Here is a 42,667-nt window from a genome sequence, read left to right as displayed (position 1 = left end):
CTGGCGGGCGAACCGGTCGCTGCGTTGGAGACCGAAGACGGACAATGGACACTCTCATTCCATGCCCACCCGCTCGGCATCATCGACACACGGCATATGAAGCTTGTCCGCCGCAGCGCCGCGCCAACCAATCCGCTTGGCGCTGCGGCGCACGCATAGGGGGAGAGAAGTGTCACCTATGTATCCGGTTCAAAGTGTTACCCATCTATCGGCTGGACACCGGCAGGCAGGTGAGGGGCAGCGCTAACCCTTGAAGAGTGATGGGGCAAGCCGCGTTCTGGTCCTTTTGCTGTGTTCGGCCGGCGGCCAGTCGGCTATGATGCCGACAATCCCGAATCGAGGCGAAGCCGATGCGCCAGTATCTCGACCTTTTGCAGCATGTGCTGGACAATGGCGCCGATCGTGGCGACCGCACGGGCACCGGCACGCGTGGGGTGTTCGGCTACCAGATGCGCTTCGACCTGTCGCAGGGCTTTCCCATCACCACGACCAAGAAGCTGCATCTGAAGTCGATCATCCATGAACTCCTGTGGTTCCTGGCCGGCGACACCAACATCAAATACCTTAGAGATCATGGCGTTTCGATCTGGGACGAGTGGGCCGACGAGAATGGCGACCTCGGCCCTGTCTATGGCAAGCAGTGGCGCTCCTGGCCGGATGGCCATGGCGGGTCGATCGACCAGATTGCCAATGTTCTGAAGGAGATACGCAGGAATCCGAATTCACGCCGGCTGATCGTTTCGGCGTGGAACCCGGCCGAAGTGGAGGCGATGGCGCTGCCACCGTGCCACTGCCTGTTCCAGTTCTACGTCTCGGAGGGCAAGCTGTCCTGCCAGCTCTACCAGCGCTCGGCCGACATTTTTCTCGGCGTACCCTTCAACATCGCTTCCTACGCGCTGCTGACCTTGATGGTGGCGCAGGTGACCGGGCTGAAGCCCGGCGAGTTCGTCCATACGCTGGGCGATGCGCATCTCTATTCCAACCATTTCGAGCAGGCGCGCGAGCAATTGCGGCGCACACCCAAGGCGCTGCCGACGCTGTGGATCAATCCGGAGGTGAAGGACCTGTTCGCCTTCCGCTTCGAGGATTTCCGGCTGGAAAACTATTTTGCCGACGCGTCGATCAAGGCGCCGATCGCGGTCTGATCCGTCCACCGTCAATCAATTCCGACCCTCAATCGATGTCGACCATGACGTCGGTTGCCTTGATCATGGCATAGGCTGCTTGCCTTTTTCGAGCTTGAGATCGGCAACGGCCTCGTTGGTGATCGAAGCGTGACGACGGAGCCGGCGACATCACCGCGGACAGGCGAGGTGCTTTGACGATCTCGACGATCGTTCCCTTGAGGATGTTGCGGGCGCTGATCTTCATCGAAGTTCCTTTCCGGGTTTCGGTGCACGTCCAAACCAGAACAATCGATGCCGAACATACGCTTTCGCAGGAGGCGGCCTTCCCTTGTTATATTCATCCAGATATATCGGTCGGCAGGAGTCGAGCCAGCAGATTTCAAGCCCAGGGAGAGTTTTCATGTTGGGGCACAAAGGTTTTGGTTTGAGGGCGATCGCGATTGGCGGCTTTGCCGTAGCTCTGATGGCCGTGATGCCGGCGGCTCACGCGGGAGACAAGGTGATCGTGTTTGCCGCAGCCAGCCTCAAGGACGGGCTCGACGCCGTCACCAAGGCCTGCGAAGCCGATGTCGGTGAAGCGGCGACCGTCTCCTACGCCGCGAGCTCGGCGCTGGCCAAGCAGATCGAAAGCGGGGCGCCCGCCGATGTGTTCATCTCGGCCGACCTCGACTGGATGAAATATCTCTCCGACAAGAAACTGACCAAGCCGGACACCGAGGTGAAACTGCTCGGCAACCAGATCGTGCTGGTGGCGCCGAAGGATTCCAAGGTCGAAACCAGGATCGAGAAAGGCTTCGACCTCGCCAAGCTGATCAGCGACGGCAAGCTCGCCATGGGCGACGTCAAGGCGGTGCCGGCCGGCAAGTATGGCAAGGCGGCACTTGAATCGCTCGGCGTCTGGTCGTCGGTCGAAGGCAAGGTGGCGCAGGCCGAGAATGTGCGCGCCGCGCTGAAGCTGGTTTCAACGGGCGAGGCCGCGCTCGGCATCGTCTATGCCACCGACGCGCATGCCGACAAGGGAGTCAAGGTGGTCGGCACCTTCCCGGAGGATTCGCACCCGCCGATCATCTATCCGGTTGCCCAGACCACCGATTCGAAGGACAAGGATACCCCGGCTTTCCTGAAGTGCCTGCAGTCCGCCAAGGCGGTGGAGCTGTTTAGGGATCAGGGTTTCACCGTGCTCACGCCGAGCAATTAAGGTAGCGGCTGACGCATGAACTGGCTGCTGGACCTCACTCCCGACGAATGGAATGCGGTCCGGCTGTCGATCAAGGTGGCGACGGTGGCGATGCTGTTCAGCCTGCCGCCGGGCATCTTGATGGCGCTTTTGCTGGCCCGCGGAAAATTCTGGGGCAAGACGCTGCTCAACGGTGTGGTTCACCTGCCGTTGATCCTGCCGCCGGTGGTGACAGGTTATCTCTTGCTGCTTACCTTCGGCCGGCGCGGGCCGGCGGGAGCGTTCCTGGCCGAGCATTTCGGCATCGTCTTCTCGTTTCGCTGGACCGGCGCCGCACTGGCCTGCGGTATCATGGGCTTTCCCCTGATGGTGCGGGCGATCCGGCTGTCGATCGAGGCGGTCGACCGCAAAATGGAGGCAGCGGCGGGAACGCTCGGCGCCAACCCGGTTTGGGTCTTCGCCACCATCACGCTGCCGCTGATCCTGCCCGGGCTGATCGCCGGCTCGATCCTGTCCTTCGCCAAGGCGATGGGCGAGTTCGGCGCCACCATCACCTTCGTCTCCAACATTCCCAACGAGACGCAGACGCTGCCTTCGGCGATCTACACCTTCACGCAGGTGCCTGGCGGCGATGACGGGGCGCTCAGGCTGACGCTGATCTCCATCGTCATCTCGATGGCCGCATTGGTAGCCTCGGAAGTGCTGGCGCGGCGCGTCGGCCGGCGGATGGACATCGAATGAGTGTGCTGGTGGACATCAGCCATCGGCTCGGCGATTTCGCCATCGACGCGCATTTCGAAAGCGCCGGGCGGCTGACGGCGCTGTTCGGGCCCTCGGGCTCCGGCAAGACGACGCTGATCAACGTGATCGCCGGCCTGATCCGGCCGACCAAGGGCCGTATCGCGGTCGACGGCCGTGTGCTGGTCGACACCAATGCCGGCATTTTCGTGCCGAAGCACAAGCGCCGGATCGGCATGGTGTTCCAGGACGCGCGGCTGTTTCCGCATATGAGCGTTGCCGGCAATCTGCGCTACGGCCGCTGGTTCACGCCACCGGCGGAGCGCTATGCGGATATGGAGGCGGTCGTCGAACTGCTCGGCATCGGTCCACTGCTCGACCGGCGACCGGCAAAGCTGTCGGGCGGCGAGAAGCAGCGCGTGGCGATCGGCCGGGCGCTGCTTGCCAGCCCGAAACTGCTGTTGATGGACGAGCCGCTGGCCTCGCTCGACGATGCGCGCAAAGCCGAGATCCTGCCCTATATCGAGCGGCTGCGCGACGAGACCAAGCTGCCCATCGTCTATGTCAGCCATTCCGTCGCCGAGGTGGCGCGGCTGGCCAGCGACGTGGTGGTGATGGCGCAAGGCAAGGTCGCTGCCTCAGGCCCGACCGGCGCGATCATGCAACGGCTCGAATTGCTGCCGGCCGAGGAACGCGGCGAGGGCGGCGCGGTTCTCGACACCAAGGTGCTGCGCCATGATGAGATCTTCGGGATGACCGTGCTCGGCTCGGCGGCGGGCGAAATCCGGGTGCCGCTTCTGGCGGTCTCGGTCGGCGCGCCTGTGCGCATCCGCATCCGCGCCCGCGACGTGATGATCGCCACCGAACTGCCGAAAGGTCTCAGTGCGCTCAACATCCTGCCGGGCACCATCGTCGCAATCGGTCCGGGCGAGGGTCCGACGGTCGAAATCGGCATCGACTGCAATGGCGCAACCGTGCTTGCCCGCATTACCGAACAATCCAGGCAGGTGCTGAAACTTCATCTCGGCGGCAAGGTGTTCGCGGTGATCAAGACGGTCAGTTTCGACCGTGCCAACACCGGCGCCGGGCTGCCGGCCGAAGCGGATGGCTGATAGCCGCTATATCGTTTTGGAATAGCGCTATGGGTCGAGAGGGGCTAGTGTGACTGTGGAGGACAAGAGATGCCGTCGCTGAGCCTGCGGATAAATCTCGATCCGGACGGGCGCATAGGTCCGGGCAAGATCGAATTGCTGGAGCAGATCGCCACTTTCGGCTCGATCTCGGCTGCGGCACGCGGCATGGAGATGTCCTACAAGCACGCCTGGGATCTGGTGGAAGATATGAACCGTGTGTTCGGCAAGCCACTGGTCGCGGCGCAGACCGGCGGCAAAAAGGGCGGCGGCGCACAGCTGACCTCAGTTGGCCTTGCAGTTGTCAGCCGTTTTCGCGCTATCGAGCGCGCTGCGGCGGCAGCGGCGGCCACGCACATGGACGCCTTGCAGGCGGAGATTGATGCTGGGTGAGGGTTGAAGCTTGCGATCCGTCACACCCCTCTCTGTCCTGCCGGACATCTCCCCCGCAAGGGGGGAGATCAGCTAGCCCGTAGACGGGCGCTAATCTGTTAGGCGATTGGCGAAATCCTCCGTGACGGCCAATCTCCCCACTAGAGGGGGAGATGTCCGGCAGGACAGAGGGGGGCGCGAAGGAACTCGACCTTTGAGCGCGCTATTCCTCGGGCTCTCCTGCTTTACGCAGCAGATAGGTGTCCATGATCCAGCCCTTTCTTTTCCGGGCTTCTTCTCTCGTCCTCTCAATCTCCTCGCCGACATCACCCAGGCGACCGGAAACGATGATCTCGTCCGGTGTGCCGAGATAGGCGCCCCAATGGATGATCAGATCCTTGTCTGCCAGCGTGTTGAAGGCGCATTTGCCGTCGAGCATGACCACGGCGCTGCCGGCATTGTGCGGCATGCCTTGTTCGGCGAGGCGGCGGCCGGTGGTGATCAGCACGGGGTCGCCGATGCGGTTCAGCGCCATCTTGTGGCCGGCGGCTAGCGCCTGGACGGCGGTGATGCCGGGAATGACCTCCAGTTCGAATGCGACATTGCCCCTCAGTCGTACGCGCGCGAGGATGCGCAGCGCGCTGTCATAGAGCGAGGGGTCGCCCCAGATCAGGAAGGCGCCGCAGCCGTCCTCGGCAAGGTCGTCGCGGACCAGGCTCTCATAAATCTGGGCGATGGCCTCGTGCCAGTCATCGACGGTCGAGCGATAGGAAGGCGCCGGCTCGGCGCGCACCGGCACGTCGAACTCGACGCGGCGCGATTTCGGATTGCTGACGAAACGGTCGCAGATATGGCGGCGCAATTCGGCAAGGTCGTTCTTCTTCGCCCCTTTGTCGGGAATAAACAGGACGTCCGCCCGGTTCAGGCCATCAATCGCCTGCACGGTCATATGATCGGGATTGCCGGCGCCGATGCCGATGACGAGAAGCTTGCGCATGACGCGAACTCCTGCCCGATCGAAACCTGTTAGTCCAGACCGCCGATTGGCGTGTCCAGACACTGTGGCGTCCTGTTGGGAGGCGGAAGGCTTTGAAACGCCACACTGAAACGGCTAGGGTCGCGGCATTCTTGGCGAGGGGCTTCGATGTTGCAATATGTTCTGACCGTAGCGCTGGCGCTTTCAGCAGCGCCCGCGCTGGCCAATGATACGACCGCCGAACTCGGCACAGGTGGCCTGATCCTGTCGCGTAGCGACGCGGTGTCGATGCAAAGCGAGGACCTCTATATCTCGCCGGAAAAGGTCACGGTCGACTACGTCTTCCACAACAACACCGACAAGGATGTAAATGCCATCGTCGCTTTTCCGCTGCCGGACATCGAAGGCAATCCGGAGGAAATGCCGGCCATCCCGGAAAACCAGAGCGACAATTTCCTTGGCTTCGAGGTGACGATCGACGGAGCGCCGGCAAAGCCGCAGCTCGAGCAGAAAGTGTTCGCTGTCGGCATCGATATCGGCGCCGATCTGAAGGCGCAGAACGTGCCGTTCAATCCGTTCGGCGATGCGGCCAAGGCGGCCCTGGCGAAGCTGCCGAAAACGGTCGCCGAGGATTGGGAAAACCGCGGCATCATCATCGAGGATACGGGCAGCGAAGGTACCGAGGCGAACAAGGTCTATACGCCGTGGTGGCAGTTGCGCTCGACCTATTGGTGGCGCGCGATATTTCCGGCCAACAAGGATGTCCACGTCTCGCACCGCTACAAACCGAGCGTCGGCGGCACGTCCTCGGTGAGTTTCTTCTATGACGGCAAGTTCACCGAAGGCAGCCAGTACACGACCTACAAGACCCGCTACTGCATGGACGACAGCTTCGAGAATGCAGTGCGCCAGGCCGCGAAGGCTGACGGTTATCCGCATTTTTACGAAAACCGCATTGCCTATATCCTGACCACCGGCGGCAACTGGGCCAATGGCAGCATCGGCAAGTTCAAGCTGACCGTCGACAAGGGCAATCCGAAAGCGCTGATCTCGTTTTGCGGCGACAATGTCAAGAAGGTCGGGCCGACGACCTTCGAGACGACGGCGCAGGATTTCTATCCCGAGCACAACATCGACATATTGCTTTTGGAGCCGTCGGATGACGGCGCGGGGGAAGCCAACTGATGGACGTCGCGATCTATGTCGCTATCGCGCAGAACGGCGTCATCGGGCGCGACGGCGGCTTGCCGTGGCTAAGCGATTGCAAGAGGCACCAAAATTTGCGACGAGCCGGCTGTTAAGTTGCTAGATGCGATCTAGTTGTTTTGCATTGCACAGCCTTGGGGATTTGATTGTCGGGCAAGCCTAGAACGAGAATGCCTTCCGCCACTTCTCTTGTGGCTCGGAGCTATCCGGACAAAATTATCGGGGTAGAGAACACCCTCCCGTGGCACCTAGGGACAGACCTAAAGCATTTCAAAAGCCGCACTCAAGGTCATGCCGTCATAATGGGACGAAAAACCTTCGAGTCCATTGGTCGGCCTTTGCCAAATAGGCGAAATATCATTCTATCTCGGCATCTAATCGAAGATACTGAAAACGTTAAATGGGCACCAAACCCAGAAACTGCACTGCTTATTGCCGATCAGTATTCTATAATAAATCTAAAGAAAGAGTTCTTTGTGATAGGCGGAGAAGAGATATACAATATTTTTCATAAATATATAAACATAGTTTTTTTGACTGACGTATTTAGCGGACCGATAAACGGCGATGCTAAATTCGAAAGGGAATTTGACGGTAGGGAGTGGTGGTTTCGATTTGAAAAGGAATTTCCGAAATCAGAATCGGACGACTACGCCTTTAGAATTTCTTGCATCGTTCGGCGGAAACCTTTCCACAGGTTCGCCTCGAAGAACGAATTTTCAGCTGACGACAGAGCCGTATGGGATGCGTGGGCGAGATATGAGGCGATGATGGACCGTTCAAATCCCGAGACTGTTTTGGAGCCGTCTCAGTTGGATCTTCTGTCAGAGCTTTAGCTGTTACCTGTCGGAGGGGAATGGCGCCAGAATGCCGAGGCGTGGCATGAACCCGGGTCGGCGGGGTCGTCTACAATCCGCCTGACATCGCTCATGCCATGCGCGCGGATGCCAACCCGCTTTTCGCCATTTGGTGCCTTCCCCTCGACGATACGCCGCGTTCATAGGGCGACTTATTGGAATTTGCTGCTTGCAACGGTCCAAATCGGACGGCGCAGTGTCGGATCGCGTTGAAAGCGCATCGCGGCATCCCTATAGAAGAACAACTGGATTTTGCGCCGCAACGCCGGCGCCGAGGGAATTCCAAGCGAAAGGACATTCATGCCCTGGAACGACAAGAGCGGCGGTGGCGGCGGCCCATGGGGTGGCGGCGGCGGCAACAATCAGGGACCCTGGGGGCAGGGACCGAAGGGGCCTAGCGGCCCGCCGGGGTCACCTCCCGATCTCGAAGACATCATCCGCCGCGGCCAGGACCGGCTGCGGCGCGCGCTGCCCGGTGGCGGCGGCGCCAGCCCGGCCGTGTTTGCGCTGATCGCAGCGGCCCTGATCGTGCTGTGGGCGTTCAAGGCGGTCTACACCGTGCAGCCGGACGAGGTTGCGGTCGAGCTGCGCTTCGGCAAGCCGAAGGCGGAGCTGTCGCAGCCGGGTCTGCATTTCCATTGGTGGCCCGTCGAAACCGTCGAGACGGCCAACATCGCCGAACAACTCGTCGATATCGGTGGTGGCGGCGCGACGAGCGGCAACTCGTCGGGGCTGATGCTTACCGGCGACCAGAACATCGTCAACGTCCAGTTTTCGGTGGCCTATCAGGTCTCCGATCCCCGGGCCTATCTGTTCGACGTCTCCGACCCAGAAGGCATGCTGCAGCAGGTCGCAGAGAGCGCCATGCGCGAAGCGGTCGGCCGGCGACCGGCCCAGGACATCTTCCGCGACGACCGTCAGGGCATTGCGGCGTCGGTGCGTGAAATCATCCAGACGACGCTGGACGGCTACAAGGCCGGCCTGAACGTCAACGCGGTTTCGATCGAGGACGCGGCCCCGCCGCGTGAAGTTGCCGATGCCTTCGACGAAGTGCAGCGCGCCGAGCAGGACGAAGACAAGTTCGTCGAGCAGGCCAACCAGTATTCCAACCAGAAGCTCGGCCAGGCGCGTGGCGCCGCGGCGCAGATCCGCGAGGACGCGGCAGCCTACAAGAACCGTGTCGTCCAGGAAGCCGAAGGTGAGGCGCAGCGCTTCATCTCGGTCTATGACGAATACGCCAAGGCGCCCGACGTGACGCGCCGGCGGCTTTATCTGGAAACGATGGAGAAGGTGCTGAAGGATTCCAACAAGGTCATCGTCGAACAGGGCAATGGGCAAGGGGTCGTTCCCTATCTGCCGCTGCCGGCACTGCAGCCGAAGGCGCCGCCGCCTGCGACCACGGGAGGAGCCCAGTGATGGCCAATCGTCTTCCCATCATCGCGGTCATCGCGGCCGTGCTTCTGTTCCTGCTCTACTCCTCGGTCTTCGTGGTCAACGCGCGCCAGCAGGCGCTCGTGCTGCGGTTCGGCGAGATCGTCGACGTGAAGAATGAACCCGGCATCTATTTCAAGGCGCCTTTCGCCTTCTTCGACGCCGACAGTGTGCAATTGATCGAAAACAGGGTGCTGCGCTTCGATCTCGATAACATTCGCGTCCAGGTTTCGGGCGGCAAGTTCTATGAGGTCGACGCTTTCATCGCGTACCGCATCTCGGATCCGCGCGTGTTCCGCTCAGCCGTGTCCGGTCAGATCACACTGGCCGAAGCACGACTGAGGACGCGTCTCGATGCGGCGCTGCGCCGTGTCTACGGTCTGCGCGACTTCGAGGCGGCGCTTTCGGAAGAGCGGGCCGTGATGATGCGCGAAGTGCGCGATCAGCTTCGGCCCGACGCCACCTCGCTCGGCCTGCAGATCGAGGATGTGCGCATCCGCCGAACCGATCTGACGGCCGAGGTTTCGCAGCAGACCTTCGACCGCATGAAGGCCGAACGTTTGGCCGAGGCCGAACGGCTGAGAGCGCGCGGCAAAGAGGCCGCGCAGCGCATCACCGCCCGCGCCGACCGCGAAGTGGTGGAAATCGTCGCCGAAGCGCGCAAGGAATCGGAAATCCTGCGTGGTGAAGGTGAAGCCCAGCGCAGCGCGACCTTTGCCGACGCCTACAAACGCGATCCGGCGTTCTTCGACTTCTACCGGTCGATGAATGCCTATGGCACGGCGCTGGACAACTCCGGGACGACGATGGTGCTTTCGCCGAACTCGGAGTTCTTCCGCTTCTTCCGCAATCCGGACGGTACGGACGCGAAGCCGGCGACACCTGCGGCTCCGGCGACGGCACCTGCCGCGCCGGCTGCACAACCTGCACCCGCCCAGTAGGGCGGTGCAGGATTTCCTTGCGGCCATAGGCCTGGTCCTCGTTGTCGAGGGCCTGGTCTATGGCGGCTTTCCCGGCCTTGCCAAACGTCTTGCCGGCGAAGTGCTGTCGACGCCGGAAATTGCGCTGCGCATCGTCGGGCTGGTGGCGATCGCCATCGGCGTCGGCATCGTCTGGTTGGTGCGTGGCTGAGGACCGCTGATCTGCAATTCCAGGAAAGTGTGAGCGGTTTCCGTCCGGAATTGCGTAAAAGCAAAGAGATTGAACGGTTCGCCGTTTCCGCGAGACGGCCAACCGTTCTAGAAGGTGTAACGGAGGATTTCTCCTCCTGATGTGGCCATAGCCGCAAACGTGCCGTATTTCTTGCCAACATGACGCGACGCGGCGTTTTGCCGAAGCGCTTTTTCTTTTCAGCAATCCGGGAGGCTTTCGATGACATCCAACACCCTTCTGCGCGCGGCGCGGCGGACGTTCATCGCAGGTGCTGCGGCACTTATGGTCGGCGCGCTTGCCGTTCCGGCTTTCGTGACGCCGACGGTGGCCGCGGACGGACCGGCTTCGGTTGCCGACCTCGCCGAAGGCCTGCTCGGTGCGGTGGTCAACATCTCGACCTCGCAGACCGTGAAGGGCACGGAAGGTCCGGGCGCGGTGCCGATGCCGCAGCTGCCGGAGGGTTCGCCGTTCCAGGATTTCTTCGACGACTTCTTCAAGAACCGTGGCGGCGACAAGGATGGCGGCGCGCAAAAGGTGCAGTCGCTGGGCTCCGGCTTCGTAGTCGACGCCGAGCAAGGCATTGTCGTCACCAACAACCACGTCATCGCCGATGCAGACGATATCGAGGTGAATTTCTCCGACGGCGTGACGCTGAAGGCGACGCTGGTCGGCACCGACACCAAGACCGACGTGGCGGTGCTCAAGGTCGACCCGAAGGGCCACAAGCTGACGGCGGTGAAATTCGGCGATTCCAACAAGATGCGCGTCGGCGACTGGGTGATGGCGATCGGCAATCCGTTCGGCCTTGGCGGCACGGTGACGGTCGGCATCGTCTCGGCCCGCAACCGCGACATCAATTCCGGCCCCTATGACGACTTCATCCAGACCGACGCCGCCATCAACCGCGGCAATTCCGGCGGGCCGCTGTTCAACAGCCTGGGCGAGGTCATCGGTATCAACACGGCGATCATCTCGCCGTCGGGCGGCTCGATCGGCATCGGTTTCTCAATCCCCTCGCAGCTTGCCTCGGGCGTCGTCGACCAGCTGCGCCAGTTCGGCGAGACCCGTCGCGGCTGGCTCGGCGTGCGCATCCAGCCGGTGACCGACGACATCGCCGAGAGCCTCGGCATGGCGACCGCCAAGGGCGCGCTGGTGGCCGGCGTCATCAAGGGCGGACCGGTCGACAACGGCACAATTCTCGCCGGCGACGTCATCATCAAGTTCGATGGCAAGGACATCCATGAAATGCGCGACCTGCCGCGCGTCGTGGCGGAAAGCCCGGTCGGCAAGGCGGTCGACGTGATCATCGTGCGCAAGGGCGTCGAGCAGACGGTGAAGGTGACGCTCGGCCGGCTTGAGGACGGCGAGAAGGTCGCTGCCGGTGAGGACGGCACTACCGATGAGGACAAGGGCGGCGACAAGGCGCCCGCGGTCTCCACGGCCTCGGTGCTCGGCATGACCGTCGGCGAGCTCAATGACGACACACGGAAAAAATTCGGCATCGCGGCCGACGTCTCCGGCGTCGTCATCACCGACGTCACCAAGGATTCGGCCGCCGCCGAGCGCGGCATCCAGGCCGGCGAGGTGATCACCGAAATCGCCCAGGAATCGGTCGCGACCCCGAAGGACGTGATGGACCGGATCGGCGCGCTGAAGGAGCAGGGCCGCAAGAATGCGCTCTTGATGCTGGCGTCCAAGACAGGCGAGTTGCGCTTCGTGACGATCCGGATGGATTGAGTCCGGTCAGGCCTGCAACGATCTGATTTCGAAATGAAAAGGGCGGCTAGTTAGCCGCCCTTTTTCTTGCCTGCCAGTCCTTGCGCGACAGGGTGTAGAGGACATGCCGCTTGAGGTGCGGGTGGCTGTCAGGGATGGATGGGTGGTCGAAATCGCGAGCCGGGTCAGGGCTCATGCCAAGACGCTCCATGACGGCCGTCGAGCGGCGGTTGGCCGCGACGGCGAAGGAGACGATCTCGTCCCGGTCAAGCGTCTCGAAGCCAAAGGCGAGCCAGGCTTCGGAGGCCTCCGTGACATAGCCCTTTCGCCAGAATTCCGGCGCCAACCGCCAGCCGATCTCGATCGTATCGGAGGGCAGGGACGGCACGTGATCGGTCTTTAAGAGGCCGACGAAGCCGATGCATTCCCCAGTCGCGGCGATCTCGGCGGCGGCAAAACCAAAGCCGTCCTCGGCGATCCAGCCCCGAAACTCGTCCATCTTGGCATCCGTCTCGGCGCGGTCGCGGCGGAACGGAAAAAATTCCATCACCCGCTCGTCGGAGTTGATGCGATGGAATAGTTCGCGGTCGCGCTCTTCCCAGTTGCGCAGGATGAGGCGCTCGGTGCGCATCGGTTTCATTGGGCGAACTCTTCCTGGCGGTAGCCCTGGAGATAAAGCAGTGCGGTGAGATCGCCATGGTCGATGCGGACCTTGGCTTCGGCAGCAACGGCCGGCTTCGCGTGGAGCGCGACACCGGTGCCGGCCAGGCGGATCATGTCGAGGTCGTTGGCGCCGTCGCCGACCGCAATCGCATCGAATGGCGTCAGGCCGAGGCGGGCCGAGATATCGTTCAGCGCATCGGCCTTGGCGGCGCGGCCGAGGATCGGCTCGGCGACCAGGCCGGCAAAGCGCCCGTTCTCCTCGATCAGGCGGTTGGCACGGTTTTCCTCGAAGCCGAGCATGGCGGCGACACGGCTGGTGAAGACGTCGAAGCCGCCGGAGACAAGCGCCGTCCAGGCGCCATTGGCGCGCATCGTCTGCACCAGAGCGCGGCCGCCCGACGCCAGCGTCAGGCGGTTCGCGATGATGCGGTCGACGACGGCGGCATCGAGGCCTTTCAGCAACGCTACGCGTTCCCGTAAGGCGGGCTCGAAGGCGATCTCGCCGTTCATCGAGCGTGCGGTGATGGCGGCGACGCGGTCCTTGACGCCGATCTCGTCGGCGAGTTCGTCGATGCATTCCTGGTCGATCATGGTTGAATCCATATCGGCAAGCAGGATTGTCTTGCGGCGGCTTTCGGCCTGCTGAACGATCACGTCGACCGGCTCGGAGCCAAGTGCCAAGCGCAAGGCGGCACTTGCCTCAGCGGCTTCCGCACCCTCGGGTAGCACCAGATCGCAGGCGACGCCTTCGCCCAGCCAGCGAACAGCGCTTGCGCCGACCGACCGTGAGGCCATATTCGCAAGCGAGGCCGACATCGCGCGGCGGACGGGGTGAGACACAAGCGTGGCAATGAGCGGCATCGAGGCTTCCAAGCAGCTAGGCGAGGGCGGGCAGGCGGGCGAGGGCCGCGTGAAGGACGCGATCCTGATAGCCGGGCCGACCGCCAGCGGCAAGTCGGCGCTGGCGCTCGATCTCGCCGAGCGCAAGGGCGGTGTCATCGTCAACACCGATTCCATGCAGGGCTATTCGGTGCTCGATGTGCTGACTGCGCGACCGAATGCCGCCGAACTCGGCCGCGCGCCGCACTATCTCTATGGCCACGTGCATCCCTCCACCGCCTATTCCACCGGCGCCTGGCTGCGCGACGTGATGAAGCTGATCGATGACGGCACGCTCGCCCGACAGCCCGATGACGCCGGCTTTGAACGTCCGGTGATTTTCGTCGGCGGCACCGGGCTCTATTTTCGCGCACTTGCCGAGGGCATTTCGGAAATGCCCGACATTCCGCAGCAGGTACGCGACCGCTGGCGCTACGAGTTAAAGGAGCAAGGCGCAGCCAAGCTGCACCGCATCCTGATGCATGAGGATTCGGCGGTCGCCATGCAGCTGAAGCCGACCGACGGCCAGCGCATCGTGCGGGCGCTGGAGGTGCTCGACGCATCTGGCCGCTCCATCCTCGAATGGCAGGCAGCGCGCGGCCGGCCGCTGATCGACCGCGACAGCGCTCGGTTCTTCGTTATCGAGCCGGACCGCGCCGCCCTTGTCGAGCGGATCGAAACAAGGTTCGACCGCATGCTCGATCTCGGCGCGCTCGATGAGGTCAAACGGCTTGCGGCGCTTGGCCTCGATCCCGACCTGCCGGCGATGAAGGCGATCGGCGTTCGCGAACTTTCGGCTGCCATGGCGGGTGACATCAGCTTTCCTCAGGCCATCGAGCGCTGCAAGGCAGCGACGCGGCAATATGCCAAACGGCAAACGACGTGGTTTCGCCATCAGCTGGGACCGGAATGGCTGAGATTGCAGCCCGGCGACGGCCTGCAAGCCGTGATTTGATTTTCGTGCTGCTAATACAATTAAAGAAACAGAAGTAGGAATGAACATTCCCGCTCCGGTTGTCTGGATTAACCGTCCGTAAGGCGCCGGCATGCCATAGATCCGGGGGGTACTTTTCCAACGGGGAGCAGATGCGTTTCCACAAGGCGGAATCCGCATTTTTCGTCTTTATTTTCGTGATCCTGGCCGCAGGCCTGGTGACGCTTTATGCCTATGGTCAATTGCAGTCCATCGCGGTCGGTCACGATACGACTTCCCGGGTCGAGAGGATCGCCTATCTCAACACGCTGCTGTTTGTCACCGGGGTGCTGCTGGCGACAGCGCTGTTCTTCGGCGTGTTCTTCATCTACCCGCTGATTCGTAGGCAGGCCACGGAAGAGGGCAAGCTGCGCGCCATGACGGTTTCGCTCAGCGCCCGCTCGGAAACGCTGCAACATGCGGCATTGACCGACGGCCTTACCGGCATGCAGAACCGGCGCTATTTCGATGATGCGCTGAAGGAATATCTCGAGGAATTCCGCCGCATCGAAAAGCCCGTCGGGCTCATGATCCTCGACCTCGATCATTTCAAGCAGGTCAACGACACGCATGGCCACGATGTCGGCGACGAGGTGCTTAGGGCAGTCGCCAATTGCCTCAAAGGCATGACGCGCTATCACGACGTGGTGGCGCGGCTTGGGGGCGAGGAGTTCGCCGTCGTTACGCCCAACATGGATGCGGAGCTGTTGGGCAAGTTCGCCGAACGCATCCGCAAGGCGATTGCCAACATGTCGGTGCTGTCGGGCAATGTCCGCCTCAAGATCACCACCAGCGTCGGTCTTGCCGTCTGGGATCGGAAGGAAACGGCCGAGGAATTCTACCGCCGCGCCGACCGCCAGCTCTACGAGGCGAAGAGGCAAGGCCGCAACCGCGTCTGCGCCTAAAATCCCGAAGAAGAATTCATGAGGCCGGTTGCCTGACGTGGCTTTCTCGACTTCCGGTGCTCACGGACTAAATGTCCGCTCCGCTCCGGCTTCTCGAAAGCCACGCCATTCAATCCGGCCTGATGAATTCCCTTTCGGGATTTTGCCCAAGTGGGCCAACGAAGCCGAGCCCTGGCGCTCCGGCGGCTTCTCAATTGGCCGGCAAAAAAGTCGCTACGCTGAAGGTCAATCGTTCTGCGGGCGCATGCCGAAGGTTGTGGGCTTGAGGCCGTAGCGCAGGTCGAAATCGTCGTCGGGCTGGACGCGCTGGGCGGTGGCCGGCTTGCGGTAATCGGGATCGCCGGCCTGGCGGCCGGAGTCCACGACCTCGGCGAAGGCCATCTGCTGCTGCGGTTTCGGCACGTTGCGCAGCCGCTCGACGATGGCGGCGAGATCGACGTCGTTGCCGTCCTGCGAGAACTCGTCCTGCTCTCGCTTGGCGGTGCCGGGGATCAGGTTCTCCGCCAGTTTCTCGAACTTCAGCCGCATGGTCGTCGCCACGCCTTCACCGAAGGCGATGGCTTCGCGCTGGCCCATGGAGGACAGGAAGGCCAGCGTCGAGGCGGAGGAATCGGCGATCGCCGAGCGGATGATCGCCTGGTCCTGCTCGTTGGCCAGCCGCATGGCGAAGAAGGTCGAGCATTGCGACAGGATGGTCGGATCGAGTTCACCCGGGCGCTGGGTGACGACGCCGAGATAGCAGCCATATTTGCGGCCTTCCTTGGCGATGCGCGATAGTGCATGCCTTGTCGGGGCGAAGCCTAGGCGCGGATCGGCCGGCATATAGCGGTGCGCTTCCTCGCACAGCAGCAAAAGCTTCAGCCGGCCCTCGCTCCACAGCGCAAGGTCGAAGGCGAGCCGAGCCAGCACCGAACAGACGGAATTGACCACTTCGGACGGCATGCCGGCCATCTCGAAGCAGGTCACCGGGCGGCCATGATGCGGCACACGGAAAATATTGCCGATCGTCTCGTGGATCGTGTCCTCGATCAGCCGCGAATTGAACATGAAGCGATAGCGCGGGTCGGACGCGGCGGACTCGATGCGCGTCTTCAGCGATTTCAGCGTCGGGCGGTCGTTCTTGCTTTCCAGGAGGCCCATGCGCTCGTCGATCTGCTTGATGAGATCGACCATTCGGTAGGGCACCGGCGTGTCGGCGGTCAGCGCATCGCTGCCGCGGCGCACGTAAGAGCCTGAATTGGGATTGCGATAGAGGTTCTTGGCGGCGGGGATCAGGTCGCGCAGGACATCGACTTCTTCCGGCACGACCTCTCGGCCGCGAAACAGCACTTCGGCGAATTCTTCGAGCCTGAACATCCAGAACGGCAGGTCAAGCGTCTTGGAATCGACCCGGACGCAGAACTCAGGCAGCGACGCCGCGAATTCATTGTGCGGATCGAGGATGAGGATTCGCAGATCGGGCCGGGCCGCGATCGATTTGCGCAGCAGCAGCGAGACGGCGGTGGATTTGCCGACGCCGGTTGTGCCGACAACGGCAAAATGGCGCGCCAGCGTGTCGTCGATAGCGATGTTGGCGTCGATCGACTCATCCTGCGACAGCGTACCGATGGTGATCGAATGACGCCCGGCGAGATCGTAGACCGCCTGCAGGTCACGGGTACGGATGCGGTGCGCTATGGCGCCGATATGCGGATATGTGGTGATGCCGCGGTCGAACACCGGTTTGTCCCCTGGTTCGGCGCCGTCGCGCACTTCGCCGATCAGCTCGACGCTGACCTCGATGGGGTTTTGTCCCTCATTGCTCCAGGCGCGATCCGATTTGCCGATTTCGTAGACCAGACCAACGGTGCGCGATGTCCCGAGATTGATGGAGATCATCTTGCCGACCGTCCACAGGCCGGTGACCGCGCCTTCGATGTCGTCGGCATAGGCGCTGATGGTGGCGCGCGCACCGTCGCACTGCACGACGTTGCCGAGAATGCGCTTGTCGTTCTGCTCTGCGCGGCGGCGCTCCTGCGAGGTCGGTTCGCCGACGGAGGCTTCGCGCTCGACAAACATACGATCCGATCCCCATTCCCGTGGAGCGTCGATCCTACACAGACGGGGTTAAGGTGGCGTGATGCGGAATGGTGTAGCAGGGGTTAACCGGTCAGCGAAAATTCAACCCGCCGGCCTCTTTTCCGAATCCAAACATTCGATATATTGGACGAATGACTGATATAGCGAATGACATGTCGGCTACGATCGGCAGACGGATCCACGCCGAAAGAGCCTTGCGGGACTGGTCGTTGGCCGACCTGGCGAACCGCTCCGGCGTCTCCAAAGCCATGCTCAGCACTATCGAGCGCGGCATGACCAGTCCCACGGCGGCGCTGCTGGTGCGCATCGCCGCTGCTTTCGGCATGACGCTGTCGACGCTGATTGCACGCGCCGAGCAGCAAGGTGGCGGCCTGTTGCGCGAGAGTGAGCAGCCGGTTTGGCGCGACCCCGGTACGGGCTATGTCCGTCGGCATCTGTCGCCGGTTTCCGACACGCCGCTCGAATTGATCCGGGTGCAACTGCCGGCGGGCGCCAGTGTGAGCTTCCCGGCGGCGTCCTATGCCTTCATCAAGCAGCAGATGTGGCTGATCTCCGGGCGGCTCGAATTCACCGAGGGTGATATGGTGCATAGTCTCGAGCCTGGCGACTGCCTGGCGCTCGGCGCGCCGTCGGACTGCACGTTCCATGCCGTCGGGCAGCTGCCCGCCGACTATCTGGTCGCGCTGGTCAGGGGCTGAAATCGTGGCAAGACGTCCCAAGCGCTCCGACAATGGCGGACCGCCGCTCGATGATTACAAGGGCCCACCATGGGGCAAGGGCGATCCCTACATCTTCCTGGCCTGGCAGGCAGCGCATGCCAAGGCGTGGAAGGCGCCAAGCCGTGACGTGATGCTGATGCGCATGGAAAAGGCCGAGCGGCTTGGCCTGACCTATGAGGAATACACGCTCGAAATCCTCGAACGCGGGCTGCATCTGCAGCCGAAAGACACAGATCGCATCGCCGCGATCAAGGCGAGACGAAAGCGGCGCCGCGTCGCGCGTCTGGATTAGCAAGGGAAGGTGCCGGCATGCGTTCCATCGAAATCAGGTCGCTGACTGCGGAAACGCGCGGCATGCTGGCCGACCTCCTGATCGAGACGGTGGCTGCCGGCGGCTCCGTCAGCTTCATGCACCCCCTATCCAGGCAAGCGGCGGAAACCTTCTGGAGCAACTCGTTGATGGCAGCAGAGAGGGGTGAAAGAGCGGTGCTGGGTGCTTGGAAGGGCGAGGTTCTGGTCGGCACCGTGACCGTGCTGCTCGACTTTCCTGATAATCAGCCGCACCGGGCCGAGATCGCCAAGCTGATGACCCGCGTCGAACACCGCGGCAAGGGCATAGCGAGCTGGCTGATGCGGGGGGCCGAAACGCTCGCCGTCGAGAAAGGCCGCACGCTTCTGGTGCTGGACACCGCAACCGAGGAGGGCGCTTCCGGCCTTTACGAAAAACTCGGCTTCACGCTCACTGGCGAAATACCGGACTTTGCCTTGAAACCCCATGGCGGGCTGACCGGCACGCTCATCTACTGGAAGCGCATCGGCGGCGCTGCCTAACCCATGTGATGAACCTGTTGCAGCGCGTAGACCGGCGTCGCGATGCCTTCCATGCGCGCCTTCAGCTGCAGCGCCAGGAACTGGGAGTAATGGCGCGACTGGTGCAAATTGCCGCCATGGAACCACAGCGCCTCCTGTTGGGTCGGCTTCCACATGTTGCGCAGCTCGCCTTCCCAGGGGCCTGGGTCCTTGGTGGTGTTGGAGCCGAGGCCCCAGCATTTGCCGACCTTGTCTGCGACCTCCCGTGAGATCAAATCGGCCGCCCAGCCGTTCATCGAACCATAGCCGGTGGCGTAGACGATGAGATCGGCCGGCAGTTCCGATCCATCGCTGAGCAGGACCGAATGCTCCTTGATCTCCTTCACGTCGACACCGCTTTTCAGCTTGATCGACCCGTCGATGATCAGGTCGGATGCGCCGACATCGATGTAATAGCCCGAGCCGCGCCGCAGATATTTCATGAACAGGCCGGAGCCGTCGTCGCCCCAGTCGAGCATGAAGCCCGCCTTCTCCAGGCCCTTGTAAAATTCGCCGTCGCGCTTCTTCATCTCGGCATAGGCCGGGATCTGGAATTCGTGCAGGATCTTGTAGGGCAGCGAGGCAAAGACGAGGTCGGCTTTGGCGGTGGTCATGCCGCTCGCGACCGCCTTTTCCGAATAGAGCGAGCCCAGGCCGATCTCCATCAGCGTGTCCGACTTGACGATGTGCGTGGTCGAGCGCTGCACCATGGTGACGTCGGCGCCGGCCTCCCAAAGGGCTGCTGCAATGTCGTGGGCGGAGTTGTTCGAGCCGATGACGACAGCTTGTCTGCCGACATAGGCATCGGGTCCCGGATGCTTCGAGGAGTGATGCTGGTCGCCCTTGAATGTGTCCATGCCCTTGAAGTTCGGCATGTTGGCCTTGCCGGATTGCCCCGTGGCCAGCACCAATTGTTTCGGCTTCAGCGTGATGTCCTTGCCGTCGCGGCGCACCAACACCGTCCATTCCTTCTTCCCTTCGTCATAGACAGCGCTCATGGCCTCGGTCGACGACCAGTAGTTCAGCTCCATTACCTTGGCGTACATTTCCAGCCAGTCGCCGATCTTGTCCTTGGGCGCGAAGACCGGCCAGTTCCTGGGAAAGTCGATATAGGGCAGATGGTCGTACCAGACCGGATCGTGCAGGCAGAGCGATTTGTAGCGCTTGCGCCAGCTGTCGCCGGCCCGTTCGTTCTTCTCGACGATGATGGTCGGCACGCCGAGCTGCCGCAGCCGCGCGCCGAGCGCGATGCCGCCCTGGCCGCCGCCGATGATGAGCGTATAGGGCTGCGTCTTGAAGCCGAGCTCGGCGGCCTCCTTCTCGCGCTCCTCCTTCCAGGTCGGGCGGTTCTTGCCATGGCCGTGCTTGGCGCCGAGCGGGCGGTCGAAGCCGGCCGGCTCCTCATGGCCCTTGAGTTCGACCATGGTGGTGAGCAGCGTCCAGATCTTGCCGTCCTTCAGCCGGATGTGACCAAAGCCGCGCGCCACAGACGTCTCGAAGCTGATCCAGCCGTCGAGCACGCCGTCGCTTTCCGTGGCACCCTCGCCCCTGGCGATCGCCCAGTTCGACGGTTTGGTCCTGGCCAACTGGCTGACCAGCATGTCGCGCACCTGATCGCGGCCTTCCATCGTCTTGATGTTCCAGGTGAAGGTAACAAGATCGCGCCAAAAACAATCCTCCTGGAAGCAGGCGACCGCCTTGTCGACGTCGCCGGCGGTGAGTGCCACGCCGAAGCGATCGAGCAGGTCGGAAAGCTTCTTGTTGGGGGCCTTGTCGAGCATTGAATTTCCTCCGCGATTTTTCTTGGCCGCCTGTAGCGAGCGGAACCCTGCCGAAGCTTGACGTCCGGCCTGGCGCAGTATCGCGACAAATTATGCGCCGCGTCACGTCGTCCAATAGTTTGCCGCGTATTCAGGGGCTTATCGGGAAATCGGGACGCCGAAGACCGTTGCGAACCAGCGGCGGACCGCTTCTTCGGCCGGGCTCAGATGCGCGCCCGAAGGTGCGGTCAGATAGTGGCCGGCACCGCTCGACAGCGTAAAGCCGGACAGGGTAACGAGAGATCCTTCGCGCAGTGCCGCGTCGGCCAACGGTCGCGATCCCAGCACCATGCCGGCGCCGTGCTTCGCCGCCTCCAACGCGGTAACGAAACTGTCGAATTTGTGCGTCGGCCCCAGCGCCGGCTTCATCCGGGCGACGGCGAACCACTCGCCCCACATTTCCCGCGCGCCGACCACTGTAAGTCTCGGCAATCCTGTCCAATCCTTGGCCTTGGCGACATTTGGCGACGCCATCGGCGTCAAGGTTTCGCGGGTGAGGCGGTCGGCCTGCCGTCCGGCAAAGGAGCCGGAGCCAATGCCGAAACGGATGTCGAGACCCACAAAGCGCTCGCCGTAATCGGCCGGTGTGTGGATGGTCTCGATCTGCAGCTGGACGAAGGGCAGGTCCTTGGCCATTTGCGGCAGCTTCGGCGCGATCATCAGCACGGCGAAGGAAATCGGCGAGCGGATCGTCACGCTCTGGACGGTCTTGGGTTCAAACAGCTCGCGCGTGCTGTTGGCGATCACGGCGAAGGCCGATTGCAGATGCGGCAGGTAGGCGGCACCCTCCGGCGTCAATTCGACGCCGCGCGCCAGGCGGATGAACAGCGGCTGCTTCAACCGCTCTTCGAGAGAACGGATGTGCTGGCTGACCGCAGCCTGGGTCAGGCCAAGCTCGGCCGCGGCGGCGGTGAAATTCGACAGCCGCGCGGCGGCCTCGAAACTCCGCAGCCAGTCAAGCGGGGGCAAGGGCAGGGTTGTTTCAGTCATAAACCGTTTAGGGCCTCTGGCTGCAAAATGATAATTTGAGTTATGCCTTCGACATCATCACGATGCAACCGGAAACCCTGCGGAGTTGGCTGCGGGGCGCTGCGGACAGGAACGGATCCCCATGCTTAGCCAGGTGCTGATCGGCGACGAAGGAAGAACGATCGACCTCGGGTGGAAGGACGGCGCGCGCACTCGCTTTCACGCAGTGTGGTTGCGCGACAATGCGCTCGACGACAAGACGCGTAGCGCCGGCAACGGCCAGCGGCTGATCACCATTCTCGACATTCCCGTGCAGACATGGATCGGCGCAGCCGCGATCAAGGGCGATGCGCTTGAAGTCAGTTTCGAACCGGAGGGAAAGACGGTGCGCTTTCCTGCGGCATGGCTGAGCGCCAATGCCTATGACCGCGATGCCGCCCGACAGCCCGGCTGGACAGGCGAGGGCACCGTGCGATGGACCAGGGCCTCTATGCAGAATTCGGTGCCGCGCGCCGGCTATCTCGCTGCCAGCCGCGACCGCGCCGTCTTGCGGCAATGGCTGTCGGCGGTGAAGACCTACGGCTTCGCGGTGATGGACGATTTGCCGCCCGAATCCGGGGCGCTGTGCAAAGTGTCCGATCTGTTCGGCTATATCAGGGAGACCAATTACGGCCGATGGTTCGAGGTGCGCGCCGAGGTCAATCCAACCAATCTGGCCTACACCAATCTTGGCCTGCAGGCGCATACCGACAATCCCTATCGCGATCCGGTGCCGACCTTGCAGATCCTGTCCTGCATCGAAAACACCGTGGAGGGCGGCGAATCCAGCGTCGTCGATGGTTTTGCCGTGGCGGCCGCGCTGCAGGCAGAAAACCCCGAAGGCTTCCGGCTGTTGAGTTCATACCCGGCGCGTTTCGAATATGCGGGGTCGTCGGGCGTGCGATTGCAGGCCAAACGGCCGATGATCGAGCTCGGGCCGGATGGCGAACTCATCGCCATCCGCTTCAACAACCGCTCGCTGGCGCCGACCGTCGATGTGCCGTTCGCGGAGATGGAGGCCTACTACGCCGCCTATCGCCGGTTTGCCGAACTGATCGAGGATCCTTCCTTCGAAGTCACCTTCAGGCTCGAGGCGGGCGAGGCCTTCATCGTCGACAACACCCGCGTCATGCATGCCCGCAAGGCGTTCTCCGGCACCGGCAAGCGCTGGCTGCAGGGCTGCTACGCCGACAAGGATGGCCTTTTGTCGACGCTGTCGGCGATCGAACACAGCTTCAAGGAGGCTGCGGAATGAGCGGCCAGGATTTGAACGCGGGCAACATCGTCGAATTCATCGCCGATATTTTCGAACGCCGAGGGGCGGAATCCTATCTCGGCGAACCCGTCACCATGTCGGAGCACATGTTGCAGGGCGCCTGGTTCGCCGAAAAGGACGGCGCGCCCGATGTGCTGGTGGCGGCAGCACTGCTGCACGATATCGGCCACTACACCAGCGAGTTCGGCACCTATTCGCCCGACGATGTCGAGGACAAGCATCATGACGAAGCCGGCGGCGAGGTGCTGGCGCCGTTCTTTCCACCGGTGATCGTCGAATGCGTCAGGCTGCATGTCGCGGCCAAGCGCTACCTCTGCGCCACCGACCCGAGCTATTTCGGCAGGCTGTCGCAGGCCTCGGTCCACACACTGTCGCTGCAAGGCGGGCCGATGAATGCCGAAGAGGTGGCAGAGTTCCGCAAGAACCCGTTCCACGAGGAAGCGGTGCGGGTTCGCGTCTGGGACGAGGCCGGCAAGATCGCCAACATGAAGACCCGGGCATTTCGCGACTACATGCCGCTGCTGCAACGGGTTGTCCGCGAATTCGCCAATCGCGCCTGATCATAATCCGGGGAAGGAACGGCATGTGCTACCGCTTCGACGGCGAGCATGCGCTAACCGTATGCCGGAGACCTGCCGCAAGCGTCTGCGTGCCGCAGGCGCTCGCGCCTCGCTGCCGATCCCTACCGGTGACGAGCCTTGTCACCGCGGATTTTATTGCGACATCCGTCGGCGCGGCCAAGATCAGTAGGTCAGACTTCGGTGTATATTTGACTCAGACGAAGGTCTGAGAATCGAGCTGAAAGGACGAAAGGAGAGTTTCCTCAGCGTTTGTAAGCCGCAATTTTGGGCTGTTCATTCTTGAATACCGTGACACATCATGATGTGATGGTGGCATGAATGGAGAAAGGCAGCCCCTGTTTTCATCCGTGCGTCGCTGGGCGTACTTTAGCTTGCGCGTATTCGCGGCGGTTGCGGTGGCGATGCCGGTGCTTGGTCTGCGGTTGAGCCATGTCGACGGCTACAAGATCGAATTCGCCGCTGCCAGCGCCAAGAGCGGAAACAATGGCAATGGTAACGGTGGTGGCAACGGTAGTGGTAACGGTAATGGCTCAGGCGGCAACGCCGGGAATGGCAACGCCAACGGAAAGGGAAAAAATGGTGCCGGCGACAACGCCCCCGGTAGCCAAGCTCCGAGTAGCCAAGTCAATGCCGCTGGCGACACGGTGACGGTACAGGGCGCCAAAATCCAGGTCGTGCATCGCGATGGATTCAGCGAAAGCATCGAGGCCGGCCGCTTCACTATGAAGGATCCGCTTGGAAGGACAATTGTCGAACGCGCCGTAAGGGCCTCCGACATTGCTCGTCTGAAAGGGCTGTGACTGCTGGTTCGCCAACCAGCATCCGACCTTCAGACAAGCCCCGATCTCCCTATACAAGACCCGTTTTGGGCGCGTGCATAAGAATGGCTGCTTCGGTGCGGTTTCGCACCTTTAGCTTTTGAAATATCCGAGTCATGTGGTGTTTTACCGTTTTCTCCTGCAGGTTGAGACGTTTGGCGACTTCTTTATTGCTCAGTCCTTCGCCTACCAAGGAGATTATCCCAAGCTCGCGTCCCGAGAGATTGGCAACGAGATCGGTGGTGCGCTTTTCCGGCCGTATCAGTTCATTCAAAAGCTGCGCTGACAGGGTCGGCGAAACATATTTTTTTCCTGCGGCTATATAAGTCAGCACCTCGGCCAGCGATGCCGCCCCAATCCCTTTCAGCACATATCCGCGTACGCCCAGCCTGAGCGCCGTCGCCAAATCGGCGTTCGCCTCCGAGACGGTGAGCATGACGATCTTGCAGTCAGGCTGAGTTGCAAGAATATTTTCCGCTGCCGCTAGGCCCCCTCCCGGCAAACTGATGTCGAGCAGCAATATGTCGGGATTTGCCAAGGCCGCAAGCTGTTCGGCATCCGTCGCGGTTTCGCCCGCACCAACGACTTCGAAGCCGCCGATTTCGGCGAGGCTGCGAGCCACACCCTCGCGAAACAGCGGATGATCATCAACAATGGCAATCCTTATGGGAGCGGTCATTTCTGGTCCTCGATGTTGAGCGTTATGGTCAGCCGGGTCCCCCTGGGGCTCGAAAACGTCTCGAAGTGACCTCCGATACTTTCGATACGTTCCCTCATGCCGGCGAGTCCAAGTCCTTCACACGATCCCGACTGGAATCCAGGGCCGTGATCAAGCACTTGAATGAGGAGCTTGCCCTGCGTCACTCTCGCCTTGACAGCCTGCCCCTTGCCCAGACCGTGTCGCCAGGCATTGTTCAGCCCCTCCTGCGCGAAGCGAAAGATGCTTATTTTCTCGGACGTCCCCAGGTCGGGCAGGCGAGGTGGCAGTGAAAGCGATACGGAGGAGGCCGTCCGGCGTTCATGTTCGGCAACCGCAAGCCGCAATATCTCCGCGACTGTCGAAGCTTCGATCTGTGGCAGCACGAGGCCGGTGCAGATGGCGCGGATCTCCCGCATCGCCTCGTCCAACGTATGATGGATATCGGCGATCTCGGTCTTGCGGTGGCTTGGGGATGCGGCGGGATCGAGCAGCAAAGGGCTGTCCATGCGCAGCGCAGCCAGTGCGACGAGCTGAGCTGGACCGTCATGCAAATCAGACCCAATGCGGCGCAAGTAACGCTCGTTGATTGCCGTTGCGCGGCGCGACGCCTGCTGGACGCGCTCCCGCAAGGCGGAATTCTGCTCCAAAAGCAACTGAAGTTCCGCCACTTGTGTCTCAAGCGCTGAACGCTGCGTTTCGATAGTGCTGCTGCCGCGAAGCACGATTCCCGAGAGCATCGCCAAGGCGACCGCGGTCGCGCCAGCCACGAGCAGCCAGCTCGACCATAGTGCCGAGTTTAAAGTGCCCTGAAGATCGTCGGCTATCTCGTAGAACTCGGAAACGGCCACAACATCGCCCGACCACGGCTCTCGAACCGGATTGTAGATCTCGAGCAGCGAGGCGGTGGGGCTCTTCCGTTCCTTCCTTTCATTTTCGTCCAGATCATTGAATTGCGCCACCACGTTTCCGCCGAACGCATGCAGCAAGTTCGCATTTGGCTCGAAGGTCTGGCCAATAAGAGCCGCGTCTTTGGCGTACAGCACCTTGCCATCACGCCGCCAAAGCACGAACGACGCCAGTTTTTTTCCGAGAGCACCCTGGTCCAGGGTTTCATCGAGTGCCCGTTTAACGGTGTCGCTGAGCTGCTGGCTTTTGCGCATATCCGGCAGGATTGGCGCGATGACACTGTCGACGTAAAGCGCGGTCGTGCTTGCAGAGTTGCGGATCACTCCATCTCGTATTTGCGAGGTGACCCATAGGCCGACGACCAGCATCAGCGACAGCAGCCCAATGCTTCCGACTATGATGAACTGCCAAGCCAACGATAGCCTGTTCCAGTTTTGATAGAGACTATCAATGTAGCGCACGTCTCAACCGACCCCGCGACTTTGGCCGTGCCAAAATGCCTAAGCCATCCTACATCTAGAACGGTCGATGGTGCGAGCAAGCGCTAGGTTGAATGCCGGGGAAACCGCAATTTCAGGGCATGATCCCACCGCCACCCGCGGGGAACGGCGGTGGGATCAGCGTTACTGTATGATCTTGACGATCTTCCGCGTGCCGGGGTCGACCAGCACGGTTCGCCCGTCGACCACAACGTAGCGATACTTGACGCTCGGCACTTCATGCAGTTCCACCGTGTCGGGAATGGCGGTCCCCACGTTCAATTCGACACCTGGAATCTTCACCGACGCAAGGGGCTGCTTTTTCACGTATTCGCGCACAACCGTTTCCTGCTCCGGCGCGATGATGACGTCTTGAGCGGCAACTACGCCCGCGCTCGCGAGCAGCAAGAATCCGGCAATTGCGGTCGACTGGTACATGGTCGTCATGATTCTCTCCTTCATGCGAGCAACGCTCATGCATCTTGCGCGAGCTCGATTCCGATACGGGTGGTGTTGATGAGGTTGATGCACACCGGGAGCCGAACGGGCTTTTCGCGGCTGCGTTCCCGCGTGGGGCTTCGGTCCGGGCGTCATCGGGCCAATGGACGATAGGGGGAGGGACCAAAGTCTGGTGCCAGGCTGTAGAGGTCCTAGAGCCTCCTCAGGGCGGAACACAGGGTTCTCGGCATCGTTGAGATCAGCACTTGTGGGAGGCGTTAATGGACAACAGCGTCCATCAGGCACGATGGTTGCTCTTGCCTGTTTTCGGGGTAGCCATCCTGGTCATGACGACGGGAGTACTTCTAAGCTTGTGATGCTGGTGTCATCGCTATGGGATCGCAAGCTCAGGAGAAAATAAAATGTTGCGTTGCATTAATTGTTTGATGCAATTTGTAGGTGATTGTTGCAAAATTACTGCCAACATTCATTGGTCTTCTTAGAAGCCCGATTTTATTCACAAAATGTGGAACAAAGTATTTTTGGCAGAGTTGGCTAGGCTGAGGGACCGACTCTTTAAGGAGAAAGCAGATGAAACATGTGTTGATCACGAGCATGATTGCGCTTGGCGTCGGGTGCGGCGCCGCGATCGCCCAGACCCAGGCCGTGCAGCCGAGCGGTGGCGACAACTGCGCCGCCGGCGCGGCCGATTGCCAGAAGGGCGGCAAGGCCGGAGAACAGGCGCAAGGCAAGATGAAGTCACAGACCGATCAGAATGCACAGGGCCAGGCTGGCGCCACGACCGATCAGCAGGCTCAGGGCAAAGCCAAGCTCAAGACGGATGAACAGGCACAGGGCAAGGCCGGGACCAGTACCGAGCAGAATGCTCAGGGTCAGGCCGGCGCCACGACCGATCAGCAGGCTCAGGGCAAGGCCAAGCTCAAGACGGATGAACAGGCCCAGGGCAAGGCCGGGACCAGCACCGAGCAGAATGCTCAGGGCCAGACCGGCACCAGCACCGAGAAGCAGGCTCAGGGCAAGGCCAAGCTCAAGACGGATGAACAGGCCCAAGGCAAGGCCGGGACCAGCACCGAGCAGAACGCTCAGGGCCAGACCGGCACCAGCACCGAGAAGCAGGCTCAGGGCAAAGCCGGGACCAGCACCGAGCAGAACGCTCAGGGCCAGACCGGCACCAGCACGGACCAGCAGGCCCAGGGCAAGGCCGGGACCACCACCGAGCAGAACGCTCAGGGCAACACAAACGTTCAGACCGACCAGGGCAATACGGCCTCGATCAACAACGTGACCGTCGAGCAGAAGACGCAGGTCACGCAGATCATCCACGAGACCAGGGTTGAGCCGGTGAAGAACGTCGACTTCGACATTTCGGTCGGCATCGAGGTGCCGCGGCACAAAGTGCGCCTGCACCGTCTGCCGGCGCGCATTGTCAAGATCGTCCCGGCCTACGAATCCTATGAGTACTTCGTGCTGGCCGACGGGCGCATCGTCATCGTCGACCCGGATACGTACAAGATCGTGCTGATCCTGACGTGACACGGCAGTGACTCTTGTTCCCGGCGCGGTGCGATTGAGGGGTATCGTATGCGCCGCGGTGGCCCGCCGACCAGAGGCGGCGGGCCACTTGCTTTGTCTTTCGCATCGCGCGTTTTTCCCGTTGACACCCTGCCTTTCACCCTCGTAGTGTCCGCCACGATGAAAAAGGCACTCATTCTCGTAGGAAAGCGCGTGGGCAAGGCGGTGTAACCGCCGGGCGAAAACCTCCCATGCGCAACACACAGGCTCCCATCGGGGGCCTTTTTTATTGCCCGAAACACGACTAAACGACCAGCAATCGCCTCATGGCTAGAAGTACGGGACCAGACCGATGAGCAACGGACAGAACGAACGGCGCGAAATGCCAAACAGGGAAATGACTGGCGCCGAAATGGTGGTGCAGGCGCTGAAGGACAATGGCGTCAAGCATGTCTTCGGTTATCCCGGCGGCGCGGTGCTTCCGATCTATGACGAAATCTTCCAGCAGGACGAGGTCGAGCACATCCTCGTCCGCCACGAGCAAGGCGCAGGGCATGCGGCCGAAGGCTATGCCCGCTCGACCGGCAAGGCCGGCGTCATGCTGGTGACCTCCGGCCCGGGCGCCACCAATGCGGTGACGCCGCTGCAGGATGCGCTGATGGATTCGATCCCGCTGGTCTGCCTGACCGGGCAGGTGCCGACTTCGCTGATCGGCTCCGACGCGTTCCAGGAGTGCGACACGGTCGGCATCACGCGCCCCTGCACCAAGCACAACTGGCTGGTGAAGGACGTCAACGAATTGGCCGCCACCATCCATGAGGCCTTCCATGTCGCGACGACCGGCCGCCCCGGCCCGGTGGTGGTCGACATTCCGAAGGATGTGCAGTTCGCCAAAGGCATCTATGTGCCGCCGCAGGCGGCGCCGCGCACCAGCTACCAGCCGAAGGTCCAGGGCGACCTGGAAAAGATCAAGGCCGCCGTCGAACTGATGGCCGGCGCCAAGAAGCCGATCATCTATTCGGGCGGCGGCGTCATCAACTCCGGTCCGGAGGCCAGCCATCTGCTGCGCGAACTGGTCGACCTCACCGGCTTCCCGATCACCTCGACGCTGATGGGCCTCGGCGCGTATCCGGCATCGGGCAAGAACTGGATGGGCATGCTGGGCATGCACGGCACTTATGAAGCCAATATGGCGATGCATGATTGCGACGTGATGATCTGCATCGGCGCGCGCTTCGACGACCGCATCACCGGACGGCTGACCGCCTTCTCGCCCAACTCGAAGAAGATCCACATCGACATCGATCCATCGTCGATCAACAAGAACGTGCACACGGAAGTGCCCATCATCGGCGATGTCGGCCGGGTGCTGGAGGACATGGTGCGGCTGTGGCGGGCGAGCGCCAAGGCCGACAAGAAGGCGCTCCATCCCTGGTGGGAGCAGATCGCCAAATGGCGCGCGCGTGACTCGCTCGCGTTCAAGATGAACCACGATGTGATCATGCCGCAATATGCCATCCAGCGGCTCTACGAGCTGACCAAGGACATGGACACCTACATCACCACCGAGGTCGGCCAGCACCAGATGTGGGCGGCGCAGCACTATCATTTCGAGAAGCCGAACCGCTGGATGACGTCGGGCGGGTTGGGCACGATGGGCTACGGTCTGCCGGCTGCGCTCGGCGTGCAGATCGCGCACCCGGACGCGCTGGTCATCGACATCGCAGGCGACGCCTCGGTGCAGATGACGATGCAGGAGATGAGCGCGGCGGTGCAGCACAATGCGCCGATCAAGATCTTCATCCTCAACAACCAGTATATGGGCATGGTGCGTCAGTGGCAGCAGCTGCTGCACGGCAACCGCCTGTCGCATTCCTATACCGAAGCGATGCCCGACTTCGTCAAGCTGGCTGACGCCTATGGCGGCCATGGCATTCGTTGCGAGAAGCCGGACGAGTTGGACGATGCGATCAAGGAGATGATCGCGGTGAAGAAGCCGGTGCTGTTCGATTGCCGGGTGGCGACGCTCGCCAACTGCTTCCCGATGATCCCGTCGGGCAAGGCGCATAATGAAATGCTCCTGCCCGACGAGGCGACCGACGAAGCCGTGGCCAACGCCATCGACGCCAAGGGCAGGGAACTGGTCTAGGTCCAAGCCGGGGCAGGGCTGTCGCGAGAAGCCGTGCGCAAACAGAGAATTAGCTCAAAGTCTGAAATCGAGATTCATGTCATGAACGCACAGCTTCAACCGACCGGCTCCGCCTATTTCATCGCCAAGGAAACGGAAAAGCCGGAGAACCACACGCTCTCCGTTCTGGTCGACAATGAGCCCGGCGTGCTTGCCCGGGTCATCGGCCTGTTTTCCGGCCGCGGTTATAACATCGAGAGCCTCACCGTCTCCGAGACCGAACACGAGAAGCACCTGTCACGCATCACCATCGTGACGCGCGGCACGCCGCATGTGCTGGAGCAGATCAAGCATCAGCTCGAGCGCATCGTGCCGGTGCACCGCGTCGTCGATCTCACCGTGCGCTCGCACGAGTTCGGCCAGGAGCGGCCGCTGGAACGCGAGCTGGCGCTGGTCAAGGTCGCCGGCACTGGCGAAGCCCGCGTCGAGGCGCTGCGTCTGGCGGATGCTTTTCGCGCGTCGGTCATCGACGCCAACACCGAGCACTTCATCTTCGAGATTACCGGCAAGGGTTCGAAGCTCGACCAGTTCATCGCCATCATGAAGCCGCTCGGCCTGGTCGAGATCTGCCGCACCGGCGTGGCGGCGATGAACCGGGGCCCGCAGGGGATGTAGGCCTTCATGCGCGCGGCGGGGCGCTTTGGACCAATGGAATGAGGTTGCGTCCGGCGCCCTGTCGATTTAAGTCAGCATTGCTGACCTTTGTGAGCCGTCATGACCCTCGACGCTTTCCTTGCACTTTTGGTCTACGCCTTCGTGACCTCGATCACGCCGGGGCCGAACAACCTCATGCTCTTGGCGTCGGGCGTGAATTTCGGCCTCGTCAGAACCATTCCGCATATGCTGGGCATCAGCATGGGTTTTCTGGTGCTGTTGCTTGCCGTCGGCTTTGGCCTGGGCGCGGTGCTGACAGCGTTTCCGGCCTTGCACACCGGATTGAAGATCGCCGGCGCTGCCTATCTGCTCTATCTCGCCTGGAAGATCGCCATGTCGCGCTCGCTGTCCAGCAAGGGTGAGACGGAGGCACGGCCGATGCGCTTCGTCGAGGCAGCCGCATTCCAGTGGGTCAATGCGAAAGCCTGGGTGATGGCGATCACCGCCATGGCCGTCTACTCCAATCCGGACCACCCGTTCCTGTCGGTGGCGCTGATCGCGATCGCCTTCACCGTCGTCAACCTGCCGAGCGTCTCGGTGTGGGCCGGCTTCGGCACGGCGCTGCGCGGATTCCTGTCGGATCCGGTGCGGCTGAAATGGTTCAACATCGCCATGGGCGTGCTCTTGGCGGCGACGCTCTGGCCGATGCTGAAATAGACGCATCCGGCCTGAAATCTCAACCGCATCCTGGCTGGTTTTCCGACTGCTGAGCCGGCTGCATAGTCATTGTGCAGTGCACATTAAATCTTCGTAATGCCGTGTTTTGGCCCTTTTCCGACAAATGTGCGTCCTATCTACTTCGGCGAGATCGCGGCAAGGCGCCGTGATTGGGTAGAATGAGACCACCGGGTTCGGCGTGTCGGATCATAGGGCTTTTAGTCGATGCGCGGAAAAGTCGTTCTGGCGGTGGTGGTGGCGGCCTGTGTCGCCGCGGCATGGGTCTATTTTTCGCCGGCGGCGATGAGCAGTATGCAGCAGATGCTGCCGGGCGCCAGTCAGACGGCAGCAGCGGACAAGCCGGCTGGATCGGACAAGGCTTCGGCCGACAAGGCAGGGGGCAAATCCGGCGCCGGCGGCAATGCCGCCCGTTCGGCCTCGATCGTCTCGGCCACCGCGACAACGGCCGATTTTCCGATCCGCCGTTACGCCATCGGCTTCGTGTCGTCGCCGGCCGTGGTCAACATCAACGCCCGCGTGTCCAGCCAGATCGTATCGATCGACGTCAGGGACGGCCAGATGGTGAAGGCCGGCGACCTGCTGTTCTCGCTCGACGACAGGGCGCTCAAGGCGCAGCTTGCCAAGGATCAGGCGACGCTCGCCAAGGACCAGGCGCTGCTAACCAGTTCGGGCTCCGACCTTCAGCGCGCCAAGGATCTCGTCGCCAAGCAGGCCGGCACGCAGCAGACTTACGATCAGGCGGTGGCGGCGCAAAAGGCTGCCGCGGCGACGGTCGATGCCGACAAGGCGACGATCGACGCCGACAATGTCCAGCTCGGCTTTGCCAGCATCAAGGCGCCGATTGCCGGCCGGCTGGGCGCGGTCAACGTTTCGGTCGGTGACCTCGTCACCTTGAGCAACGGCAACTCGAGCACGGCCACGCCGCTGGTGACGATCACCGAGATGGATCCGCTGCAAGTCAACTTCAACCTGCCGGAGAGTAACCTGGCGCTGCTGCACAAGGCGCTGGCCAACCCGCAGCAAGGCGCGGTGACGCTGACCAAGGATGGCGATCCGACGCCGATCGGCAAGGGCACGCTCGACTTCGTCGATTCCAGCGTCGACACCGCATCCGGCACCATCGCGACCCGGGCGAGCATTCCCAATGCCGATCTTTCACTGTGGCCCGGCCAATATGTGAATGTCGTGCTCGACGCCGGCATCATGCCGCAGATGCCATCCATCCCGACGGTCGCGATCCAGCCCAGCCAGAAGGGGCCGTTCGTCTATGTCGTCAAGCCGGACAACACGGTCGAGATGCGGCCTGTGCAGGTGGCGCTGACCGAAGGCGAAAACAGCGCCATCAGCGAGGGCGTCAAGTCAGGCGAGAAGGTTGTCGTCGAGGGCCAAACCAGGCTGAAGGACGGCGCCAGCGTGCATGAAGGCAAGGCAACTGCCGGCGGTCAGGCAGCGCCCAAGTTGGCGGAAGCCGACAAAGCCGGCGGAGCTGCCCAATGATCTCAGAATTCTGCATAAGAAGGCCTGTCGCGACGCTGCTGATGTCGTTCGCCCTCGTGCTGGGCGGGCTGTTTGCCTACAAGTTCCTGCCGGTGGCGGCGCTGCCGAGCGCCGAATTCCCGGTCGTCAATGTCTCGGCCAACCTGGCCGGCGCGTCACCCGAAACCATGGCCACTTCGGTGGCGACGCCGCTGATCAAGCAGTTCGCCACCATTGCCGGCATCGATTCCATCTCGACCAGCAATTCGCTGGGACGCACGTCCATTGCCATCCAGTTCGTGCTCAACCGGGATATCGACGCGGCGGCCGCCGACGTGCAGGCGGCGATCGCACGCACGCAGCGGCAACTGCCGCCCGAGATGACAGCGCCGCCGAGCTATCGCAAGGTCAATCCGGCCGACGCGCCGATCCTTCTGATGTCGCTGGTCAGCGACACGGTTCCGCTCACCGACCTCGACGCCTTCGCCGAAAACGTCATCTCGCCCTCGCTGTCGACCATCGACGGCGTTGCGCAGGTGTCGATCTTCGGCCAGCAGAAATATGCGGTGCGCGTGCAGATCGACCCGACGGCGCTGGCGGCGCGCGGCATTTCGATCGACCAGCTGCAGACGGCAATCGCGTCGGCCAACTCCAACACGCCGCTCGGCGTCTTGCAGAACGACAAGCAGCAGCTGACCATCACGGCCAATACGCAGCTCACCGATGCCGCCGGGTTCTCCAACCTCATCATCGCCACCAAGAACGGCCATCCGGTGCGGCTGGGCGAGGTGACGCGCGTCATCGACTCGGTCGAGACCACGACGACTGCAAGCTGGTATGACGGCACGCGCGCCATCATCCTGGCGGTGCAGCGCCAGCCCGACGCCAACACGGTCGACGTCGTCGACAAGGTCAAGGCGATGCTGCCGTCGTTCAAGGACCAAATGCCGGCCGCCGCCGACATCAAGCTGCTCAACGACCGTTCGACCTCGATCCGCCAGGCCGTCGACGACGTCCAGTTCACGCTGCTTCTGACCATCGCTTTGGTGGTGATGGTGATCTTCGTCTTCCTGCGCCGGGTGACTGCAACCATCATTCCGGCCGTGGCGGTGCCGATCTCGTTGATCGCGACGCTCGGCGCCATGTTCCTGTTCGGCTTCTCCATCGACAACATCTCGCTGATGGGACTGACGCTCGCAGTCGGCCTCGTCGTCGACGACGCCATCGTCATGCTGGAAAACATCTTTCGCCACATGGAGGAGGACGGTCTCTCGGCCTTCGATGCCTCGCTGAAGGGCGCGCGCGAAATCGGCTTCACCATCATCTCGATCTCGATCTCGCTGGTGGCGGTGTTCATCCCCGTGCTTCTAATGGGCGGCGTCATCGGCCGCATCTTCAACGAATTCGCCGTCGTGGTGACGGTCGCGATCCTTGCCTCGATGTTCGTCTCGCTGACGCTGACGCCGATGCTGTGCTCAAGGCTGCTGTCGGTGACCAAGGCCGATCGCGACAAGCACGCCCCCGGCCACAAGCAGGACTTCGTCACCCGCGGCTATGATCGGCTTCTGACATTCTGCCTGCGCCACACTTTCCTGGTGTTCCTCGTTTTTGTCGGCACGGCGGCAGGGTCGGTGTGGCTGATCGAAGTCTCGCCGAAAGGCTTTTTCCCGCAAGAGGATATCGGCCAGATCTCGGTGACGACGATCGCCAGGCAGGACATCTCCTACGACGCCATGGTCAAGCTGCAGAACCAGGCGGCAAGTGTCTTCTCGCGTTCGCCCTATGTCTCGCATGTGGCCTGGTCAGCCGGCGGCGGCAACAATGCGCTGAACCAGGGCCAGCTCTATGTGCAGCTGAAGGACAAGAGCCAGCGCCCCGACATCGATAAGGTACTGTCGGATCTGCGGCGGCAGCTGGCCGTCGTGCCGGGGATCGATGCCTATATGCAGCCGGTGCAGAACCTGCGACTTGGCGCGCGTTCTTCCGCCAGCGCCTACCAGCTCGTCGTTCAGGGCCTCGATACCGGCCTGACCGACACATGGGCGCAAAAGCTCGACGATGCGATGGCGGCCGATCATGCGAATTTCACCGACGTCACCAGCGATTTGCAGAACAATTCATTGCAGGCGACGCTGGTGGTCGATCGCGACAAGGCGGCGTCGCTCGGCATCGACACCGACACGCTGCGCTCCAGCCTCTATGGCGGCTTCGGCACGGAGCAGGTCTCGACGATCTTCGGCTCGGCCGACAGCTACGAAGTCATCATGGAGCTCGATCCCAACATCGAATGGTCGCCCGAGCGCATGCTGGCCATCCAGGTCAGGACGGCAAGCGGCAGCCTGGTGCCGCTCGGCGCCTTTGCCCGCGTCGACCGCACCGCCGGCGCGCTGACGGTCAACCAGCTCGGCCAGCTGCCGGCGGTGACCATCTCCTACAACCTGCCGCAAGGCGTGGCGCTGGGCGACAGCACGGCCCGCATCGCCGCGCTGAAGGAGCAGATCGGCATGCCGTCGGCGATTTCGACCAGCTTTGCCGGCACCGCCAAGACCTTCCAGGATTCGCTGGCCAATCAGGGCCTGCTGATCGGCGGCGCCATTCTGACCATCTATATCGTACTCGGCATTCTCTATGAGAGCTTCATCCATCCGCTCACCATCCTGACCGGCCTGCCTTCGGCTGTGCTGGGCGCGGTGGTGGCGTTGCGCTTTGCCGGCATGGACCTTTCGGTGATCGCTGTGATCGGCATCCTGATGCTGATCGGCATCGTCAAGAAGAACGGCATCATGATGGTCGACGTCGCGCTGGAGCTGCGACGAGAAGGCATGTCGGCGACCGAGTCCATACACAAGGCCTGCCTGATGCGGTTCAGACCGATCATGATGACGACGTTGGCGGCACTGATGGGCACGTTCCCGATCGCGCTCGGTACCGGCGCCAGTGCCGAACTGCGCCAGCCGCTCGGCGTCGCCGTGGTCGGCGGCCTCCTGGCGTCGCAGGCGCTGACGCTGTTCGTCACGCCTGTCATCTATGTCTATTTCGAGAGTTTCTCCGGCTGGCTGGTGAGCTTCTTCCCTTCGAAAAAGAACAGGCCGGAGCTGCATGCGGTCGAGAGCGGCGAGCAGGCCTCGCTGTTCGGTCCCGAGGATCGGCTCGAGCCGCAAAGGGCCGCCGCCGAATAGGCGATAGCCCGTGGCCCAAGCTGTCATGCTTGCGGCCGCGTGCCGCCGATCCTAATCTGAGGTCATGTCCCATGATCATGACCACGACAACGAACTCGACCCGTTTGCGGCGCGCGTGCGCGCGCTGGAGACCATCCTCACCGAAAAAGGCCTGATCGATCCAGCCGCAATCGCCGTCATTGTCGAGACCTATGAGACCAAGATCGGGCCGCGCAACGGCGCCAGGGTGGTGGCGAAAGCCTGGAGCGATCCGGCCTATGCCGAGTGGCTGAAGCGCGATGCGACGGAAGCGATCGCGTCGCTGAGCTATAGCGGCCGCCAGGGCGAGCACATGCAGGCGGTGTTCAACTCGGACGAGACGCACAACCTCGTGGTCTGCACGCTGTGCTCCTGCTATCCGTGGTCGGTGCTTGGACTGCCGCCGGTCTGGTACAAGGCGCCGCCCTATCGGTCGCGGGCGGTGACCGATCCCCGCGGCGTGCTCGAGGAGTTCGGGCTGACCTTGCCAGCGGAGAAAAAAATCCGCGTCTGGGATTCGACTGCCGAACTGCGCTATCTCGTGGTGCCGATGCGGCCTAGCGGTACCGAAGGCTGGAGCGAGGACCAGCTCGCCGAACTGGTCAGCCGCGATGCGATGATCGGCACGGCGGCGGCCAAAGAACCCGGGACAAAGAAGGTACCGGCATGAACGGGCCGCAGGATCTAGGCGGACAGATGGGTTTCGGGCCGGTCGCGCCCGAAAAGGACGAACCCTATTTTCATGCGGATTGGGAGAGGCGGGCGCTGGGCGTGACGCTGACCGCCGGCGCCATGGGCGCGTGGAACATCGACGAGAGCCGGCACGCCAGGGAATCGCTGCATCCGGCCGTCTATTATTCCTCAAGCTACTACCAGATATGGATCAAAGCGCTCGAGGTGCTGCTGAAGCGCCATGGCTTCGTCAGCGAGCGCGATCTGACGGAAGGTCGGGCGGTCGATCCGGCGGCGACGCCCAAAAGGGTGTTGAAGGCCGAAAACGTTCCGGCGGTGCTGGCCAAGGGCAGTCCCTGCGACCGGCCGGTCGAGACGGCGCCGCGCTTCAAGGCCGGCGACCCGGTGCGGACAAGGAATTTCAATCCCACCGCCCACACGAGGCTGCCGCGTTATGCGCGCGGCAAGTACGGAGTGATCGAGGCCGTGCGTGACGGTTTTGTGTTCCCCGACAGCAACGCGCATGGAAACGGTGAAAACCCGCAATGGGTCTATACCGTGGTCTTCGATGGCTCGGAAATCTGGGGCGAGGGCGCCGACCCGACGCTTACCGTCTCCATCGACGCTTGGGAGAGCTATCTTGAGCCGGCCTGAAGGTGCACTGCCGGCGGGTCTGGACGAACCGGTATTCGCCGAACCCTGGCAGGCCGAAGCCTTCGCCATGACGGTGGCGCTGCACGACAAGGGCCTGTTTTCCTGGGCCGAATGGGCCGATGCGCTGTCGGCGCAAGTGAACAAGCCGGGCGCCGCAAGCGATGGCCACGATTATTACGAGCATTGGCTGGCTGCGCTGGAGACGCTGCTGGCGGCCAAGGGCGTCGCGGGAAAAAGTGACGTCGACACGCTCGCCGCCGCCTGGGAACGCGCCGCGCATGCAACCCCGCACGGCAAGCCGATTTTGTTGGAGAACGATCCCGGGGATTGGTGAGGATGAAGTCCTGCGATGTTTGCGCCGCCCCTCACCTGCCTGCCGGCATCCTCTCCCCGTACGACGGGGAGAGGGGTCGCTCGCGTCCATGGTTTCGCCAATCTCAAGCATCTCATGATGGCGCCGAGGCTGCGGCCAGCCTTTCTCTCCCGGTCAGTATACGGGGAGAAATGCCCGGCAGGGCAATGAGGGACAGCGCTGGCGGTTTGTCATTATCTGAAGCGATTGCCCTCCGTTCTCAGTGCTTGTTCCCTTTACGTTCGGTTTCGGCGCTGTTAGCCTGAGCGCCTCCGGCATTGATGGTGCGGCCTTGTCTTTCCCTTGCGAATCCGGTCTCTCGCGCTGATGGAATTCTCTCCCCAACAGGATGAGGCGTTGAAGGCGGTGGCGCGCTGGCTCAAGGAGGGCCGGCCGCAGGTCTTCCGGCTGTTCGGCTATGCCGGCACAGGCAAGACCACGCTGGCGCGCTATTTTGCCGAGCATGTCGATGGGCAGGTGCAGTTCGCCGCCTTCACCGGCAAGGCGGCGCAGGTGCTGCGCTCCAAGGGCGCGGTCAATGCCCGCACCATCCATTCGTTGATCTACCGGCCGAAAGGCGAGGAATCGGTGTCGGACGAGGTGACCGGCAAGACCTCGATGTCGCCGACCTTCTCGCTCAATCGGCAAAGTCCTATTTCACGGGCGAAGCTGGTGGTCATCGACGAATGCTCGATGGTCGACGAGCAGCTTGGCCGCGACCTTCTGAGTTTTGGCACGCCGATCCTGGTGCTTGGCGATCCGGCGCAGCTGCCGCCGATCTCGGGCGGCGGCTTTTTCACCGAGCATGAGCCGGATGTGCTCTTGACCGAAATCCACCGCCAGGCGCGCGACAATCCGATCATCCAGCTGGCGCTCGACGTGCGCGAGGGCCGCGAGTTCATGCGCGGCGACTACGGCACCGCGCAGGTCATCGGCAAGGAGGACGTCACCCAGGAGTTGGTGCTGAAGGCGGACCAGGTGTTGGTCGGCACCAACCGAACACGCCGCCGCTACAATCAGCGCCTGCGCGAGCTGAAGGGTTTCAATGCCGATTATCCGCAGGCCGGCGACAAGCTGGTCTGCCTGCGCAACGACCCCGCCAAGGGCCTGCTCAACGGTTCGCTGTGGAAGGTGATGACCTCGTCGCGCGAAACGGTGAAGCCGGGCATCAACCTTCTGGTCTCGCCCGAGGAGGACGATCCCGACCGCGGCGTCGCCAAGATCAAGCTGCTCAAGTCGGCTTTCGAGGATCCGGACGCCGATATCCCCTGGCAGCAGAAGAAGCGCTTTGACGATTTCGACTATGGCTACGCGCTGACCGTGCACAAGGCGCAGGGTTCGCAGTGGAACGATGTCGTGCTGTTCGACGAGAGTTGGGCGTTCAAGGAAACCCGCCAGCGCTGGCTCTATACTGCCATAACGCGGGCGGCAGAGCGGCTGACGATTGTTAGATAGCTGGCGTTAGATAGCCGGCGTCAGGTAGCAGCCGGCGCAGCGGGGCTGAGTGGCGTCGCACCCAGCCATTGCCAGGCATCCGCTTCATCCTCGGCCGCGAAGTGCCTGAACTCGATGGGTGGCGAAGCCGGAAGGAAGTTCCGCGCATCCGCTATCCAGTCGGGCTCACCGATCGTCGCGCACCGGGCGATATGCTCTAGCGCATGCACCGTGCCCTGTTTCAGCGTCTCGTCGTCCATATCGATCCAGTCGACGCCCTCATGATCGACCAGCCGCACCAAGACGTCGATCCTCGGGTGCAGCGCGTAGGCAGCCTCCAGCAATCCGAACAGATTTTCGCCGTCGGCGGCAGAGACATGGCCGACGACGTCGATGGCGAAAAGGTCCTCACGGTCGGTTTCGAGGCGGCGGATCGCGGGCACGGACTGGAGAAAATTCATTGGCTGGGTTCCCCCTTGCGAGCAGATGTCATCACTGGAACACCCGAAAGCCCCTGTCTGTTCCCATCAAAGGCAGTATAGATGCGCTGCACAAACAGCCGGACCTCACGCCATGCCCGCGAAACTCTCGGTCAATCTCAACGCCATCGCCATGCTGCGCAACCGCCGCAACCTGCCGTGGCCCAGCGTCACCGGGCTCGGCCGCCTGGCGTTGGCGGCCGGCGCGCACGGGCTGACGGTTCATCCGCGGCCCGACGAGCGCCACACCAGGCATTCCGACCTGCCCGAGATCCGGGCGCTTATCGACGACGAGTTTCCCAAGGCGGAATTCAACATCGAGGGCTACCCGACCGAGGATTTTCTGGCGCTTGTGGAAAGGCACCAGCCCGAGCAGGTGACGCTGGTGCCCGACGATCCGGCGCAGGCGACATCAGACCATGGCTGGAACTTTGCCGCCGAGGCGGCGTTCCTTAACCCGATCGTCAAGCGTCTGAAAAAAGGGGGCTTCCGCGTGTCGCTGTTTTCCGATCCGGATCCCACCGGCGTCAATGCCGCGCGCGACACCGGCGCCGACCGCATCGAGCTCTATACCGGGCCCTACGGCAGCTACCATTCCGATTCCGCCAAGGCGCGGAAGGAGCTGGAAAGATTGGGAAAAACCGCGGATGCCGCACTCGCCGCCGGACTCCAGGTCAATGCCGGGCACGATCTGGTGGTGAACAACCTTCCGGCATTGGCAAAGCGCATTCCGGCATTGGCCGAAGTGTCTATCGGACACGGGTTGACAGCCGATGCGTTGGAGTATGGCATGGCCGGCACGGTGGGGCGGTTTCTGAAGGCTTGCGGTTGGTAGCGGTGGAAGGCTCGTGTCGAAGGTGATATCGCATGACAGCAAGCAAGGCGCACCGCGCGGTGATCGGGGAGTAGTCGATGGCTCTTTCCAGCATCGGTAGCGAGGCTGAACCCGTCGAACAACCGAACCACTCCCACACTGAACAGCACAGCACCAAAGTTCTGATGCTGGGCGCGCTTGGCGTCGTCTATGGCGATATCGGCACCAGCCCGATCTATGCCTTCCGCGAGGCGCTTCACGCTTCGCCTGGTACCGACACGCGTATAGATGTCCTGGGCGTGCTGTCGCTGATCGTCTGGGCGCTGACGATTATCGTCACCATAAAATACGTCGCTTTCGTGCTTCGCGCCGACAACAAGGGCGAGGGCGGCACGCTGTCCCTGATGGCGCTGGCGCGCAGCGCCTATCCAAAAGGCGCCAAGCTTATCCTCGGCATCGGACTTTGCGGGGCGTCGCTTTTTTTCGGAGACGCTATCATAACTCCGGCCATTTCCGTGCTGTCGGCAGTTGAGGGCCTGGAAGTGGTGACACCGACGCTGGAGGCCTATGTCGTTCCGATCACCTTGGTCATCCTGGCATTTCTGTTCTCCGTGCAGCGCTTCGGCACGGGGAAGGTGGCGGCAGTATTCGGGCCGGTGACGGCGCTATGGTTCCTGGCCATCGGCGTTTCCGGGCTCTACCACCTGATGGATGATCCTTCGGTGCTGTTGGCGATCAACCCGTATTATGCGATCGCCTACTTAGCCGGCACGCCGACCGCCGCTTTCGTGACCGTTGGTGCAGTGTTCCTGGCGGTAACGGGGGCCGAGGCGCTTTATGTCGACCTTGGACATTTCGGGCGCAAGCCGATCGTGCTCGCGTGGTTTTCCGTGGTGTTTCCTTGCCTGCTGCTCAACTACTTCGGCCAGGGCGCCTTTGTATTGGCGAATGGCGGCAGGCCGACCAATCCATTCTTCGAGATGTTGCCGGATTGGGCGCTGATGCCAATGGTCGGCTTGGCAACGGCCGCCACCGTGATCGCCAGTCAGGCGGTGATCTCGGGTGCTTTTTCGCTGGCACGTCAGGCAGTGCAACTCAACCTGCTGCCCCGCATCGAGGTGCAGCACACGTCCGAAATGCAGAGCGGCCAGATTTATATGCCGCGCGTCAACCTGCTCATCGCCCTGGGAGTGATGCTGCTGGTTGTCGGCTTCGGCAGCTCGAGTTCGCTGGCTTCCGCTTACGGAATTTCGGTGACCGGCGAGATGCTGATGACAACCATTCTGCTGTTCGTTGTCATGCGCAATTTGTGGAAATGGCAGCTTGGGCTCGCCCTGGCACTGGCGCTGCTGTTCGGCACCATCGACATGGGTTTCTTCCTGGCGAATGTCGTCAAGATCGTGGAAGGCGGATGGGTGTCAATATCCGTTGCCTGCCTCATGGGGCTGATCATGACCACCTGGATACGCGGCAGCCGCTATCTGTTCGACAAGACCCGGCGCAACGAAATCCCGCTCGATTTCCTCGCCGGCAATCTGCTGAAGAAGAAGCCGCAGCTGGT

The 42,667-nt window shown here is 62.2% G+C and carries 41 protein-coding genes and 2 pseudogenes; 32 read left to right on the top strand and 11 right to left on the bottom strand.

Going from position 1 to position 42,667, the window contains the following annotated elements:
* Nucleotides 1-159: pseudogene (locus tag NKI15_RS32055) on the top strand (integrase); the annotation flags it as partial.
* A 191-nt stretch (nucleotides 160-350) separates the two neighbouring features.
* A complete protein-coding gene (locus NKI15_RS30440) occupies nucleotides 351-1,145 on the top strand; it encodes a thymidylate synthase (protein ID WP_352515010.1) in 795 nt (264 codons plus the stop codon).
* 28 nt (nucleotides 1,146-1,173) lie between these two features.
* Here the strand turns inward: NKI15_RS30440 and NKI15_RS30435 are convergent.
* Nucleotides 1,174-1,371: pseudogene (locus NKI15_RS30435) on the bottom strand (TOBE domain-containing protein).
* A gap of 159 nt (nucleotides 1,372-1,530) precedes the next feature.
* On the opposite strand from NKI15_RS30435, the gene modA reads away from it, so the two are divergent.
* From modA to NKI15_RS30415, 4 genes are all read left to right on the top strand, one after another.
* The gene (gene modA, locus NKI15_RS30430) at nucleotides 1,531-2,325 is read left to right on the top strand and encodes a molybdate ABC transporter substrate-binding protein (RefSeq protein WP_155923189.1); all 795 of its coding nucleotides are present in this window, start codon (nucleotides 1,531-1,533) and stop codon (nucleotides 2,323-2,325) included.
* 15 nt (nucleotides 2,326-2,340) lie between these two features.
* Nucleotides 2,341-3,045 (top strand): molybdate ABC transporter permease subunit, encoded by a 705-nt coding sequence (modB, locus tag NKI15_RS30425; RefSeq protein WP_023668326.1) that lies wholly within the window; start codon nucleotides 2,341-2,343, stop codon nucleotides 3,043-3,045.
* Nucleotides 3,042-4,154: a molybdenum ABC transporter ATP-binding protein gene (gene modC, locus NKI15_RS30420; RefSeq protein ID WP_352515009.1), complete on the top strand. Its 1,113-nt coding sequence runs from the start codon at nucleotides 3,042-3,044 to the stop codon at nucleotides 4,152-4,154. Before modB ends, modC begins: the two co-directional genes overlap by 4 nt.
* 69 nt (nucleotides 4,155-4,223) lie before the next feature.
* Complete coding sequence (locus tag NKI15_RS30415) at nucleotides 4,224-4,565, top strand: winged helix-turn-helix domain-containing protein (protein ID WP_023667411.1); 342 nt, start codon at nucleotides 4,224-4,226, stop codon at nucleotides 4,563-4,565.
* A gap of 202 nt (nucleotides 4,566-4,767) precedes the next feature.
* Here the strand turns inward: NKI15_RS30415 and cobF are convergent, their stop codons facing one another.
* On the bottom strand, nucleotides 4,768-5,541 hold the full coding sequence (gene cobF, locus NKI15_RS30410; RefSeq protein WP_352515008.1) for a precorrin-6A synthase (deacetylating): 774 nt from the start codon (nucleotides 5,539-5,541) through the stop codon (nucleotides 4,768-4,770).
* A gap of 147 nt (nucleotides 5,542-5,688) precedes the next feature.
* Between cobF and NKI15_RS30405 the strand changes: the two genes are divergently transcribed.
* The 6 genes from NKI15_RS30405 (at nucleotide 5,689) to NKI15_RS30375 (ending at nucleotide 11,903) form a co-directional block, all read left to right on the top strand.
* Nucleotides 5,689-6,705 carry a DUF4424 domain-containing protein gene (locus NKI15_RS30405; protein WP_352515007.1) on the top strand — a complete coding sequence of 339 codons (1,017 nt, stop codon included), beginning with the start codon at nucleotides 5,689-5,691 and terminating at the stop codon, nucleotides 6,703-6,705.
* Nucleotides 6,706-6,872: 167 nt separating this feature from the next.
* Nucleotides 6,873-7,562 carry a dihydrofolate reductase gene (locus tag NKI15_RS30395; RefSeq protein WP_352515006.1) on the top strand — a complete coding sequence of 230 codons (690 nt, stop codon included), beginning with the start codon at nucleotides 6,873-6,875 and terminating at the stop codon, nucleotides 7,560-7,562.
* A 321-nt stretch (nucleotides 7,563-7,883) separates the two neighbouring features.
* Nucleotides 7,884-8,999 (top strand): FtsH protease activity modulator HflK, encoded by a 1,116-nt coding sequence (gene hflK, locus NKI15_RS30390; RefSeq protein ID WP_023696986.1) that lies wholly within the window; start codon nucleotides 7,884-7,886, stop codon nucleotides 8,997-8,999.
* Nucleotides 8,999-9,955 (top strand): protease modulator HflC, encoded by a 957-nt coding sequence (gene hflC / locus NKI15_RS30385; RefSeq protein WP_023733844.1) that lies wholly within the window; start codon nucleotides 8,999-9,001, stop codon nucleotides 9,953-9,955. The genes hflK and hflC overlap by 1 nt, the downstream gene beginning before the upstream one ends.
* 4 nt (nucleotides 9,956-9,959) lie before the next feature.
* Nucleotides 9,960-10,145, top strand: coding sequence for a DUF2065 domain-containing protein (locus tag NKI15_RS30380; protein WP_023668333.1), 186 nt, complete (start codon nucleotides 9,960-9,962; stop codon nucleotides 10,143-10,145).
* A gap of 240 nt (nucleotides 10,146-10,385) precedes the next feature.
* The gene (locus NKI15_RS30375) at nucleotides 10,386-11,903 is read left to right on the top strand and encodes a DegQ family serine endoprotease (RefSeq protein WP_023682088.1); all 1,518 of its coding nucleotides are present in this window, start codon (nucleotides 10,386-10,388) and stop codon (nucleotides 11,901-11,903) included.
* Between the two features lie 46 nt (nucleotides 11,904-11,949).
* Here the strand turns inward: NKI15_RS30375 and NKI15_RS30370 are convergent, their stop codons facing one another.
* Together NKI15_RS30370 and serB are read right to left on the bottom strand one after the other, a co-directional pair.
* A complete protein-coding gene (locus tag NKI15_RS30370; protein ID WP_023699045.1) occupies nucleotides 11,950-12,522 on the bottom strand; it encodes a GNAT family N-acetyltransferase in 573 nt (190 codons plus the stop codon).
* On the bottom strand, nucleotides 12,519-13,406 hold the full coding sequence (serB, locus tag NKI15_RS30365) for a phosphoserine phosphatase SerB (protein ID WP_023750915.1): 888 nt from the start codon (nucleotides 13,404-13,406) through the stop codon (nucleotides 12,519-12,521). The genes NKI15_RS30370 and serB overlap by 4 nt, the downstream gene beginning before the upstream one ends.
* Here serB and miaA point away from each other — a divergent pair.
* On the top strand, nucleotides 13,396-14,379 hold the full coding sequence (miaA, locus tag NKI15_RS30360) for a tRNA (adenosine(37)-N6)-dimethylallyltransferase MiaA (RefSeq protein WP_023740243.1): 984 nt from the start codon (nucleotides 13,396-13,398) through the stop codon (nucleotides 14,377-14,379). The genes serB and miaA overlap by 11 nt on opposite strands.
* A 131-nt stretch (nucleotides 14,380-14,510) precedes the next feature.
* Complete coding sequence (locus NKI15_RS30355; protein ID WP_023690907.1) at nucleotides 14,511-15,302, top strand: GGDEF domain-containing protein; 792 nt, start codon at nucleotides 14,511-14,513, stop codon at nucleotides 15,300-15,302.
* A 225-nt stretch (nucleotides 15,303-15,527) separates the two neighbouring features.
* On the opposite strand, the gene NKI15_RS30350 is transcribed toward NKI15_RS30355, so the two are convergent.
* Nucleotides 15,528-17,360, bottom strand: a complete 1,833-nt coding sequence (locus NKI15_RS30350; RefSeq protein WP_352515005.1) for an ATP-binding protein — start codon at nucleotides 17,358-17,360, stop codon at nucleotides 15,528-15,530.
* Between the two features lie 152 nt (nucleotides 17,361-17,512).
* Here NKI15_RS30350 and NKI15_RS30345 point away from each other — a divergent pair, with 152 nt between their 5' ends.
* The 3 genes from NKI15_RS30345 to NKI15_RS30335 are packed head-to-tail and all read left to right on the top strand — an operon-like array spanning nucleotide 17,513 to nucleotide 18,931.
* A complete protein-coding gene (locus tag NKI15_RS30345; RefSeq protein WP_023705521.1) occupies nucleotides 17,513-18,079 on the top strand; it encodes a helix-turn-helix domain-containing protein in 567 nt (188 codons plus the stop codon).
* Nucleotides 18,080-18,083: 4 nt separating this feature from the next.
* Complete coding sequence (locus tag NKI15_RS30340) at nucleotides 18,084-18,392, top strand: hypothetical protein (protein ID WP_023682084.1); 309 nt, start codon at nucleotides 18,084-18,086, stop codon at nucleotides 18,390-18,392.
* A gap of 17 nt (nucleotides 18,393-18,409) precedes the next feature.
* Nucleotides 18,410-18,931 carry a GNAT family N-acetyltransferase gene (locus NKI15_RS30335; protein ID WP_023705520.1) on the top strand — a complete coding sequence of 174 codons (522 nt, stop codon included), beginning with the start codon at nucleotides 18,410-18,412 and terminating at the stop codon, nucleotides 18,929-18,931.
* On the opposite strand, the gene NKI15_RS30330 is transcribed toward NKI15_RS30335, so the two are convergent.
* Both NKI15_RS30330 and NKI15_RS30325 read right to left on the bottom strand, forming a co-directional pair.
* Nucleotides 18,928-20,730: an NAD(P)/FAD-dependent oxidoreductase gene (locus NKI15_RS30330; protein WP_352515004.1), complete on the bottom strand. Its 1,803-nt coding sequence runs from the start codon at nucleotides 20,728-20,730 to the stop codon at nucleotides 18,928-18,930. The genes NKI15_RS30335 and NKI15_RS30330 overlap by 4 nt on opposite strands.
* 138 nt (nucleotides 20,731-20,868) lie before the next feature.
* Nucleotides 20,869-21,759 (bottom strand): LysR family transcriptional regulator, encoded by an 891-nt coding sequence (locus tag NKI15_RS30325; protein ID WP_023668343.1) that lies wholly within the window; start codon nucleotides 21,757-21,759, stop codon nucleotides 20,869-20,871.
* A 121-nt stretch (nucleotides 21,760-21,880) separates the two neighbouring features.
* On the opposite strand from NKI15_RS30325, the gene tmpA reads away from it, so the two are divergent.
* The 3 genes from tmpA (at nucleotide 21,881) to NKI15_RS30310 (ending at nucleotide 24,434) form a co-directional block, all read left to right on the top strand.
* Nucleotides 21,881-23,032: a 2-trimethylaminoethylphosphonate dioxygenase gene (tmpA, locus tag NKI15_RS30320; RefSeq protein WP_023751656.1), complete on the top strand. Its 1,152-nt coding sequence runs from the start codon at nucleotides 21,881-21,883 to the stop codon at nucleotides 23,030-23,032.
* Nucleotides 23,029-23,613, top strand: a complete 585-nt coding sequence (gene tmpB / locus NKI15_RS30315; RefSeq protein WP_023751655.1) for a (R)-1-hydroxy-2-trimethylaminoethylphosphonate oxygenase — start codon at nucleotides 23,029-23,031, stop codon at nucleotides 23,611-23,613. Before tmpA ends, tmpB begins: the two co-directional genes overlap by 4 nt.
* Before the next feature lie 335 nt (nucleotides 23,614-23,948).
* Nucleotides 23,949-24,434 carry a hypothetical protein gene (locus NKI15_RS30310; protein WP_155921647.1) on the top strand — a complete coding sequence of 162 codons (486 nt, stop codon included), beginning with the start codon at nucleotides 23,949-23,951 and terminating at the stop codon, nucleotides 24,432-24,434.
* A gap of 49 nt (nucleotides 24,435-24,483) precedes the next feature.
* On the opposite strand, the gene NKI15_RS30305 is transcribed toward NKI15_RS30310, so the two are convergent.
* The 3 genes from NKI15_RS30305 to NKI15_RS30295 all read right to left on the bottom strand — a co-directional run bounded on the left by NKI15_RS30305 (nucleotide 24,484) and on the right by NKI15_RS30295 (nucleotide 26,984).
* Nucleotides 24,484-25,131 carry a LuxR C-terminal-related transcriptional regulator gene (locus tag NKI15_RS30305; RefSeq protein WP_023668347.1) on the bottom strand — a complete coding sequence of 216 codons (648 nt, stop codon included), beginning with the start codon at nucleotides 25,129-25,131 and terminating at the stop codon, nucleotides 24,484-24,486.
* The gene (locus NKI15_RS30300; RefSeq protein WP_352515003.1) at nucleotides 25,128-26,519 is read right to left on the bottom strand and encodes a sensor histidine kinase; all 1,392 of its coding nucleotides are present in this window, start codon (nucleotides 26,517-26,519) and stop codon (nucleotides 25,128-25,130) included. Before NKI15_RS30300 ends, NKI15_RS30305 begins: the two co-directional genes overlap by 4 nt.
* 162 nt (nucleotides 26,520-26,681) lie before the next feature.
* Nucleotides 26,682-26,984 carry a DUF1236 domain-containing protein gene (locus NKI15_RS30295; RefSeq protein ID WP_023731684.1) on the bottom strand — a complete coding sequence of 101 codons (303 nt, stop codon included), beginning with the start codon at nucleotides 26,982-26,984 and terminating at the stop codon, nucleotides 26,682-26,684.
* A gap of 582 nt (nucleotides 26,985-27,566) precedes the next feature.
* On the opposite strand from NKI15_RS30295, the gene NKI15_RS30290 reads away from it, so the two are divergent.
* The 10 genes from NKI15_RS30290 to NKI15_RS30245 all read left to right on the top strand — a co-directional run bounded on the left by NKI15_RS30290 (nucleotide 27,567) and on the right by NKI15_RS30245 (nucleotide 39,834).
* Complete coding sequence (locus NKI15_RS30290) at nucleotides 27,567-28,529, top strand: DUF1236 domain-containing protein (RefSeq protein ID WP_023668350.1); 963 nt, start codon at nucleotides 27,567-27,569, stop codon at nucleotides 28,527-28,529.
* A 331-nt stretch (nucleotides 28,530-28,860) separates the two neighbouring features.
* Entirely contained in the window at nucleotides 28,861-30,657 is a 1,797-nt protein-coding gene (locus NKI15_RS30285) for an acetolactate synthase 3 large subunit (RefSeq protein ID WP_352515002.1), read from the top strand.
* An 81-nt stretch (nucleotides 30,658-30,738) separates the two neighbouring features.
* Nucleotides 30,739-31,311: an acetolactate synthase small subunit gene (gene ilvN / locus NKI15_RS30280; protein ID WP_023668352.1), complete on the top strand. Its 573-nt coding sequence runs from the start codon at nucleotides 30,739-30,741 to the stop codon at nucleotides 31,309-31,311.
* 99 nt (nucleotides 31,312-31,410) lie between these two features.
* Nucleotides 31,411-32,007 carry a LysE family translocator gene (locus NKI15_RS30275; RefSeq protein ID WP_023750903.1) on the top strand — a complete coding sequence of 199 codons (597 nt, stop codon included), beginning with the start codon at nucleotides 31,411-31,413 and terminating at the stop codon, nucleotides 32,005-32,007.
* A gap of 225 nt (nucleotides 32,008-32,232) precedes the next feature.
* Nucleotides 32,233-33,525 carry an efflux RND transporter periplasmic adaptor subunit gene (locus NKI15_RS30270; RefSeq protein WP_352515001.1) on the top strand — a complete coding sequence of 431 codons (1,293 nt, stop codon included), beginning with the start codon at nucleotides 32,233-32,235 and terminating at the stop codon, nucleotides 33,523-33,525.
* Nucleotides 33,522-36,683 (top strand): efflux RND transporter permease subunit, encoded by a 3,162-nt coding sequence (locus NKI15_RS30265; protein ID WP_352515000.1) that lies wholly within the window; start codon nucleotides 33,522-33,524, stop codon nucleotides 36,681-36,683. Before NKI15_RS30270 ends, NKI15_RS30265 begins: the two co-directional genes overlap by 4 nt.
* Nucleotides 36,684-36,747: 64 nt before the next feature.
* Nucleotides 36,748-37,371: a nitrile hydratase subunit alpha gene (gene nthA / locus NKI15_RS30260; protein ID WP_352514999.1), complete on the top strand. Its 624-nt coding sequence runs from the start codon at nucleotides 36,748-36,750 to the stop codon at nucleotides 37,369-37,371.
* Nucleotides 37,368-38,027, top strand: a complete 660-nt coding sequence (gene nthB / locus NKI15_RS30255) for a nitrile hydratase subunit beta (protein WP_352519587.1) — start codon at nucleotides 37,368-37,370, stop codon at nucleotides 38,025-38,027. The genes nthA and nthB overlap by 4 nt, the downstream gene beginning before the upstream one ends.
* A complete protein-coding gene (locus tag NKI15_RS30250) occupies nucleotides 38,014-38,361 on the top strand; it encodes a nitrile hydratase accessory protein (protein ID WP_352514997.1) in 348 nt (115 codons plus the stop codon). Before nthB ends, NKI15_RS30250 begins: the two co-directional genes overlap by 14 nt.
* Nucleotides 38,362-38,706: 345 nt before the next feature.
* On the top strand, nucleotides 38,707-39,834 hold the full coding sequence (locus NKI15_RS30245; RefSeq protein WP_023668361.1) for an ATP-dependent DNA helicase: 1,128 nt from the start codon (nucleotides 38,707-38,709) through the stop codon (nucleotides 39,832-39,834).
* Between the two features lie 20 nt (nucleotides 39,835-39,854).
* Here NKI15_RS30245 and NKI15_RS30240 read toward each other — a convergent pair whose 3' ends face one another.
* Entirely contained in the window at nucleotides 39,855-40,274 is a 420-nt protein-coding gene (locus NKI15_RS30240; protein WP_023682069.1) for a SpoIIAA family protein, read from the bottom strand.
* A 112-nt stretch (nucleotides 40,275-40,386) separates the two neighbouring features.
* Here NKI15_RS30240 and NKI15_RS30235 point away from each other — a divergent pair, with 112 nt between their 5' ends.
* Together NKI15_RS30235 and NKI15_RS30230 are read left to right on the top strand one after the other, a co-directional pair.
* Nucleotides 40,387-41,127 carry a pyridoxine 5'-phosphate synthase gene (locus NKI15_RS30235; RefSeq protein WP_023668363.1) on the top strand — a complete coding sequence of 247 codons (741 nt, stop codon included), beginning with the start codon at nucleotides 40,387-40,389 and terminating at the stop codon, nucleotides 41,125-41,127.
* A 77-nt stretch (nucleotides 41,128-41,204) separates the two neighbouring features.
* Nucleotides 41,205-42,667, top strand: a 1,463-nt coding sequence (locus NKI15_RS30230) for a potassium transporter Kup (protein WP_352653238.1), incomplete at its 3' end; no start/stop codon positions are given.

Source organism: Mesorhizobium sp. M0862 (assembly GCF_040319795.1).
Lineage (GTDB): Bacteria > Pseudomonadota > Alphaproteobacteria > Rhizobiales > Rhizobiaceae > Mesorhizobium.
The sequence above is the reverse complement of the archived record's forward strand: the minus strand, read 5'-3'. Positions and strand labels throughout refer to the sequence as shown.

Excerpts from the sequence above, each read along its gene's own strand:
- NKI15_RS30440 (WP_352515010.1), top strand. The coding sequence starts at position 351 with ATGCGCCAGTATCTCGACCTTTTGCAGCATGTGCTGGACAATGGCGCC.
- modB (WP_023668326.1), top strand. The coding sequence starts at position 2,341 with ATGAACTGGCTGCTGGACCTCACTCCCGACGAATGGAATGCGGTCCGG.
- modC (WP_352515009.1), top strand. The coding sequence starts at position 3,042 with ATGAGTGTGCTGGTGGACATCAGCCATCGGCTCGGCGATTTCGCCATC.
- NKI15_RS30415 (WP_023667411.1), top strand. The coding sequence starts at position 4,224 with ATGCCGTCGCTGAGCCTGCGGATAAATCTCGATCCGGACGGGCGCATA.
- cobF (WP_352515008.1), bottom strand. The coding sequence starts at position 5,541 with ATGCGCAAGCTTCTCGTCATCGGCATCGGCGCCGGCAATCCCGATCAT.
- NKI15_RS30405 (WP_352515007.1), top strand. The coding sequence starts at position 5,689 with ATGTTGCAATATGTTCTGACCGTAGCGCTGGCGCTTTCAGCAGCGCCC.
- hflK (WP_023696986.1), top strand. The coding sequence starts at position 7,884 with ATGCCCTGGAACGACAAGAGCGGCGGTGGCGGCGGCCCATGGGGTGGC.
- hflC (WP_023733844.1), top strand. The coding sequence starts at position 8,999 with ATGGCCAATCGTCTTCCCATCATCGCGGTCATCGCGGCCGTGCTTCTG.
- NKI15_RS30375 (WP_023682088.1), top strand. The coding sequence starts at position 10,386 with ATGACATCCAACACCCTTCTGCGCGCGGCGCGGCGGACGTTCATCGCA.
- NKI15_RS30370 (WP_023699045.1), bottom strand. The coding sequence starts at position 12,522 with ATGAAACCGATGCGCACCGAGCGCCTCATCCTGCGCAACTGGGAAGAG.
- miaA (WP_023740243.1), top strand. The coding sequence starts at position 13,396 with ATGAGCGGCATCGAGGCTTCCAAGCAGCTAGGCGAGGGCGGGCAGGCG.
- serB (WP_023750915.1), bottom strand. The coding sequence starts at position 13,406 with ATGCCGCTCATTGCCACGCTTGTGTCTCACCCCGTCCGCCGCGCGATG.
- NKI15_RS30355 (WP_023690907.1), top strand. The coding sequence starts at position 14,511 with ATGCGTTTCCACAAGGCGGAATCCGCATTTTTCGTCTTTATTTTCGTG.
- NKI15_RS30350 (WP_352515005.1), bottom strand. The coding sequence starts at position 17,360 with ATGTTTGTCGAGCGCGAAGCCTCCGTCGGCGAACCGACCTCGCAGGAG.
- NKI15_RS30345 (WP_023705521.1), top strand. The coding sequence starts at position 17,513 with ATGACTGATATAGCGAATGACATGTCGGCTACGATCGGCAGACGGATC.
- NKI15_RS30335 (WP_023705520.1), top strand. The coding sequence starts at position 18,410 with ATGCGTTCCATCGAAATCAGGTCGCTGACTGCGGAAACGCGCGGCATG.
- NKI15_RS30330 (WP_352515004.1), bottom strand. The coding sequence starts at position 20,730 with ATGCTCGACAAGGCCCCCAACAAGAAGCTTTCCGACCTGCTCGATCGC.
- NKI15_RS30325 (WP_023668343.1), bottom strand. The coding sequence starts at position 21,759 with ATGACTGAAACAACCCTGCCCTTGCCCCCGCTTGACTGGCTGCGGAGT.
- tmpA (WP_023751656.1), top strand. The coding sequence starts at position 21,881 with ATGCTTAGCCAGGTGCTGATCGGCGACGAAGGAAGAACGATCGACCTC.
- tmpB (WP_023751655.1), top strand. The coding sequence starts at position 23,029 with ATGAGCGGCCAGGATTTGAACGCGGGCAACATCGTCGAATTCATCGCC.
- NKI15_RS30310 (WP_155921647.1), top strand. The coding sequence starts at position 23,949 with ATGAATGGAGAAAGGCAGCCCCTGTTTTCATCCGTGCGTCGCTGGGCG.
- NKI15_RS30305 (WP_023668347.1), bottom strand. The coding sequence starts at position 25,131 with ATGACCGCTCCCATAAGGATTGCCATTGTTGATGATCATCCGCTGTTT.
- NKI15_RS30295 (WP_023731684.1), bottom strand. The coding sequence starts at position 26,984 with ATGACGACCATGTACCAGTCGACCGCAATTGCCGGATTCTTGCTGCTC.
- NKI15_RS30290 (WP_023668350.1), top strand. The coding sequence starts at position 27,567 with ATGAAACATGTGTTGATCACGAGCATGATTGCGCTTGGCGTCGGGTGC.
- NKI15_RS30285 (WP_352515002.1), top strand. The coding sequence starts at position 28,861 with ATGAGCAACGGACAGAACGAACGGCGCGAAATGCCAAACAGGGAAATG.
- ilvN (WP_023668352.1), top strand. The coding sequence starts at position 30,739 with ATGAACGCACAGCTTCAACCGACCGGCTCCGCCTATTTCATCGCCAAG.
- NKI15_RS30275 (WP_023750903.1), top strand. The coding sequence starts at position 31,411 with ATGACCCTCGACGCTTTCCTTGCACTTTTGGTCTACGCCTTCGTGACC.
- NKI15_RS30270 (WP_352515001.1), top strand. The coding sequence starts at position 32,233 with ATGCGCGGAAAAGTCGTTCTGGCGGTGGTGGTGGCGGCCTGTGTCGCC.
- NKI15_RS30265 (WP_352515000.1), top strand. The coding sequence starts at position 33,522 with ATGATCTCAGAATTCTGCATAAGAAGGCCTGTCGCGACGCTGCTGATG.
- nthA (WP_352514999.1), top strand. The coding sequence starts at position 36,748 with ATGTCCCATGATCATGACCACGACAACGAACTCGACCCGTTTGCGGCG.
- nthB (WP_352519587.1), top strand. The coding sequence starts at position 37,368 with ATGAACGGGCCGCAGGATCTAGGCGGACAGATGGGTTTCGGGCCGGTC.
- NKI15_RS30245 (WP_023668361.1), top strand. The coding sequence starts at position 38,707 with ATGGAATTCTCTCCCCAACAGGATGAGGCGTTGAAGGCGGTGGCGCGC.
- NKI15_RS30240 (WP_023682069.1), bottom strand. The coding sequence starts at position 40,274 with ATGAATTTTCTCCAGTCCGTGCCCGCGATCCGCCGCCTCGAAACCGAC.
- NKI15_RS30235 (WP_023668363.1), top strand. The coding sequence starts at position 40,387 with ATGCCCGCGAAACTCTCGGTCAATCTCAACGCCATCGCCATGCTGCGC.